48 protein-coding genes and 1 pseudogene (2 of these 49 only partly in view) are annotated in these 57,671 nt (G+C 61.5%); 31 read left to right on the top strand and 18 right to left on the bottom strand.

Annotation, left to right across the window (positions count from 1 at the left end):
* The 4 genes in view from ACA065_RS02255 to ACA065_RS02240 are tightly spaced (at most 56 nt apart) and all read left to right on the top strand, a layout consistent with a single transcriptional unit that may run on beyond the window.
* Positions 1-1,091 carry the 3' portion of a potassium/proton antiporter gene (locus ACA065_RS02255; protein ID WP_197625817.1) on the top strand. 652 nt of this gene lie to the left of the window's left edge, so 1,091 of the gene's 1,743 nt are visible here — the last part of the coding sequence; its start codon lies beyond the left edge, outside the window; the stop codon is at positions 1,089-1,091.
* A gap of 56 nt (positions 1,092-1,147) precedes the next feature.
* Complete coding sequence (mscK, locus tag ACA065_RS02250; protein ID WP_497693132.1) at positions 1,148-4,486, top strand: mechanosensitive channel MscK; 3,339 nt, start codon at positions 1,148-1,150, stop codon at positions 4,484-4,486.
* A 48-nt stretch (positions 4,487-4,534) separates the two neighbouring features.
* Positions 4,535-5,998, top strand: coding sequence for a protein adenylyltransferase SelO (selO, locus tag ACA065_RS02245; RefSeq protein ID WP_497693131.1), 1,464 nt, complete (start codon positions 4,535-4,537; stop codon positions 5,996-5,998).
* An 11-nt stretch (positions 5,999-6,009) separates the two neighbouring features.
* Positions 6,010-6,579 (top strand): GNAT family N-acetyltransferase, encoded by a 570-nt coding sequence (locus ACA065_RS02240; RefSeq protein ID WP_497693130.1) that lies wholly within the window; start codon positions 6,010-6,012, stop codon positions 6,577-6,579.
* Here the strand turns inward: ACA065_RS02240 and ACA065_RS02235 are convergent.
* Both ACA065_RS02235 and ACA065_RS02230 read right to left on the bottom strand, forming a co-directional pair.
* Positions 6,572-6,973: a helix-turn-helix domain-containing protein gene (locus tag ACA065_RS02235; RefSeq protein ID WP_497693129.1), complete on the bottom strand. Its 402-nt coding sequence runs from the start codon at positions 6,971-6,973 to the stop codon at positions 6,572-6,574. The genes ACA065_RS02240 and ACA065_RS02235 overlap by 8 nt on opposite strands.
* Positions 6,970-7,266 carry a type II toxin-antitoxin system HigB family toxin gene (locus tag ACA065_RS02230; protein ID WP_497693128.1) on the bottom strand — a complete coding sequence of 99 codons (297 nt, stop codon included), beginning with the start codon at positions 7,264-7,266 and terminating at the stop codon, positions 6,970-6,972. The genes ACA065_RS02235 and ACA065_RS02230 overlap by 4 nt, the downstream gene beginning before the upstream one ends.
* Before the next feature lie 235 nt (positions 7,267-7,501).
* Here ACA065_RS02230 and trxC point away from each other — a divergent pair, with 235 nt between their 5' ends.
* On the top strand, positions 7,502-7,936 hold the full coding sequence (gene trxC / locus ACA065_RS02225; RefSeq protein WP_017138537.1) for a thioredoxin TrxC: 435 nt from the start codon (positions 7,502-7,504) through the stop codon (positions 7,934-7,936).
* Positions 7,937-8,060: 124 nt separating this feature from the next.
* Here the strand turns inward: trxC and ACA065_RS02220 are convergent, their stop codons facing one another.
* Positions 8,061-8,288, bottom strand: a complete 228-nt coding sequence (locus tag ACA065_RS02220; protein ID WP_497693127.1) for a DUF6124 family protein — start codon at positions 8,286-8,288, stop codon at positions 8,061-8,063.
* A gap of 480 nt (positions 8,289-8,768) precedes the next feature.
* On the bottom strand, positions 8,769-9,539 hold the full coding sequence (locus ACA065_RS02215) for a ParA family protein (protein ID WP_122718083.1): 771 nt from the start codon (positions 9,537-9,539) through the stop codon (positions 8,769-8,771).
* A gap of 348 nt (positions 9,540-9,887) precedes the next feature.
* On the opposite strand from ACA065_RS02215, the gene ACA065_RS02210 reads away from it, so the two are divergent.
* The 20 genes from ACA065_RS02210 (at position 9,888) to ACA065_RS02115 (ending at position 27,425) form a co-directional block, all read left to right on the top strand.
* The gene (locus tag ACA065_RS02210) at positions 9,888-10,607 is read left to right on the top strand and encodes a beta-ketoacyl synthase chain length factor (protein ID WP_497693126.1); all 720 of its coding nucleotides are present in this window, start codon (positions 9,888-9,890) and stop codon (positions 10,605-10,607) included.
* Positions 10,583-11,395 carry a lysophospholipid acyltransferase family protein gene (locus ACA065_RS02205; RefSeq protein ID WP_497693125.1) on the top strand — a complete coding sequence of 271 codons (813 nt, stop codon included), beginning with the start codon at positions 10,583-10,585 and terminating at the stop codon, positions 11,393-11,395. The genes ACA065_RS02210 and ACA065_RS02205 overlap by 25 nt, the downstream gene beginning before the upstream one ends.
* Positions 11,373-11,642, top strand: a complete 270-nt coding sequence (locus tag ACA065_RS02200) for a phosphopantetheine-binding protein (RefSeq protein WP_014716603.1) — start codon at positions 11,373-11,375, stop codon at positions 11,640-11,642. The genes ACA065_RS02205 and ACA065_RS02200 overlap by 23 nt, the downstream gene beginning before the upstream one ends.
* A 9-nt stretch (positions 11,643-11,651) precedes the next feature.
* Positions 11,652-11,906 carry an acyl carrier protein gene (locus ACA065_RS02195; RefSeq protein WP_497693124.1) on the top strand — a complete coding sequence of 85 codons (255 nt, stop codon included), beginning with the start codon at positions 11,652-11,654 and terminating at the stop codon, positions 11,904-11,906.
* On the top strand, positions 11,903-12,448 hold the full coding sequence (locus ACA065_RS02190; protein WP_497693123.1) for a COG4648 family protein: 546 nt from the start codon (positions 11,903-11,905) through the stop codon (positions 12,446-12,448). Before ACA065_RS02195 ends, ACA065_RS02190 begins: the two co-directional genes overlap by 4 nt.
* Positions 12,445-14,115 carry an ApeI family dehydratase gene (locus ACA065_RS02185; protein WP_497693122.1) on the top strand — a complete coding sequence of 557 codons (1,671 nt, stop codon included), beginning with the start codon at positions 12,445-12,447 and terminating at the stop codon, positions 14,113-14,115. The genes ACA065_RS02190 and ACA065_RS02185 overlap by 4 nt, the downstream gene beginning before the upstream one ends.
* A gap of 167 nt (positions 14,116-14,282) precedes the next feature.
* Positions 14,283-15,017, top strand: coding sequence for a glycosyltransferase family 2 protein (locus ACA065_RS02180; RefSeq protein ID WP_497693121.1), 735 nt, complete (start codon positions 14,283-14,285; stop codon positions 15,015-15,017).
* A complete protein-coding gene (locus tag ACA065_RS02175; protein ID WP_497693120.1) occupies positions 15,014-15,949 on the top strand; it encodes a lysophospholipid acyltransferase family protein in 936 nt (311 codons plus the stop codon). The genes ACA065_RS02180 and ACA065_RS02175 overlap by 4 nt, the downstream gene beginning before the upstream one ends.
* Positions 15,933-17,474 carry an HAL/PAL/TAL family ammonia-lyase gene (locus ACA065_RS02170; protein ID WP_497693119.1) on the top strand — a complete coding sequence of 514 codons (1,542 nt, stop codon included), beginning with the start codon at positions 15,933-15,935 and terminating at the stop codon, positions 17,472-17,474. The genes ACA065_RS02175 and ACA065_RS02170 overlap by 17 nt, the downstream gene beginning before the upstream one ends.
* A complete protein-coding gene (locus ACA065_RS02165; RefSeq protein WP_497693118.1) occupies positions 17,467-17,892 on the top strand; it encodes an acyl-CoA thioesterase in 426 nt (141 codons plus the stop codon). Before ACA065_RS02170 ends, ACA065_RS02165 begins: the two co-directional genes overlap by 8 nt.
* A complete protein-coding gene (locus ACA065_RS02160; RefSeq protein ID WP_497693117.1) occupies positions 17,889-18,584 on the top strand; it encodes an outer membrane lipoprotein carrier protein LolA in 696 nt (231 codons plus the stop codon). Before ACA065_RS02165 ends, ACA065_RS02160 begins: the two co-directional genes overlap by 4 nt.
* The gene (locus ACA065_RS02155; RefSeq protein ID WP_497693116.1) at positions 18,574-20,886 is read left to right on the top strand and encodes an MMPL family transporter; all 2,313 of its coding nucleotides are present in this window, start codon (positions 18,574-18,576) and stop codon (positions 20,884-20,886) included. The genes ACA065_RS02160 and ACA065_RS02155 overlap by 11 nt, the downstream gene beginning before the upstream one ends.
* 33 nt (positions 20,887-20,919) lie before the next feature.
* Positions 20,920-22,167, top strand: a complete 1,248-nt coding sequence (locus tag ACA065_RS02150; RefSeq protein WP_497693115.1) for an NAD(P)/FAD-dependent oxidoreductase — start codon at positions 20,920-20,922, stop codon at positions 22,165-22,167.
* Positions 22,164-22,898 (top strand): class I SAM-dependent methyltransferase, encoded by a 735-nt coding sequence (locus ACA065_RS02145; RefSeq protein ID WP_497693114.1) that lies wholly within the window; start codon positions 22,164-22,166, stop codon positions 22,896-22,898. Before ACA065_RS02150 ends, ACA065_RS02145 begins: the two co-directional genes overlap by 4 nt.
* Entirely contained in the window at positions 22,895-23,377 is a 483-nt protein-coding gene (locus tag ACA065_RS02140) for a hypothetical protein (RefSeq protein ID WP_497693113.1), read from the top strand. Before ACA065_RS02145 ends, ACA065_RS02140 begins: the two co-directional genes overlap by 4 nt.
* The gene (locus ACA065_RS02135; RefSeq protein WP_497693112.1) at positions 23,374-24,540 is read left to right on the top strand and encodes a beta-ketoacyl-[acyl-carrier-protein] synthase family protein; all 1,167 of its coding nucleotides are present in this window, start codon (positions 23,374-23,376) and stop codon (positions 24,538-24,540) included. The genes ACA065_RS02140 and ACA065_RS02135 overlap by 4 nt, the downstream gene beginning before the upstream one ends.
* Positions 24,537-24,998: a hotdog family protein gene (locus ACA065_RS02130; RefSeq protein WP_497693111.1), complete on the top strand. Its 462-nt coding sequence runs from the start codon at positions 24,537-24,539 to the stop codon at positions 24,996-24,998. Before ACA065_RS02135 ends, ACA065_RS02130 begins: the two co-directional genes overlap by 4 nt.
* On the top strand, positions 24,995-25,723 hold the full coding sequence (fabG, locus tag ACA065_RS02125; protein WP_497693110.1) for a 3-oxoacyl-ACP reductase FabG: 729 nt from the start codon (positions 24,995-24,997) through the stop codon (positions 25,721-25,723). The genes ACA065_RS02130 and fabG overlap by 4 nt, the downstream gene beginning before the upstream one ends.
* Complete coding sequence (locus ACA065_RS02120) at positions 25,723-26,949, top strand: beta-ketoacyl-ACP synthase (protein ID WP_497693109.1); 1,227 nt, start codon at positions 25,723-25,725, stop codon at positions 26,947-26,949. Before fabG ends, ACA065_RS02120 begins: the two co-directional genes overlap by 1 nt.
* Before the next feature lie 26 nt (positions 26,950-26,975).
* Entirely contained in the window at positions 26,976-27,425 is a 450-nt protein-coding gene (locus ACA065_RS02115) for a hypothetical protein (RefSeq protein ID WP_497693108.1), read from the top strand.
* Positions 27,426-27,584: 159 nt separating this feature from the next.
* On the opposite strand, the gene ACA065_RS02110 is transcribed toward ACA065_RS02115, so the two are convergent.
* On the bottom strand, positions 27,585-28,478 hold the full coding sequence (locus ACA065_RS02110) for a LysR family transcriptional regulator (protein WP_497693107.1): 894 nt from the start codon (positions 28,476-28,478) through the stop codon (positions 27,585-27,587).
* A 172-nt stretch (positions 28,479-28,650) separates the two neighbouring features.
* On the opposite strand from ACA065_RS02110, the gene ACA065_RS02105 reads away from it, so the two are divergent.
* Positions 28,651-29,877, top strand: coding sequence for an MFS transporter (locus tag ACA065_RS02105; protein ID WP_497695288.1), 1,227 nt, complete (start codon positions 28,651-28,653; stop codon positions 29,875-29,877).
* Between the two features lie 137 nt (positions 29,878-30,014).
* On the opposite strand, the gene hemE is transcribed toward ACA065_RS02105, so the two are convergent.
* Positions 30,015-31,082: a uroporphyrinogen decarboxylase gene (gene hemE / locus ACA065_RS02100; RefSeq protein ID WP_053253959.1), complete on the bottom strand. Its 1,068-nt coding sequence runs from the start codon at positions 31,080-31,082 to the stop codon at positions 30,015-30,017.
* Positions 31,083-31,322: 240 nt separating this feature from the next.
* Here hemE and ACA065_RS02095 point away from each other — a divergent pair, with 240 nt between their 5' ends.
* Both ACA065_RS02095 and ACA065_RS02090 read left to right on the top strand, forming a co-directional pair.
* Positions 31,323-32,489: an efflux RND transporter periplasmic adaptor subunit gene (locus ACA065_RS02095; RefSeq protein ID WP_497693106.1), complete on the top strand. Its 1,167-nt coding sequence runs from the start codon at positions 31,323-31,325 to the stop codon at positions 32,487-32,489.
* A gap of 3 nt (positions 32,490-32,492) precedes the next feature.
* Positions 32,493-35,582: a multidrug efflux RND transporter permease subunit gene (locus tag ACA065_RS02090; protein WP_497693105.1), complete on the top strand. Its 3,090-nt coding sequence runs from the start codon at positions 32,493-32,495 to the stop codon at positions 35,580-35,582.
* A gap of 59 nt (positions 35,583-35,641) precedes the next feature.
* Here the strand turns inward: ACA065_RS02090 and ACA065_RS02085 are convergent, their stop codons facing one another.
* From ACA065_RS02085 to pilM, 9 genes are all read right to left on the bottom strand, one after another.
* Positions 35,642-37,060, bottom strand: coding sequence for an FAD-dependent oxidoreductase (locus tag ACA065_RS02085; protein WP_497693104.1), 1,419 nt, complete (start codon positions 37,058-37,060; stop codon positions 35,642-35,644).
* 32 nt (positions 37,061-37,092) lie between these two features.
* Positions 37,093-41,538 (bottom strand): glutamate synthase large subunit, encoded by a 4,446-nt coding sequence (gltB, locus tag ACA065_RS02080; protein WP_497693103.1) that lies wholly within the window; start codon positions 41,536-41,538, stop codon positions 37,093-37,095.
* 353 nt (positions 41,539-41,891) lie between these two features.
* On the bottom strand, positions 41,892-43,463 hold the full coding sequence (locus ACA065_RS02075) for an SPOR domain-containing protein (protein WP_497693102.1): 1,572 nt from the start codon (positions 43,461-43,463) through the stop codon (positions 41,892-41,894).
* A 10-nt stretch (positions 43,464-43,473) separates the two neighbouring features.
* On the bottom strand, positions 43,474-44,574 hold the full coding sequence (aroB, locus tag ACA065_RS02070; RefSeq protein WP_497693101.1) for a 3-dehydroquinate synthase: 1,101 nt from the start codon (positions 44,572-44,574) through the stop codon (positions 43,474-43,476).
* A 124-nt stretch (positions 44,575-44,698) separates the two neighbouring features.
* On the bottom strand, positions 44,699-45,217 hold the full coding sequence (gene aroK / locus ACA065_RS02065) for a shikimate kinase AroK (RefSeq protein WP_017138567.1): 519 nt from the start codon (positions 45,215-45,217) through the stop codon (positions 44,699-44,701).
* 4 nt (positions 45,218-45,221) lie between these two features.
* A complete protein-coding gene (locus ACA065_RS02060) occupies positions 45,222-46,547 on the bottom strand; it encodes a type IV pilus secretin PilQ (protein ID WP_497695287.1) in 1,326 nt (441 codons plus the stop codon).
* Between the two features lie 69 nt (positions 46,548-46,616).
* Positions 46,617-47,588, bottom strand: a complete 972-nt coding sequence (locus ACA065_RS02055) for a pilus assembly protein PilP (RefSeq protein WP_497693100.1) — start codon at positions 47,586-47,588, stop codon at positions 46,617-46,619.
* Positions 47,585-48,136 carry a PilN domain-containing protein gene (locus tag ACA065_RS02050; protein WP_497693099.1) on the bottom strand — a complete coding sequence of 184 codons (552 nt, stop codon included), beginning with the start codon at positions 48,134-48,136 and terminating at the stop codon, positions 47,585-47,587. The genes ACA065_RS02055 and ACA065_RS02050 overlap by 4 nt, the downstream gene beginning before the upstream one ends.
* Positions 48,133-48,789 carry a type IV pilus assembly protein PilM gene (gene pilM / locus ACA065_RS02045; RefSeq protein WP_497695286.1) on the bottom strand — a complete coding sequence of 219 codons (657 nt, stop codon included), beginning with the start codon at positions 48,787-48,789 and terminating at the stop codon, positions 48,133-48,135. The genes ACA065_RS02050 and pilM overlap by 4 nt, the downstream gene beginning before the upstream one ends.
* 218 nt (positions 48,790-49,007) lie before the next feature.
* Between pilM and ACA065_RS02040 the strand changes: the two genes are divergently transcribed.
* Positions 49,008-51,470: a penicillin-binding protein 1A gene (locus tag ACA065_RS02040; protein WP_497695285.1), complete on the top strand. Its 2,463-nt coding sequence runs from the start codon at positions 49,008-49,010 to the stop codon at positions 51,468-51,470.
* Between the two features lie 209 nt (positions 51,471-51,679).
* Here ACA065_RS02040 and ACA065_RS02035 read toward each other — a convergent pair whose 3' ends face one another.
* The 3 genes and pseudogenes from ACA065_RS02035 to rpmE form a co-directional block, all read right to left on the bottom strand.
* Positions 51,680-52,948, bottom strand: a complete 1,269-nt coding sequence (locus ACA065_RS02035; RefSeq protein ID WP_497693098.1) for a malic enzyme-like NAD(P)-binding protein — start codon at positions 52,946-52,948, stop codon at positions 51,680-51,682.
* Positions 52,949-53,138: 190 nt separating this feature from the next.
* A pseudogene (locus ACA065_RS02030) lies at positions 53,139-53,222 on the bottom strand (thermonuclease family protein); the annotation flags it as partial.
* Between the two features lie 14 nt (positions 53,223-53,236).
* Positions 53,237-53,470, bottom strand: coding sequence for a 50S ribosomal protein L31 (gene rpmE, locus ACA065_RS02025; protein WP_005784030.1), 234 nt, complete (start codon positions 53,468-53,470; stop codon positions 53,237-53,239).
* Between the two features lie 378 nt (positions 53,471-53,848).
* Here rpmE and ACA065_RS02020 point away from each other — a divergent pair, with 378 nt between their 5' ends.
* On the top strand, positions 53,849-56,068 hold the full coding sequence (locus ACA065_RS02020; protein ID WP_497693097.1) for a primosomal protein N': 2,220 nt from the start codon (positions 53,849-53,851) through the stop codon (positions 56,066-56,068).
* 218 nt (positions 56,069-56,286) lie between these two features.
* Positions 56,287-57,671, top strand: the 5' portion of a protein-coding gene (gene argS, locus ACA065_RS02015; RefSeq protein ID WP_497693096.1) for an arginine--tRNA ligase. 352 nt of this gene lie beyond the right edge of the window; the window shows 1,385 of its 1,737 coding nt (coding positions 1-1,385); it begins with the start codon at positions 56,287-56,289; the stop codon falls past the right edge of the window.

Below are 57,671 nucleotides of genomic sequence, written 5' to 3'. Positions count from 1 at the left end.
CCACCGGCCTGTACCCGATCCTGGTGATTGCCGGTGGCCTGGTGGTGTTCGCCCTGACCAACGCCTTGCACGGCAGCGGCTTCCTCGCGGTGTACCTGTGTGGCCTGGTGATCGGCAACCGCCCGGTGCGCAGCCGTCATGGCATTTTGCACATGCTCGACGGCATGGCCTGGCTCGCGCAGATCGGCATGTTTTTGGTGCTGGGCCTGCTGGTCACACCGCATGACTTGCTGCCCATCGCCCTACCGGCCTTGGGCCTGGCGCTGTGGATGATCCTGTTTGCGCGGCCGCTGTCGGTGATGGTCGGCCTGCTGCCGTTCAAGGCGTTCCACGGGCGCGAAAAAGCCTTTATCGCCTGGGTCGGCCTGCGCGGCGCGGTGCCGATCATTCTGGCGGTGTTCCCGCTGATGGCCGGCCTGCCCCACGCGCAGCTGTACTTCAACCTGGCGTTCTTTATCGTGCTGGTGTCGCTGCTGGTGCAGGGCACAAGCCTGCCGTGGGTGGCCAAGCTGCTCAAAGTGACCGTGCCGCCAGACCCTGCGCCGATTTCCCGCGCGGCCCTGGAAGTGCACGTCACCAGCGAGTGGGAGCTGTTCGTTTACCGCCTGGGTGCAGAAAAATGGTGCATCGGCGCGGCCCTGCGTGAGCTGAAAATGCCCGAAGGCACGCGCATCGCCGCACTGTTCCGTGGCCAGCAACTGCTCCACCCGTCGGGTAGTACGGTGCTGGAAGTCGACGATTTGCTCTGCGTGATCGGCCACGAACACAACCTGCCGGCCCTGGGCAAATTGTTCAGCCAGGCGCCGCAACGTGGCCTCGACCTGCGCTTCTTCGGTGACTTCGTACTCGAGGGCGACGCCCAGCTGGGCGCGGTGTCGGCCCTTTACGGCCTCAAGCTCGAGGGTATCGACCCGGATATGCCATTGAGCCGCTTCATCACCCAGAAGGTCGGCGGTGCGCCGGTAGTGGGCGACCAGGTGGAGTGGAACAACACCCTGTGGACCGTCGCGGTCATGGACGGGAACAGAATCGGAAAAGTCGGCGTCAAATTTCCCGAAGGAAGTCGTCCAGGCCCTGGACTCTTCCTCTAAACTGCGGGGCTACGGCGCCACGCCCCCACCTTCTTTACCTTGCTCGACCGGTATTCATGACAACTCTGCGCACCTTTTTAGCCACTGCCCTGCTGAGCCTGACCCTTTGTGTCGGCAGCGTTTACGCCGCCGATCCGCCCAGCGCCGATGCCATCCAGCAAACCCTGGACAAGCTGCCCGACCGCAAGCTGCCCGACGCCGACATGAAGGCGCTGCAGACTATCCTGCAACAGACCCTGACCTACCTGGGCAACAAGCAGGATTACGAGCAGCGCCTCGTCGACCTCAAGCGTCAGTTGGAAGACGCCCCGCGCCAGACCACCGACAACCAGCGTGAATTGGTGCGGCTCAAGGCCACCAACATCATCCCGGTGGCGCAACGCTATGCCACTCTGCCGGTGCCGCAGCTTGAGCAATTGCTGGTACAACGCACCACCCAGCAAGGCGATCTGCAAAAAACCATGGCTGACGCCAACAGCATGTCCGTCGCCGCCCAGACCCGCCCCGAACGCGCCCAGACTGAAATCAGCAACAGCCAGACCCGCATCCAGCAGATCAATTCGATCCTCAAGGCGGGCAAAGACAACGGCAAGACCCTCACCGGCGACCAGCGCAACCAACTGAATGCCGAACTGGCCGCCCTCAACGCCCTGATTCCATTGCGCCGCCAGGAACTGGCCGGCAACAGCCAACTGCAAGACCTGGGCAATAGCCAGCGCGACCTGGCAACCGAGAAAACCAGCCGCCTGGAGCAGGAAATCCAGGACCTGCAAACCCTGATCAACCAGAAACGCCTGGCCCAGTCCCAGCAGACCGTAACGCAACAATCCATCGAAGCACAAAAGGCCGGGGGCAGCAGCGTGCTGGCCTCGGAAAGCGCGGCTAACCTCAAACTGTCCGACTACCTGCTCAAAAGCACCGACCGCCTCAACGAGCTGACCCAGACCAACCTGAAGACCAAGCAGCAACTGGACGCGGTGACTCAAAGCGACTCCGCCCTGGACGAGCAAATCAACGTGCTCAAGGGCAGCCTGCTGCTCTCCAAGATCCTCTACAAGCAGAAACAAGCGCTGCCGCGTCTCACGGTCGACCGTGACCTGGCAGACGATATCGCCAACATTCGCCTTTACCAATTCGAGATCAACCAGCAACGTGAGCTGATCAACTCGCCCAGTGCCTATGTGGATAACTTGCTGGCCAACCAGCCACCGGAAGACGTGACGCCGCAACTGCGCCGTACCTTGCTGGAACTGGCGATCACCCGCAGCGACTTGCTCGAGCGCCTGAGCCGTGAGCTGAGCGCACTGCTGAACGAATCGATCACCCTGCAACTGAACCAGAAACAACTGCTCAGCACCGCCACCACCCTGCGCGCGACGCTGGAAGAGCAAATGTTCTGGATCCCCAGCAACAAGCCGCTGGACACCGAGTGGCTGGAAACCGTACCGGCGCACCTGAGCAAGCAAATCACCACCCTGCCGTGGGCCTCCAGCGTCAGCGAACTGTACGACGGCCTGACCCAGCGCCCGCTGCTGTTCCTGCCGTTGCTGCTGTTGATCGGTGCACTGTTGTGGCGGCGCAAGGCGCTGTACCAGCGGCTGAACAAGGTCCACCTGGACATCGGCCACTTCAAGCGCGACAGCCAGTGGCACACACCGCAGGCCATCCTGATCAACATTCTGCTGGCGATGCCGGTGTCCCTGGGCCTGGCGCTGTGCGGCTATGCGCTGCAGATCGACGCCCGCGGGCAGAACGCCAACCTTGGCGATGCACTGCTGCAGATCGCCCAAGCGTGGCTGGTGTTCTACACCGCCTACCGCATCCTGGCGCCGGGCGGCGTGGCGGAGCTGCACTTTCGCTGGGAGAAACCCCAGGTTGAATTCCTGCAAGGCTGGGTGCGCAAACTCGGCCTGGTAGTGCTGGCATTGGTGGCCGTAGTGGCCATCGCCGAGCACCAGCCCGAGGCGCTGGCCGACGACGTGCTGGGCATCGGCGTGGTGCTGACCTGCTACGCGCTGATGGCCTGGCTGCTGGGCCGCCTGCTGCTGCACAGCCCAACCCACGAGAAAGCCTCACTGTTTCGTAAAGCCGTGGGCCTGGTGTTCACCGCCCTGCCCGTCGCCTTGTTCCTGGCGGTGTGCTTTGGCTATTACTACACCGCGCTCAAACTCAGCGACCGCTTGATCAACACCCTGTACCTGCTGATGTTCTGGCTGGTGATCGAAGCCACCTTCGTGCGCGGCCTGGGCGTTGCCGCACGGCGCCTGGCCTACTCGCGCGCCCTGGCCAAACGCCAGGCGGCCAAGGAAGCCGGGGATGGCGAAGCGGTGATCGAAGAGCCGACCCTGGACATCGAACAGGTCAACGAACAGTCGATGCGCCTGATCCGCCTGGCCTTGCTCGGCGGCTTTATCGCCGCGCTGTATTGGGTGTGGAAAGACCTGATCACCGTGTTCTCCTACCTGGACAACATCACCCTTTACGAATACTCCAGCGGCACCGGCGCCAATATCAGCATGGTGCCGATCAGTATCGGCGACTTGCTGGGAGCGTCGATCATCGTCGGCATAACCGTTGCCCTGGCGCGCAACTTGCCCGGTTTGCTCGAAGTACTGGTGTTATCCAAGCTGGATCTGGCCCAAGGCAGCGCATATGCCACGACAACCTTGCTGTCGTATGTGATTGCCGGTATCGGCTTCGTCTCGGCCTTGTCCACGCTCGGCGTGAGCTGGGACAAATTGCAATGGCTGGCGGCAGGGTTGACGGTAGGGTTGGGCTTCGGATTGCAGGAGATCTTCGCCAACTTTATCTCCGGCATCATGATCCTGTTCGAGCGCCCGGTACGCATCGGCGACACCATCACCATCGGCAACCTGTCGGGCACGGTCAGCAAGATCCGCATCCGCGCCACCACCATCACCGACTTCGACCGCAAGGACATCATTGTCCCGAACAAGACGTTTATTACCGGGCAACTGATCAACTGGTCGCTGACCGACACCATCACCCGCGTCACCCTGAAACTGGGTGTGGACTACGGCTCCGACCTGGACCTGGTGAAGGATTTGCTACTGAAGGCCGCGCGAGAAAACCCTCGCGTGTTGAAAGAGCCGGAACCCCACGTGTACTTCCTCAACTTCGGCGAAAGCACCCTCGACCACGAATTGCGCATGCACGTGCGCGACCTCGGTGACCGCAACCCGGTGATCGACGAGGTGAACCGCTTTATCAACCGCGAGTTCAAGAACCACCACATCAACATCTCGTTCCGCCAGATGGAGGTCTACCTCAAGAACCTCCACGGCCAGGAATACAAGCTGATGGAAGTCGACACCCCGGCCAAACCCGCCAATGACGGCGGCGTAAAAGAGCCGCCGCCGAGCAAACTCGACTAACGCGTCTATCCCCAGCAGAATGCTCGGACATTCTGCTGGAGATGGCCGGTGAAAGCCCTCGACGAACTGACCTTCGACAACCGCTTCGCACGCCTGGGCGACGCGTTCTCAACCCACGTATTGCCTGACCCCCTCGACAAACCGCGCCTTGTGGTCGCGAGCAATGCCGCCATGGCCTTGCTCGACCTCGACCCGGCGGTGGCCGAAACGCCAGTATTCGCCGAGCTTTTCAGCGGGCACAAACTGTGGGCCGAAGCGGAACCACGGGCGATGGTCTATTCCGGGCACCAGTTCGGTGGCTACTCCCCGCAACTGGGCGACGGCCGTGGGTTGCTGCTGGGTGAGGTGTACAACGAGGCCGGCGAGCATTGGGACCTGCACCTCAAAGGCGCCGGGCTCACGCCTTACTCGCGCATGGGCGATGGCCGCGCGGTGCTGCGCTCTTCGATCCGTGAGTTTTTGGCCTCTGAAGCCCTGCACGCCTTGGGCATCCCCAGCAGCCGCGCCTTGTGCGTGATCGGCTCCGACACGCCGGTGTGGCGTGAGAAACAGGAACGTGGCGCGATGGTGTTGCGCCTGGCGCACAGCCATGTCCGCTTCGGGCATTTCGAATATTTCTACTACACCAAGAAGCCCGAGCAGCAGAAAGTATTAGCTGAGCACGTGCTGTCATTGCACTACCCCGAGTGCATGGAACAGCCTGAGCCGTACCTGGCGATGTTCCGCGAAATCGTCGAGCGCAATGCCGAGATGATCGCCAAATGGCAGGCCTATGGCTTCTGCCACGGCGTGATGAACACCGACAACATGTCGATCCTGGGCATCACCTTCGACTTCGGCCCGTTTGCGTTTCTCGACGACTTTGACGCGCACTTCATCTGCAACCACTCCGACCATGAAGGGCGCTACTCCTTCAGCAATCAAGTGCCGATTGGCCAGTGGAACCTCAGTGCGCTGGCCCAGGCGCTCACGCCGTTTATCAGCGTTGACGCCCTAAAGGAAGCGCTCGGGCTGTACCTGCCGCTGTATCAGGCGCATTACCTGGACCTGATGCGCCGCCGGTTGGGGCTGACCACTGCCGAAGACGATGACCAGAAGCTGGTGGAGCAATTGCTCAAGCTGATGCAGAACAGCGGCGTCGATTACACGCTGTTCTTCCGCCGCCTGGGCGATGAGCCCGCAGCGCTGGCCGTGGCGCGGCTGCGCGATGACTTTGTCGACCTTGCCGGGTTTGATGCCTGGGCCGAGCAGTACAAAGCCCGCGTTGCGCGCGACGGCGACTACAGCGAAGCACAACGCCGCGAGCGCATGCACGCGGTAAACCCGCTGTACATCCTGCGCAACTACTTGGCGCAGAACGCCATCGCCGCCGCCGAGTCAGGTGATTACAGCGAAGTACGGCGGCTGCATGAAGTGCTGAGCAAGCCGTTTGAAGAGCAGGCGGGGATGGAGCAGTACGCCCAACGGCCGCCGGATTGGGGGAAGCATTTGGAGATTAGTTGTTCGTCGTAAGGAGACGCACCATGAAGCTTTCTGACATCCCGGCCAGGCTGTTACGCAGTAGCCGCCTGCACCTCACCGCGCCGACACTCGATAGAGTGTCGGACATGCATAGCCTGCTCATAGACTTCAGCCAACCTCATACCGACTTTCTGGTTTGGGCAAATGGCCGCCCGCGCCTGGAAGATGCCCGCGCCACTATGCAAACGGCTGTGGATAACTTCAACGCCGACAAGAGCGAATACAAATTCCTGATTATCGAGAACAACTCCGACGCACTGGTCGGCTGCATCAGCCTGTTCATTCACGACCTGCGCATCCCTTACCTGGAAATAGGCTATTGGGTCGGTAGCGCCAGCCTGGGCAAAGGCTACGCCACCGAAGCATGCGCCTTGGTGCGCGACATCGCTGTGGAGTTCTTCAACGCCAACAGAATCGAACTCACCACGGCCCGACGGAACACCCGCAGTATCAAGGTGGCAGAACGCTGCGGGTTTACGTGCGAGGCGGTGCTTTCCAATGCGCGGCTCGATAAGGCCGGGCGGGTGGATGACACCTGCGTTTATGTGTTTAAAGGCACCGCAGCTAGATAAAGGTTTCCACTGAAACGCCAAAACGCTCCGCCAGCCAACGAATCTGCCGCACGTTGAGCTGGCGCTTTGCGCTCAATATTTCAGAGACGACCGATTGGGCGCCAACGCCCGGCAGGTCGCTTTGGGTGAGATTATGTTCACGCATCATGTAGCGCAGCACATCGACGCCACTGGCGACGGGCATTGGGCGGTGCTCATGATCGTAGGCTTCGATCCAGTCACTGAGGATGTCCACGAGGCTCATCAGCGGACTGTCTTCGTTTTCGCCGACCAGGTTCAGTAATTCGTCCAAACCACAAACCAGCGCGTCGTAGTCCGCTTCGTTTTCTGGCTTGCGCATCACTGGCGAAACAAATTGCCAGTGTTCGGCCGCGACTCGCATAAGCGCGCTCATCTGATTTTTTCCTTCCATTTGTCTTTCTCATAATCGCGGTGATCAAGCAGGTACTTGATGTAAACGCGCTGCGCCCGATACTCCACGCCAGCAATCAGCCTCAGCTTGTTGCCACCAATATCGAATACGTGAAACGGCCCAACTTTATCCGTGGCAGGAAACATGGTTTTCATCGCCGCGAAGTCTTTGGGGTCATTGCGCTTCATTACCCGATACCACTGGTCCAACGCCGTTGCTGAGCGTGGCCACTTTTCCTTTGCTTCCCAGATCCTTTTCTCGCTGATCACTCGCATGCAACATCCTTATCGCATCTTGCTATGAAGGTTAAACCCGATTTCGGACTATCGCAATTTGCTATAGCCGCAAACAGACAGATGGCGCAAAACAGAACAAGCTCCAACAGCCTAGATACGCTATCTCACATCAGCCTAGGCAAACTGTGAGCGAATGAGTCACTTGCTCCACGCCTTGATAAAGCCTGGGCCTGACTCCAAATACAGTCCATTGGCCATACCCAAGGAACCCACCATGTCCGAACCTCTTGTCATCCCTTGCCCTCATTGCAACGGCCTCAACCGCATCCCCGGCGAACGCCTGGGCGATGCGCCTAAATGCGGGCGTTGCAAGCAGCCGGTGTTGCTGAATAAGCCTTTTGAGCTGAAGCAGGGCGACTACGCCAGCCAGATCAAGGGCGACCTGCCGTTGCTGGTGGATGTGTGGGCCGAGTGGTGCGGGCCGTGCAAGTCGTTTGCGCCGGTGTTTGAGCAGGCGGCGGGGCAGCTTGAAGGTAAGTGCCGGCTGGCCAAGCTGGACAGCGAGGCTAATCAGCAGCTGTCGGCGCAGTTGGGGATTCGTTCGATTCCCAGTTTGATTCTGTTCAAGAACGGCCGCGAAGTGGCGCGCCAAAGTGGGGCGTTTCCGTTGCCGCAGTTGATGAGTTGGTTGCGTAGCCAGGGTGTATAACCCAAACCCAATATCAACTCGGTCAAATGTGGGAGCTGGCTTGCCTGCGATGGCATCACCTCGGTTTGCCTGACAGACCGAGTTGTCTGCATCGCAGGCAAGCCAGCTCCCACACTGACTGGGTTTAAGCTTGGGGTACGGGGGTTTCGCGATCCATCATCTGGCCTACGAGTTGTACGCCGAGTTCGCTTAATTGATGGATAGCCAGGGCTACGTCGCGGTGTTCGCCGGTGAGGTCGTTGGATAGCTTGAGTAATAGCGTGCGAACGGAAGAGAAGGTTTCGTAGCTGTTGAGCACGAGGGTTTCGGTAGGGAGGTCGGGGGTAATGCTGTAAAGGTTGCTGGTTTTCATCGTTATTCCCGGAGTGAGCCGCCCTCACCTCGCTACTAAACGAGGGTGGCAGCTGTGCGCAGGTTAGTAGACCGGGGAACAACGCAAAGCCGGCGCACCCGAAGATGCCCTACGCACAGCCACCATCAAACACAGACAAAAGTCTGCTAGATGAAGCTCGTGCACTTTACGCTGCTCTTCGGGCTACTAAACCCGATCACTGAACATTCAGTGACCGAAGAACCTTAAAGACGCCCATCCAGACGCACAAGCCGGGCGATTCTGGCTTATCTGTAGGCAGCGAGACAAGGCGCAACCCCGCTTGCCAGACCCTTCCTACAGCCTCTGTGGGACAAATCCAAATCCCCTGCAGGAATGCAAAAACAAATGTGGGAGCGGGCTTGCTCGCGAAGGCGGTGTGTCAGTCGCCTTATCAGCAAACTGAACCACCGCCTTCGCGAGCAAGCCCGCTCCCACATGGAAATTTGTGTTGCCGTCAGGTCAGCTGTTTTCCAGCAAGTTATGCAGCTCCACAAACTGCTGCGTCAGCTTATGCCGAGGGTCCAGGTGAATCAGCGGCTTGTTCTCCTGGTGCGACTCGCGCATGCGCACGGAGCTGGCCAGGTACACCGGCAGCACTGGCAACCCTTCAGCAATCAACTCATCGAGCATCTGCTGCGGCAGGCTCGCACGGGCCTGGAACTGGTTAACCACGATGCCTTCCACTTCCAGGCCTTCGTTGTGGTCTTCCTTCAGTTCTTCGATTTCCGCCAGCAGGCCATACAGCGCCTGGCGCGAGAAGCTGTCGCAATCGAAGGGGATCAGCACGCGATCAGCGGCAATCAACGCAGAAACCGCATAGAAGTTCAGCGCTGGCGGCGTATCCAGATAAATCCGGTCGTAATCTTCGCTCAACTCATCCAGCAGCTTTCGCAGCTTGTTGATCTTGTGCTTGGCCTCAAGCTTGGGCTGCAGGTCCGCAAGCTCGGCGGTCGCGGTGATGACGTGCAGGTTGTCGAACGGCGTTTCGTAGATATCCACGCGGTTTTTCTTGGAAAACGGCCCGGAAGACAGGGTTTGCTTGAAGAACTCGGCAATGCCCATCGGGATATCGTCGCCGGTCAGCCCGGTGAGGTACTGGGTTGAGTTGGCTTGTGCATCGAGGTCCACCAACAGGGTTCGATAGCCTTCACTGGCGCTGACCGCCGCCAGGTTGCAGGCAATGCTGGACTTGCCAACACCGCCTTTTTGATTGAACACCACACGCCGCATGGAAAAACCTCCGTGTATCAATGAATGTCCGAGTGTAGAGGGCAAAAGCGCCTGTTAGCTACCTTGTTTATCCATGCGCGGCTGCATCAACGCGCCAACGCGGTTCGGCTGTCATACGTCGCCGACGAACGAAAAGGAATACTCCGACAAGCCAGATCGATCTCAGGTAAAGGACAATCTGTAAATCTTTCCAACCAAATTGTAATCAGCCGTGAACAATTCTTTACCAAAGTTTGCTAGAACCCCGCAGCACCGGGATAATGCGCGCCATTCGGCCAGTGTCTCCTGTCCCGGTATTCGGGGCCAACGGCCGCACATGGAAGCCCGCAGGGGCGGGATAACTTCTCAGTGATCACTTTCAACATCGCCCAATGGCGCGCCTGGGCTCCCGGCCTGGAAAGTGCGGACGACTGGCACGCCTGGTGCCAGGCTCCGGTGTTGCTGCCCGCCAGCGAAAGCGCCCCTGATGTGTCCTTCCTGCCGGCCATGCAGCGCCGGCGCCTGAGCCGCCTGGCGCGCATGGCGTTCAGCGTGGGCTGGCCGCTGGCCGAAGGCCGAGAAAACCTGCCGCTGGTGTTTATTTCCCGGCACGGCGAAACCCCGCGCACCCTCGACATCCTTACCGACCTGGCCAATGAGCAGCCGCTGTCGCCGACTCAGTTCAGCCTGTCGGTGCATAACGCGGTGATCGGCCTGTGGTCGATCCTGCGCAATGAAACCAGCGAAATGACAGCGCTCGCCGCCGCCGGCGATGGCCTGGAGCACGGCATGCTCGAAGCCGCCGCGCTGCTCAACGAAGGCGCCCCGGCGGTATTGCTGGTGATCACTGAAGAACAACCGCCCGAGGCCTATGCCGGCTGGATCCATGACGTGCCCTTCCCCTACGCCGTCGGCCTGCTGCTGACACCGGGCGACGAGTGGCAAATGGAACTAAATAGCGGCGCTGTCCAACTCAGTCAAACTCAGTGGCCCCATGCCCTGAACCTGCTGCGCACCCTGCTCACTGAACAGGCCGCCTGTCAACATGCCTGGAAGAACCGTGTATGGAACTGGCAACGCAAGCCCTGACCGATAAACCAAGGGACGCCTACTACTGGCGCCTGTTCGCCACCGCCGCCAGCTTCTTTATGTTTGGCGTCGGCGGGCTGTGCCTGCGTTTACTGGTGTTCCCGTTGCTTAGCTGCCTGCCGGGCAGTGCCGAAAAACACCAGCGCCGCGCTCGCCACACCATCAGCAAACTGTTCTGGTTCTTCATCCGCCTGATGCAACGCGCCGGCGTGCTGACCTACAGCGTCGAAGGCGCCGAAAAACTCGGCCGCCCCGGCCAGATGATCATTGCCAACCACCCGTCACTGATCGACGTGGTGTTCCTGATCGGCCTGATGCGCCAGACCAACTGCGTGGTCAAGCAGAGCCTGTTCCAGAACCCGTTCACCCGTGGGCCGGTGCGCGACGCGGGCTATATCAGCAATGACGGCAGCGCCGACATGCTCGACGCCGCAGCCAGTGCCCTGCGCGAAGGCCAGACCCTGATCATCTTCCCCGAGGGCACCCGCACCACACCCGGCGTACCACCCGCCTTTCATCGCGGTGGCGCCGCCATTGCACTGCGCGGTGCGACAATCATCACCCCAGTGGTGATCAAGGTCAGCCCCACCACCTTGACCAAGGCCGAACCCTGGTATCGCATCCCTAAATGTCGATTTCATTTTAGTTTGCGCGTGGGTGCCGATATAGAACCACACGCCTTTGCTGCACTGGGGCCCGCGCCCCAGGCTTCACGCAAGCTCAACGATTACCTGCACCACTATTTCATTAAGGAGCTCGCCGAAGATGAGCGACCAACACCGCCTTGAGCACGACATAAAGACGCTGATTATCGAGGCCCTGGGCCTGGAAGACATCAGCGTCGACGACATCGGCAGCGAACAAACCCTGTTCGGCGAAGGCCTGGGCCTGGATTCGGTCGACGCCCTGGAATTGGGCCTGGCGATCCAGAAAAAGTACGGCATCAAGATCGATGCCGACGCCAAGGACACACGCAATCACTTCACCAACGTGGCCAGCCTTGCGGCGTTCGTCACGGCCAGACAGGCAGCTTGAGACCGGACCATGCAAACTCGTGACGATATTTTCAACACCCTGCGCGACGCCTTGGTGGAACTGTTTGAACTGGAACCTGAACGCGTCACCCTTGAGGCCAACCTGTATCAGGACCTGGAAATCGACAGCATTGACGCCGTCGACCTGATCGACCACATCAAACGCCAGACCGGCAAGAAGATCGCCGCCGAAGAATTCAAGGCCGTGCGCACCGTAAACGACGTGGTTGAGGCGGTGTACCGTCTGGTCACGCCTGCCGCATGAGCCGGCTGATCGGCCTTGGCCTGTTGCTGGCGGGGCTGCTGTACCCTTTTGCGGTGTATTACGGCACCGAGCACTTTGCACCGTGGCAATTCGGCTTGCTGCTGGGCGGCCTGTGGCTGTTGCGCGCGCTAACCGGCGCACGACGCCCCGGCAGCCGCGGGATGGCCGTGGCAGTCATCGTGTTTTGCTTATGCCTGGCCTGGTTCGACAACCCGCAGTTGCTGCGCTGGTATCCGAGCCTGGTCAGCGCGTTCATGCTGGCGCTGTTCGGCCTGAGCCTGAAATACGGCCCGCCGATGGTCGAGCGCCTGGCCCGCATGACCGACCCGCAGCTACCGCCCAACGCGGTGCTATACACGCGGCAGGTCACCGTGGTGTGGAGTGTGTTTTTTCTGTGTAATGGCCTGCTCGCCGCCGCCCTCACCCTGTGGGCGCCGCTGAGCTGGTGGACGTTGTACAACGGCCTGATCGCCTACGGGCTGATGGGGTTGTTGTTTGCCGTGGAATGGCTGGTACGACAAAGGGTTCGAGGCCGCGTATGAAAGGGTTGAAACTTGAGCACCTGTTGCTTGAGCCGCTGGAACACCGTTTGGTCACCACCGAACCTGCGATGAATCACGCCCAACTGTGGGCGCAATCCCTGAGCCTGGCGGCGGGCCTGCAGGCGCGCGGCATCCAGCGTTTGGCGGTGCACCTGGAAGATGCAGGCCTGCTGGCGATTGCCCTGCTGGGCGCCTGGCGTGCCGGGGTCAGCGTGTTGCTGCCGGCCGACCTGCAACCGCAGACTCGCCAGCGCTGGGACGCTGCCGTGGATGCCTGGCTGGTTGAAGCCGCTGATCTGGACACGCTGTATCAGGCGCCCTTAAGCGCCGCCGTGCTGGACCTGGACGCCTGCCAGTTGAGCCTGTGCACCTCCGGCTCCAGCGGTGAGCCCAAGCGTATCGACAAGACGCTGCGCCAGCTGGCCAACGAAGTTCAGGCGCTGGAAGCCCTGTGGGGCGCGGACCTCAAAGACGCCTGCGTCATTGGCAGCGTTGCCACGCAACACATCTACGGCTTGCTGTTCCGGGTGTTGTGGCCGCTGTGCGCCGGTCGCACCTTTGTGCGCAAACAGCTGGCCTTCCCCGAAGACCTGCAGCGCGCCAGCCGCGAGCACGCGCAATTTGCCTGGGTCGCCAGCCCGGCCCTGCTCAAGCGCATGGGCGACAACCTTGACTGGCCAGCGCTGAGCCAGGTGTCGCGGGTATTTTCCTCCGGCGGCGCGTTGCCTATCGAGGCCGCCGGCAGCCTTTACGATCGCCTGCAGCAATGGCCGACGGAAATCCTCGGCAGCTCGGAAACCGGCGGCATCGCCTGGCGCCAAGGCGCGCAGCCGTGGCAGCCGTTTGCCGACGTTGAGCTGAGCCAGGATGCCGACGGCGCCCTGCGCATTGCCTCGCCTTACCTGCCCGAGGGGCATATCGAACAGACCGCCGATGCCGCCCGCATTCATTCCGATGGCCGCTTTGAGCTGCTCGGCCGCCTGGACCGCATCGTCAAGCTGGAAGAAAAACGCATCTCCCTGCCCATGTTGGAGCAGGCGCTGATGGCCCACGCCTGGGTCGCCGAAACCCGTCTGGGCGTGGTGCAGGAAAACCGAGCCTCGCTCGGCGCGCTGGTGGTGCTGAGCGCCGATGGCCTGCATGCCCTGCGCAATCAAGGCCGCCGCACCGTTACCCAAACCCTGCGCCAACATTTGAGCCAACATTGCGAAGCCCTGGCCCTGCCGCGTCGCTGGCGGCTGCTGCACCAGTTGCCGCTGAATGCCCAAGGCAAACTGCCGCAAGCCGACGTCGCCGCCCTACTGCTCGCCCCACGGCCAAAAGCGCCGCACGTGCTGGAGCAAGTCGAGGCTAACGGCGAATGGACGTTGCAACTGAGCATCCCGCCAGACCTGGCCTACTTCAGCGGCCACTTCCCGGTCACGCCGGTTTTGCCAGGCGTGGTACAGGTGGAATGGGCCTTCAACCTCGGCCAGCAACTGCTCGACCTGCCCGCGACCTTTGCCGGTATGGAAGTGCTCAAGTTCCAGCAACTGGTGCGCCCCGGCGATCAGGTTGAACTGCACCTGCGCTTCGACCAGGAACGCGGCAAGCTGTACTTCGCCTACCGCACCGGCGTCGCGGCCTGCTCCAGCGGCCGCATTCAACTGGTTAACGCGCATGCATAAGCTTTTGTGGCGAGGGAGCTTGCTCCCGCTGGAGTGCGAAGCGCTCCCAACCCAAACAATGAAGTTTGTCAGGATGACCCCGGTTGCCTGTATGGGGGCTGCTTCGCCGCCCAGCGGGAGCAAGCTCCCTCGCCACAGGGTTTGCGCTCAACTTCAGGATTGCGGCCATGCATAACCCCTGCGCCCTGATCCCGGTCTACAACCATGAAGCCGCCGTACCCGCCGTGGTCCACAGCCTGTTGAACAGCGGCTTGCCGTGCCTGTTGGTCGACGACGGCAGCAGCCCGGCGTGCGCGGCGGTATTGGCGCAACTGGCGACACTCGAAAACGTCACGCTGCTGACCTTGCCCAACAACCAAGGCAAGGGCGGCGCGGTCATGGCCGGCTTCCGCGAAGCCGCGCGCCTGGGCTTCACGCATGCCCTGCAAGTGGACGCCGACGGCCAGCACGATTTGCGTGAAGTCGAGAGTTTCCTCGATACCTCACGCAGGCACCCCGACGCGATAATCTGCGGCTACCCCGAATACGACGACAGCGTGCCCAAGGGCCGCTTGTACGCGCGCTACCTGACCCACGTGTGGGTGTGGATCAACACCCTGTCGCTGCAGATTCGCGACTCGATGTGCGGCTTTCGCGTGTACCCGCTGGCACCCACGCTGGCATTGATGGACTCGGCCTACATCGGCACGCGCATGGATTTCGACTCCGACATCCTGGTGCGCCTGGCCTGGCGCAACCAGCCGATGCGCTGGCTGCCGACAAAGGTGCATTACCCCGCCGATGGCTTGTCGCACTTCCGCCTATTTCGCGACAACGTGCGCATCTCGGCCATGCACACCCGGCTGTTTTTCGGCATGTTGGTACGCGCGCCGATGATCCTGTGGCGACGGTGGCAGGCATGAGCGACAGCACCAAGCATTGGGCCGACCGCGAAGAGCGCGGCAGCTTCTGGCTGATGAAGCTCACCGCCATCGCCGCCAAGGTCCTCGGCCGTCGCCTGCTGAGCCCGCTGCTGTACGGCATCGTGTTGTACTTCTTCCTGTTTGGCCGCACGGCGCGCCACAGCGCTTGGGAATACCAGCAACGCCTGGCTGCCTGGAGCGGGCGCAATGAGCTGCGGCCCACCCACAGAAAAGTCTTTGGCCAGTTCATGGCCTTTGCCGACTCCTTGCTCGACAAGCTCGACGTGTGGAACGGCAAGCTGCGCCTGGAGCAGATCCAAATCAATGACCCGGCGCAATTGCGCGGGCAACTGCGCGGTGAGCGCGGGCAAATGCTGGTCGGCGCGCACTTGGGCAACCTTGAAGTGTGCCGCGCACTGGCCGAGATCGGTGAGCAGGTCACCATGAACGTACTGGTGCACACCAAGCACGCCGAACAATTCAACCGCCTGCTGGGCGAAGCCGGGGCCACGCATTTGCGCCTGATTCAGGTCAGCGAACTGGACCCGGCGACCATGTTGCTGCTCAGCCAGCGCCTCGACGACGGCGAATGGCTGGCGATTGCCGGCGACCGCGTGCCGCTGCACGGCGGGCGTAAAGTGCGCGTGGATTTCCTCGGCCATGACGCGGCGTTCCCGCAAGGCCCGTGGCTGCTGGCCGGGCTGCTCAAATGCCCGGTGAACCTGCTGATGTGCCTGAAGCACGATGGCCGCTACCGCCTGACCATCGAGCCGTTCGCGCAATTGATCGAATGGAAGCGCAGCACCCGCGAGCAGGTGATTGCCCTGTGGACCGCGCGGTACGCCGCACGCCTGGGCCAGTTCTGCCTGGAAGCGCCCCAACAATGGTTCAACTTTTACCCTTTCTGGAAGACCGATGACGACGCATCTTGAGCCAGTAACCTTTGGCGAACGCGCTTTGCGCATTGAAGACGTGCTGGCCTTGGCCAACCGCCAGGCGCCCACGCAGTTGCAGGGCGACGCGGCGTATCGCCAGCGCATTGCCAAGGGCGCGCAGTTCCTCGACTCGCTGCTGGACAAGGAAGGCGTGATCTACGGCGTAACCACCGGCTACGGCGACTCGTGCGTGGTGGCGGTACCGTTGCAGCACGTCGAGGCGTTGCCGCGTCACCTGTACACCTTCCACGGCTGCGGCCTGGGCAAGTTGCTCGACGCACAAGCCACCCGCGCCGTGCTGGCGGCGCGTTTGCAGTCGCTGTGCCACGGCGTTTCCGGGGTGCGTGTGGAATTGCTCGAGCGACTGCATGCGTTTCTCGAACACGATGTGCTGCCGCTGATTCCGGAAGAAGGCTCGGTGGGCGCCAGCGGTGATTTGACACCGCTGTCTTACGTGGCCGCGACCTTGTCCGGCGAGCGCGAAGTGATGTTCGGTGGCGAGCGTCGCCAGGCGGCTGACGTGCACCGCGAACTGGGCTGGGAGCCGCTGGTGCTGCGCCCCAAAGAAGCCCTGGCGTTGATGAACGGCACCGCCGTGATGACCGGCCTGGCGTGCCTGGCCTTCGCCCGCGCCGACTACCTGCTGCAACTGGCCACGCGCATCACCGCGCTGAACGTGGTGGCGCTGCAAGGCAACCCGGAACACTTCGACGAGCGCCTGTTCGCCGCCAAGCCGCACCCTGGGCAGATGCAAGTCGCCGCGTGGCTGCGCAAAGACCTGGCGATCGATGCGCCGACCGCGCCGCTGCACCGCCTGCAGGATCGCTACTCACTGCGCTGCGCGCCCCACGTGCTCGGCGTGCTGGCTGACAGCCTGAACTGGCTGCGTTCGTTTATCGAAATCGAACTGAACAGCGCCAACGACAACCCGATCATCGACGCCGAAGAAGAACGCGTGCTGCACGGCGGGCACTTCTACGGCGGGCACATCGCCTTCGCCATGGACAGCCTCAAGACCTTGGTGGCCAACGTCGCCGACCTGCTCGACCGCCAGCTCGCGCTGCTGGTGGACGTGCGTTATAACCATGGCCTGCCAAGCAACCTGTCTGGCGCGCCGGCCGACCGCGCGATGATCAACCACGGCTTCAAGGCCGTGCAGATCGGCACCAGCGCCTGGACCGCCGAAGCGTTGAAAAACACCATGCCGGCCAGCGTATTCTCGCGCTCCACCGAGTGCCACAACCAGGACAAAGTGAGCATGGGCACCATCGCCGCCCGCGATGCGATCCGCGTGCTGGAGCTGACCGAGCAAGTCGCCGCCGCCACCCTGCTCGCGGCCAACCAAGGTGTGTGGCTGCGCGCCCAGGCTGAGGATGCACGCGCCCTGCCACCAGCCTTGGCGGCCATGCATGCAGAACTGGCCAAGGACTTCCCGCCGGTCATCGAAGACCGTGCGCTGGAAGGCGAACTGCGCCTTTGCCTCAAGCGTATCGCCGAGCAACACTGGAGGCTGCATGCGTAGCCAGGGCGTGTTGCATTGCGACACTGAAATCCTCGTGCCGTTTTTCGACATCGACACCATGAACGTGGTGTGGCACGGGCATTACGTGAAATACCTGGAAGTGGCGCGCTGCGCGCTGCTGGACACGCTCGGCCACAACTACACAGCGATGCTCGAATGCGGCTACGCCTGGCCGGTGATCGACATGCAGCTACGCTATGTGCGCGGCGCCACCTTTGGCCAGACCATCAATGTGCGCGCCAGTTTGGTGGAGTGGGAGAACCGTTTGAAGGTGAATTACCTGATCACCGACCTCGCCAGCGGCGAGCGCCTGACCCGCGCCAGCACCGTGCAAGTGGCGGTGGAAATCGCCAGCCGCGAGATGCAACTGGCCTCCCCCAAAATATTCACCGACGCCGTAGAAAGGGCTTTGAAATGAGATCCAATGTGGGAGCGGGCTTGCTCGCGAAGGTCTTGAGGGTCCCGTGTAGTATCAGACGGTCCGCGTCATCGTTAACGTCCTTCGCGAGCAAGCCCGCTCCCACAGGGATCGCGTTGACTCTGTTATTAAGCATTCCAGGTTTCGCCCATGCTTTTGATCTGCAACAACTCAGCGATCAGTTGGCCAAGCCCTCGGTGATCCACGGCAACTTCACCCAGGAAAAACACCTGCGTGCCCTGCCGCAGCCCTTGGTCAGCAAAGGCACCTTCGTGCTCGCCAAAGACCACGGCCTGCTGTGGCTGCTCAAAACGCCGTTGCAACAGGACTACCGCATCAGCGCCCAAGGCATCGCCCGCCGCGATGCCAACGGCTGGCAGCTGCTGCCAAACAAGAGCGCCGGGGCCGAGCAGAACCGTCTGTTCCTCGCCGTACTCCAAGGCGACAGCAGCGGCCTGCAGCGCGACTTCGACCTGCAACTGCAAGGCGAAGCCCAGCAATGGAAGCTGACACTGATCCCACGCTCACTGCTGCTCAAGCAGGTCTTCACCCAGATTAATATCGACGGCGGCGAGTTGGTCCAAACCATCCAACTGCTCGAAACCCAAGGCGACAGCACCGTGCTGCGCATGCAGGACAGCACGGCCAGCCAACCGTTGAGCGACGCGGAGCAACACGACTTTGCCCAGTGAGCGCCTGTTACCGCGCCTGTTCCTGATCCTGCTGGTGGCCGTGCTGGCCCTGGCCGGTTGGCAGTGGCGCCATGGCGCGCCGCTGTCGGCCAACCTGATGGAGCTGGTGCCGGGCAGCACGCCGGATGCACTGGAGCTAAAAGCCGAACAGCGCATGCAGGAGCCGCTGAACCGCGAAATGCTGGTGTTGGTGGGGCATGCCGACCGGCAAAAAGCCGTGGCCGTCGCACAGCAATTGGGCGAACGCTGGCAGGCCAGCGGCTTGTTTGAAAAGGTGCAGTGGAACCTGCAAGCCGACTTGCCGGCACTGCGCGAGCAATTGCTGCGCGGGCGCCTGGCGATGCTCTCGGCCAAAGACCGCGAGCAACTCATTGAGCAACCCGACGCCTTCATCCAGCAGCGCGTGCAAGCGCTGTTCGACCCGTTCACCGGGTTCAGCCTGGTGCCGAGCCAGGACGACTGGCTGGGCCTCACCGGGCGCATCCAGAACAGCCAGCCGCAGCACGGCGCGGTGCAGCTGGATATCGGCAGCGGCGCGTTGATCGCCGATGCCGACGCCAAGAGCTGGGTGCTGTTGCGTGCGCGCACCACCGGCAATGCTTTTGATATGAAACTGCCGCTGCAAGTGGCGGATCTGCTCCAGGCCAGCCGCGCCCACGCTGGCGAGCAAGGCGCGCAATTGCTTGCGGCCAGCGGCTTGCTTTACGCGGCCAATGGGCAGCAGCAGGCCACCCGGGAAATCACCTGGGTCGGCGGCGGCGCCACCCTTGGCATCCTGTTATTGCTGTTGCTCGCCTTTCGCCGCTGGCGCGTGCTGCTGGCCTTTGTGCCGGTGCTGGTGGGCATGTTGTTTGGCGCGGTGGCCTGCGTGGCGCTGTTCGGCCATATGCATGTGATGACCTTGGTGCTGGGTTCCAGCCTGATCGGCGTGGCGGTGGATTACCCACTGCACTACCTGTCGAAAAGCTGGAGCCTGCAGCCGTGGCGCAGCTGGCCGGCGTTGCGCCTGACGCTGCCGGGGCTGAGCCTGAGCCTGGCGACCAGTTGCATCGGCTACCTGGCGCTGGCCTGGACGCCGTTCCCGGCGCTGACGCAAATCGCGGTGTTCTCCGCCGCAGGCTTAGTCGGCGCCTATCTGTCGGCGGTGTGCCTGCTGCCCGCGCTGCTCAACGGCGTGGAGCTGCGCCCGGCGCAATGGCCGCTGCGCATCGCCGAAGGCCTGTGGCTGTTACGCGCGGCCTTGATCAAACGCGTACCAAGCCCGGCGCTGCTGGCGTTGGTGCTGCTGTTCTGCGCCGGCGGCCTGTGGCACTTGAACAGCAAAAATGATATCCGCCAATGGATCGGTGCCCCGCCGCAATTGCTCCAGGAAGCCCAGGCCGTGGCGCGCATCACCGGGTTCCAGCCCACCAGCCAGTTCTTCCTGGTGCGCGCGGACAACCAGCAGCAGTTGCTGGAACGCCAGGCGGCCTTGGGCCAACGCCTGGACCAACTGGTGAATATGGACAAGTTGCAGGGCTACCTGGCGCTCAATCAATTGGTCAACCTGCCCGCCGAGCAGCAACAACTGCGTGATGCGTTGAACAAGCTCCCACAGCACTGGCAGCCACTGCTGGACCTCGGCGTGCCCGCCAGCGCCCTGCAGGCCGAAGTCGCGCAGTTGCAAGCACTGCCCACCGAAGACATTGACGCCGCGCTGGTCGGCCCGCTCGCCGAACCTTGGCGCACACTGTGGCTCGGCCCAGTGGACGGCGGCGTGGCGGCGATGGTCAGCCTGCAGGGCTTGAACAACCCGGCGCTGCTGCGGGTGCAGGCGCTGGACTTGCCGGGTGTGCAATTGGTCGATCGCCTGGGCGATTTGAACCGGGTATTCGCCGACACGCAGATCAGCGCCGCTGAATTGAAATTGATGTCGTGCGTGCTGATTGTGCTGTTGCTGATCCTGCCGTTCGGCTTTGGCGGGGCCTTGCGCATCGTCGCCCTGCCCTTGCTCGCCGCGCTGTGCAGCTTGGCCAGCCTGGGTTGGCTGGGTCAGCCGCTGACCCTGTTCAGCCTGTTCGGCCTGCTGCTGGTCACGGCCATCAGCGTCGACTACGCGATCTTGATGCGCGAGCAAATCGGCGGCCCTGCCGTGAGCCTTTTAGGTACGCTGTTGGCGGCGCTGACGACGTGGTTGTCGTTTGGCCTGCTGGCGGTGTCGAGTACACCGGCCGTGAGCAATTTCGGCCTGTCGGTCAGCCTTGGCCTGGCGTTCAGCTTTATGCTGGCGCCTTGGGCTGGCCATCAGAAGCACGCCTCATGAATGTGATTATCGCCATAGCGGCAAGGAGCCCTCGTGCCCACAGTTGAAATGGAACGTCGCCAGGTGGTGGTGATCGGTGCCGGGCCATCCGGTGCTATCGCCGCCGCGCTGTTAAAGCGCAACGGGCATGATGTATTGATTATCGAGCGCCAGCATTTCCCACGGTTCTCGATTGGCGAAAGCCTGCTGTCGCACTGCATCGATTTTATCGAAGAAGCCGGCATGCTCGACGCCGTGCAGGCGGCAGGTTTCCAGGTAAAAACCGGTGCTGCATTTGCCTGGGGCGAGCGCTACAGCGCGTTTGATTTTAGTGACACGTTCAGCAACGGCAAACCCACCACCTTCCAGGTGCAGCGCGGTGAGTTCGACAAATTGCTGGCTGACCAGGCGGCCTTGCAGGGCGTGGACATTCGCTACGGCGAAACCATCGTCGGCGTGGACTTCGCAGGCGAAAGCCGTTACTTGCACGTGCGTCGCGAGAACGGCAGCGAGTACCACCTCAAGGCCAAGTTTGTGCTCGACGCCAGCGGCTACGGCCGCGTGCTGCCGCGCCTGCTGGAGCTGGAAGCACCGTCGAATTTCCCGCTGCGCCAGGCGGTGTTCACCCACGTTGAAGATCGCATCGAACACCCAGGCTTCGACCGCACCAAGATCCTCATCACCACGCACCCCACCCAGCGCGATATCTGGTTCTGGACCATTCCGTTCAGCAATGGCCGTTGTTCGGTGGGCGTGGTCGCGGCCAAGGAGCATTTCGACGGCCGCGACAGCGACCTCGACGCCTGCCTGCGCGGCTTTATCGACGAAACCCCAAGCCTGGCCGGCGTGCTGCAAAATGCCGTGTGGGACACGCCCGCGCGCACTATCGGCGGCTACTCGGCCAACGTCACAACCCTGCACGGCCCAGGCTTTGCGCTGCTGGGCAACGCGGCGGAATTCCTCGACCCGGTGTTCTCCTCCGGCGTGACCATCGCCATGCGTTCGGCGAGCATGGCGGCCGGCGTGCTGCATCGCCAACTCAAGGGCGAAACGGTGGACTGGCAAACCGAGTTTGCCGAGCCGTTGAAGCGCGGCGTCGACACCTTCCGCTGCTACGTCGAAGGCTGGTACGCCGGCACCTTCCAGGATGTGATTTTCCATCCAGGCAGCTCGCCGGAAATTCGCCGGATGATCAGCTCGATCCTCGCCGGTTATGCGTGGGATGAGCGCAACCCGTTTGTCAGCGAGCCCAAGCGGCGGTTGCGGATGTTGTCGGAGATTTGTGCGAGCGAAACAGTATGAGCAGTCAATACCTGAGTAATAACTACGTCGAAGAAACCAGGTTCGGCTTCTGGTTCCTGCGCAGCCACACGTGGCAGCACCACGTGTTGCGTGTGGCGATCAACGACCTGCGCAGCTTGTTCACCGAGCCATTGCCGGTGGCGCCGGTGTTGCTGGACGCCGGTTGCGGCCAGGGCAAGTCGTTCCAGTATTTGCAGCAGGTGTTCGCACCGCTGCGCCTGATCGGCCTGGATGCCGACCCTCACAGCCTGGAACTGAGCAAGGCCGAAGCCGCGCGCCAAGGCCTGGCCATTGAGCTGATCGGCAGCGACTGCGCCACCCTGGCGGTGCCGGACGAAAGCGTCGACATCCTGTTCTGCCACCAGACCTTCCATCACCTGGTGGAACAGCATCGCGCACTAAAAGAGTTCTACCGCGTGCTCAAGCCGGGCGGCTATCTGCTGTTTGCTGAATCCACCGAAGCCTACATCGACACCTGGGTGATTCGCTGGCTGTTCCGCCACCCGATGCACGTGCAGAAGAGCGCCGAGGAGTATTTGGAGATGCTGCGCGAGCAAGGCTTTGAATTCGGCCCGCAGAACGTCTCGTACCCGTATTTGTGGTGGAGCCGCTCCAGCGATTTTGGCCTGTTGGAACGCTGGGGCCTGCGCAACCCGCCACCTGTTGGCCAGCGTGAAGAGACCCTGGTGAACTGCGTGGTACGTAAACCTTTAGTGAGCGCTGCGGCATGATCCGCATGCTGCTGATCGGTTGCCTGTTGCTGCTGAGCGCCTGCGCCAGCCAGCCGCCGCTGCCCGAGAAACCCCCAGCCTTGGTCTTGCCGATGCAGCTGCACGTGCAGCGCCTGGCAGGCGGCCAGAGCCAGGACTGGCTGCTGGTGATCCAGCGTGAAGGCGGTGGGCTTCGCTGGTCGATGATGGACCCGCTGGGCATTCCCCAGGCCCGGCAAAAACTGATCAATGGCCAGTGGCAGGCCGATGGCTTGCTGCCGCCCAACCCTGCGGCGCGCGAGCTGTTTGCCGCGTTGCTGTTTGCCCTGACATCATCGGATGACGTGCGCGCGCTTTACCCAAGCGCCCAGGCCATGGACCTCACGCGCACGCTGCCGGGCCATTGGCAAATCGTCTATCAGTCGTCAGAGGTGTTCAGTGTGAACATGACGGGTCAACCGTTGAGCTACCGCATCACGCCGCTTGGGGCCGCCCGATGACGGCCTACCTGAATGCCCTGGGCGTGATCTGCGCCCTGGGGCGCGGGCAAGATGAAGTCAGCCGCAGCCTGTTTGCCGGCGACTGCAGCGGCATGCGCGCCGAAAGTGGTTGGGTGCCGGAGCGTGTGTTGCCGGTTGGCGGCGTGCGCAGCGAGTTGGTGGCCCTTCCTGTTGAACTGCACCCGCAAAGCAGCCGCAACAACCAGTTGCTGCTGGAAGCGGCATTGCAGATTGAAGGCCAGATTCGCCAGGCGATTCAGACCTACGGCGCCTCGCGGGTCGCCATTGTGTTGGGCACCAGCACCTCGGGCATTGACGAAGCCAGCCGTGGCATCGCCAATTACCTGCGCGACCACCAGTTCCCCGGCGACTACGACTACCAGCAACAGGAACTCAGCGCACCGGCCAATTTTCTCGCCGACTGGCTGCAACTGAGCGGCCCGGCCTATGTGATTTCCACCGCCTGCACCTCCAGCGCTCGCGCACTGATGAGCGCGCAACGCCTGCTCGACCTGGGGGTATGTGATGCGGTGCTCTGCGGCGGCGTCGACAGCCTGTGCAAGCTGACACTGAACGGCTTCACCTCGCTGGAGGCCGTCTCCAGCGAGCGCTGCAATCCGTTTTCGCTGAACCGCAACGGCATCAATATCGGCGAAGCAGCCGTGCTGTTTCTGATGACTAAAGACCGGGCGCCGATTGCCTTATTGGGCAGCGGCGCCAGCTGCGATGCGCACCATATTTCCGCGCCCGAGCCCACCGGCAAAGGCGCACTGCAGGCGATGCGCAAGGCCCTGGCCAGTGCGAAACTGGTGCCCGAACAGGTCGGCTACTTGAACCTGCACGGCACCGCCACCCAACACAATGACGCCATGGAAAGCCTGGCCGTCGCCAGCCTGTTTCCCGCAGGCGTGGCCTGCTCATCGACCAAACCGATGACCGGCCACACCCTCGGCGCAGCCGGTGCATTGGAGGCTGCGTTCTGCTGGCTGAGCCTGACCCACGGCCGGGTGCCGCCGCATGTGTGGGACGGTCACGCCGACCCGGCGCTGCCGGCCCTGCACTGGGCGCAAACCGGCGACACCTTGAAAAAACGCTGCCTGATGAGCAACTCGTTTGCCTTCGGCGGCAATAACGTCAGCCTGATAATCGCAGAGGCCCCATGATCGATTGGCCACTCGCCGAACTGCTGCCCCACGCGGGCGACATGATCCTGATCGACCAGGTGTTGTCGTTCGATGAAGAGCAGGTTCATACCCGCGCCACCGTCAAGCCTGGCGGCCTGTTCAACCGCCCGGACGGCAGCCTGCCGGCCTGGGTCGGCATTGAACTGATGGCGCAAAGCGTCGCCGCCTACGCCGGTTGCCGCGCGCGCCAGAAAGGCGAAGCGGTGCAATTGGGTTTCTTGTTGGGCACACGCAAGTTCGAGTGCAACGTGGAACACTTCCCGGCAGGCGCCGAGCTGCGCATCCACGGCCTGCGCTCGCTGGAAGACGACAACGGCATGGGTGTGTTCGAATGCCACCTCACCGGCGACGGTATCCAGGCCAGCGCGCGCTTGAACGTATTTCGACCGCCTCAGGCGGCCACCTATTTAGATGAACCGAAGGACGAAACGCCATGACTGAATCCGTACTGGTCACCGGCTCCAGCCGTGGCATCGGCCGCGCCATTGCCCTGCGCCTGGCGCAGGCCGGGTATGACATCGTGTTGCATTGCCTCCGTGGCCGCGCAGAAGCGGACGCGGTGCAGGTCGAGATCGAGGCGCTGGGCCGCAAGGCGCGGGTGTTGCAATTTGATGTGGCGGATCGCGCCAGTTGCAAGCAAATCCTTGAGGCCGACGTGGAGCAGCATGGCGCCTACTACGGCGTGGTGCTCAATGCCGGCCTGACCCGCGACGGCGCGTTCCCGGCCTTGTCCGAAGACGATTGGGACGTGGTGATGCGCACCAACCTCGACGGTTTCTACAACGTGCTGCACCCGGTGATGATGCCGATGATTCGTCGTCGTGCCGCCGGCCGTATCGTGTGCATCACCTCGGTGTCGGGGCTGATTGGCAACCGTGGGCAGGTCAATTACAGCGCGTCGAAAGCCGGCCTGATCGGCGCGGCCAAGGCGCTCGCCATCGAGTTGGGCAAGCGCAAGATCACTGTTAACTGTGTGGCGCCCGGCTTGATCGACACGGCGATGCTGGATGAAAACGTGCCGGTCGAAGAGCTGATGAAGATGATCCCGGCGCAGCGCATGGGCACCCCGGAAGAAGTCGCCGGTGCGGTGAATTTCCTGATGTCGGCCGAGGCCGGTTACATCACGCGCCAGGTGTTGGCCGTGAACGGAGGCTTGTGCTAATGAAACGCGTCGTCGTCACCGGCATGGCCGGCATGACCTCCTTGGGCAGCGACTGGGATACCATCGCCGCCAACTTTCGCGCCAACCGCAGCGGCATTCGGCGCATGGACGAGTGGGACCGTTTTACTGAACTGAACACACGCCTGGCCGGGCCAATCGACGACTTCGTCGTGCCTGCTCACTGGACCCGCAAGCAATTGCGCAGCATGGGCCGCGTCTCGCGCCTGGCGGTGTGGGCGGCGGAGCAGGCGTTGCAGGACGCCGGCTTGCTCGGCGACGAGTCGATCAAGGACGGGCGCATGGGCGTGGCCTGTGGCTCGTCCACCGGCAGCACCGATGAGATCAAGGCGTTCGGCAATATGCTGCTGAACTCGGTGGCCGAGGGGCTGAACGCCAACTCCTATGTGCGCATGATGCCGCACACCACGGCGGCGAATATCAGCATTTTCTTTGGCCTTACCGGGCGTTTGATTCCCACGTCCAGCGCCTGCACCAGCGGTAGCCAGGGCATCGGCTATGCCTATGAGGCGATCAAGTTCGGTCGCCTGCCGCTGATGCTCGCCGGCGGCGCCGAAGAGCTATGCCCGACCGAAGCCATGGTGTTCGATGCGCTCTATGCCACCAGCCTGAAAAACGATGCCCCACAGACCAGCCCGCGCCCTTATGACAGCGGCCGCGATGGCCTGGTGATCGGCGAAGGTGGCGGCATGCTGGTGCTCGAAGAACTCGAACACGCGCTGGCGCGCGGTGCGCATATCCACGCCGAGCTGGTGGGTTTCGGCAGCAACGCCGACGGCCAGCACACCACCCGCCCGGAGCAGAAAACCATGCGCCGCGCGATGGAGCTGGCGCTGGAAGATGCCGGGCTTGAGCCCTCGGCCATCGGCTACGTGAACGGCCATGGCACCGCCACTGATCAAGGCGATATCGCCGAGACGCTGGCCACCAGCAGCCTGTTCGGCAGCCGCATGCCGATCAGCTCGCAGAAGAGTTTCCTCGGCCACACCTTGGGCGCGTGCGGTGCGCTGGAATCCTGGTTCAGCATCGAAATGATGAACCGCGACCAGTATGTGCACACCTTCAACCTCGATTCGGTCGACCCGCAATGCGGCGAGCTGGATTACTTGCAAGGTAGCTTTCGCCAGATGCACAACGACTACGTGATGAACAACAATTTTGCATTTGGCGGCGTCAACACCTCGCTGATCTTTCGCCGCTGGTCCTGAATTTTTAATCGATTGGAGAAAACGGAATGTCTTCCTTGCTACGCGCTACGCTGATCACCCTGGCCCTGCTGGCCACCGCCGGCTGCACCAGCAAACCGGTGCTCAACACCCAGCACGCGCTGCCGGCCGACGCTCAGGTGAGCGAAGAGAAAATCAAGCAGGTCATCGTCACGGCCCTGCAAAAACGCGAGTGGACTGTGCAACGTTTCGGCCCGCAACTGGTGCAGGCCGAGATCACCGTGCGTAACCAGTACTACGCTGCAATCGACATTCGCTACACCCGCAACAGCTACGCCATCACCTACCGCGACAGCCGCGACCTGGGCTACAAGGACGGCAAGATCCACCGCAACTACAACCGTTGGGTGAACAACTTGGACAGCGACATCATGGCGGGTTTGCGCAGCAATAGCGTGAATGAGGCAGGGTCGGCGGCGCAGTTGTTTGAGCAGACGGGGACGTCGAAGCAGAATTGATACACCCGCTTTTCTGTGGCGAGGGAGCTTGCTCCCGCTGGGCTGCGAAGCGCCCCTAAAACCTGCAATTGGGTTTATCTGATTAAACACAGTTATCTGGTTTTGGGGCTGCTGCGCAGCCCAACGGGAGCAAGCTCCCTCGCCACAGGTTATTCGCCGTCATACCAACGTTTTACGGGTCAGCAGCTCCACAAACGCCTTGGCCATCGGGGTTTGCGCGCCTTTGCGTTGCACCAGCCACACGGCCGTCACCGCTTCCTGATCGAGCAAGGTGCGATACACCACGCCATCAATGCGTATGCGTTGGTAAGACGCCGGCAGCACCGAAACCCCCAACCCCGCCGCCACCAACCCGATGATGGTCATCGCCTCCCCGGCTTCCTGGGCGAAGTGCGGGCTGAAACCGGCGTCACGTGCCAGGTTGAGCAGTTGTGCGTAAAGGCCACTGCCATAGGTACGTGGGAAGAATACAAAAGGCTCTTCAGCCAGTTGCGACAGATGCAAGCCGCGCTCGCTGCCCTCCACCAAAGGGTGGCCGGCGCTCAGCACGGCGACCAGCGGTTCGCGCATCAGCTCGATGACACTCAGCGAGTCCGGCAACGGCAGCGGGCGCATCAGGCCCACTTGGATCGACTCATCCACCAGTGACTCGGCCACTTCGGTACTGCTCATTTCCTGCAGATTCAAATGCACCGCGGGAAAAGCCTGGCGAAACGCAAAGATCGCCTGCGGAATACTGGAGTTGAACGGCGCCGACGAAGTGAAGCCGATCTTCAATTCCCCAAGTTCGCCCAACTGCGCGCGCCGGGCCACGTCCGCAGCCTTGTCGACCTGCGCCAGCACCAACCGTGCTTCATGCAAGAACAGCCGCCCCGCTTCACTCAGCTCGACCCGACGATTGGTGCGCTCAAACAAGCGCGCGCCCACCTCTTGCTCCAGCGCCTGGATCTGCTGGCTCAACGGCGGCTGCGAGATGCCCAGCACCTGTGCGGCGCGGCCGAAATGCAGTTCTTCGGCGACAGCGATGAAGTACCGCAAGTGACGCAATTCCATGCAAGCCCCATTAGGTCGTAAAAGCTATCAAACAGGTCGAACAATATATTGGAAAGAATCATTAGGCAGCTATATTCTTTTTTGCATTGCCAGTCCTGGCAGGCTTTCCCTCGCCGAGGTCCCCGTGAAATCTGCTGTCGCTCCATTTGCTCAAGAAGTCCCGCCTACCGCCCTGGATGAGGTGGTGGCCCAGCTCAACGAGCAGTTCATCGAAAAAGGCACGCCGATGTTCATGCGCACGGTGCTGGCGCTGTTCTCCGGTGGTTTCGCCACCTTTGCCCTGCTGTATTGCGTACAGCCGATGATGCCGGCGCTGTCCCACGAGTTTTCCATCAACGCGGCGCAAAGCAGCCTGATTCTTTCTGTCGCCACGGCAATGCTTGCCTTGGGCTTGCTGATCACCGGGCCGATTTCCGACACCTTGGGGCGCAAACCGGTGATGGTTGCCGCGCTGTTCTGTGCCGCGCTGGCCACCATCGCCAGTGGCTTGATGCCGACGTGGGAAGGGATTCTGCTGATGCGCGCGCTGGTGGGCCTGTCATTGAGCGGCCTGGCCGCCGTGGCGATGACCTACCTGAGCGAAGAGATCCACCCGCAACACATCGGCCTGGCCATGGGCTTGTACATCGGCGGCAACGCGATTGGCGGCATGAGCGGGCGCCTGATCATCGGCGTACTCATCGACTTCGTCAGCTGGCACACCGCAATGCTGATCATCGGCGCGCTGGCGCTGATTGCGGCCACCGTGTTCTGGAAAATCCTGCCTGAATCGCGCAACTTCCGCGCCAGGAGCCTCAAGCCGCGCAGCCTGGTGGATGGCTTTGTCATGCACTTTAAGGACGCGGGCCTGCCGTGGCTGTTCCTCGAAGCGTTCCTGCTGATGGGCGCATTCGTGACGATGTTCAACTACATCGGTTATCGCCTGCTGGCCTCGCCCTACGAGCTGAGCCAGGCCGTGGTCGGCCTGCTGTCGCTGGTGTACCTGTCGGGCATCTACAGTTCGGCGAAAATAGGCTCGCTGGCGGATCGCCTCGGCCGTCGTCGCGTGTTGTGGGGCACTATTGTGCTGATGCTCGCCGGCATGCTCCTGACCTTGTTCACCCCGCTGTGGCTGGTGGTGCCCGGCATGCTGATCTTCACCTTCGGCTTCTTCGGCGCCCACTCGGTGGCCAGCAGCTGGATCGGCCGCCGCGCGGTCAAGGCCAAGGGGCAGGCGTCGTCGCTGTACCTGTTCTGCTACTACGTGGGCTCGAGTATCGCCGGTACGGCGGGCGGATTCTTCTGGCACTTTGCCGGGTGGAATGGGATTGGCGGGTTTATCGTCGCGCTGCTGGTTGGCGCGCTGTTGGTGGCGCTGAAGCTGGCGAAGTTGCCGCCGCTGGGGAACGTGCAGGCCTGACGCGATTTGCTGTATGTGGGAGCTGGCTTGCCTGCGATAGCGGTAGTGAATTCACCACCGCTATCGCAGGCAAGCCAGCTCCCACATTTGTTTTGTGTGCACCCTAATAAAAAGCCCGGCACTGCCGGGCTTTTTCATTACTCGTGGTATTGCGCCGACAGCTCGTGCACCGCACGCAGGAACGCGCCTGCGTGCTCCGGGTTCACTTCAGGCGTGATGCCATGGCCGAGGTTGAACACGTGCCCGCTGCCCTTGCCGTAGCTGGCCAGGATGCGGCCGACTTCGGTGCGGATCGCTTCCGGCTTGGCGTAAAGCACGGTGGGGTCCATGTTGCCTTGCAGCGCGACCTGGTTACCCACGCGACGGCGGGCTTCGCCGATGTCGCAGGTCCAGTCCAGGCCGAGTGCATCGGCACCGGCGTCGGCGATGCTTTCCAGCCACAGGCCGCCGCCTTTGGTGAACAGGATGACCGGTACTTTGCGGCCTTCGTGTTCACGGATCAGGCCGCTGACGATTTTGCGCATGTAGGCCAGGGAGAATTCCTGATAAGCCGCCGCCGACAGGTTGCCGCCCCAGGTGTCGAAAATCTGCACCGCTTGGGCACCGGCCATGATCTGGCCGTTGAGGTAACTGGTGACCGACTGCGCCAGCTTGTCCAGCAGCAGGTGCATGGCTTGCGGGTTGTCGTAGAGCATGGCCTTGGTCTTGCGGAAGTCTTTCGACGAGCCGCCTTCGACCATGTAGGTGGCCAGGGTCCATGGGCTGCCAGAGAAGCCGATCAGCGGCACACGGCCATTCAGCTCGCGGCGGATGGTGCTGACCGCGTCCATCACGTAACCGAGGTCTTTGTGCGGATCGGGAATCGGCAGGGCTTCGATGTCGGCCAGGGTGCTGACGACTTTCTTGAAACGCGGGCCTTCGCCGGTTTCGAAGTACAGGCCTTGGCCCATGGCATCAGGAATGGTCAGGATATCGGAGAACAGGATGGCCGCGTCCAGTTGTGGGTAGCGGTCCAGCGGCTGCATCGTGACTTCGCAGGCGAACTCCGGGTTCATGCACAGGCTCATGAAGTCGCCGGCGTGGGCGCGACTGGCGCGGTATTCCGGCAGGTAGCGACCGGCTTGACGCATCATCCACACGGGCGTGACGTCTACAGGTTGCTTGAGCAGGGCACGAAGGAAACGGTCGTTCTTGAGGGCAGTCATGTCGGCATCCGCAAAAAAAGTGCGGGCATTTTCTCAGAGCGCGACGCAAAAGGCACGGTATGAGCCGTGCCTTTTGTCTATCGGGTCAATTTGTCGCGGTGATGGAACGTCACACTTGAGCTTCTTCTCTGCAAAGATTTGAAACTAAGGGTCACATTTGCTCTCACTCTTCCAACCTCGGTTTAACCGCAAATTAACTGCTCGTTCCTAGCATCCATGCCTCTTTATGGAGGCATGTCGATGTATAGAAAGTTGCGTTTCGCATCAGCTTCAGTGGTGTTGGCCATTGCTGCGAGCGGTTGCACCCAGGCACCTGAACCGCAGGCATCCGCCCCCGTAAAGGTGAGCACAGAAACCCTGCAAGCCAAACCCATTTCCATTAGCAGCGAGCTCAGTGGGCGCATTGCTGCACCACGAACGGCCCAGGTAAACGCTCGGGTGGCTGGGGTGGTGCTCAAAAGTGTGTTCGCGCAAGGCGGTGACGTGAAACAGGGTGACGTCCTGTTCTACATCGACCCGGCGCCGCTGCAGGCGGATCTGGACAGCGCCCTGGCCGGGCTTAAACGGTCGCAAGCCGATACTTTACGCGCACGTCAGCAAGAACAGCGTTACCGCCAGTTGATCTCAGCCAAGGCGATCAGTGCCCAGGAGTATGACAACGCGCGCGCGGCCGCACGGCAGGCTGAAGCTGGCGTCGCAGCCAACGAGGCCAAGGTGCAACGCGCGCGTCTGAATTTGAGTTATGCCACCGTGACCGCGCCCATCTCCGGGCGCATCGGGCGTGCCCTGGTGACCGAAGGTGCCTTGGTCGGACAGAACGAATCAACCCCGCTGGCGCTGATCCAGCAGTTGGACCCGGTCCATGTCGACCTGACGCAATCGACCCGTGAACTCAACGAACTGCGCCGCGCATTCCGCTCCGGCCAGTTGCAACAACCGGGCCCGGGCCAGGCTAAAGCCACCTTGCTGCAGGACGACGGCAGCGCGTACCCGTTGCCCGGCAAGCTGCTGTTCAGCGACATCTCAGTAGACCCCGGCACCGGCCAGATCATCCTGCGCAGCGAGTTTCCCAACCCCGACCTCGATTTGCTGCCCGGCAGCTTCGTGCGTGTGCGGCTGGAGCACGCCATCGACCAACAAGGTATCAGCGTGCCGCAGCGCGCCATCCTGCGTAACAGCACCGGGCTGGCCCAAGTGCTGCTGGTGGATGACGAACTGCGTGTGAGCCTGAGAACCGTGCAACTGGGCGCCGTGCACCAAAACCGATGGATTGTCACCGACGGCCTCACATCCGGCGACCGAATCGTCGTCGAAGGCTTGCAACATGCCCGCCCAGGCGAACACGTGGTGATCGACAACGGCGCTCTTCCACTCGACCAGGCTATTGGTCAGTCAAAAGGACGCTAGCGCATGCCGCAATTCTTTATTGACCGCCCGGTATTCGCCTGGGTGATTGCCCTGTTTATCCTGCTGGCGGGTGTTCTGGCGATTCCACAGCTCCCCGTGGCGCAGTACCCCAACATTGCGCCGCCGCGCATCGAAGTCGTCGCCAACTACCCCGGTGCTTCGGCGCAGGCCATGGACCAAAGTGTCGTCAGCCTGATCGAAGAAGAGCTCAGCGGGGCTGATCACCTGCTGTATTTCGAATCAAGCAGCAGCCAAGGCACCGCCACGATCACTGCGACATTCAAGCCAGGCACCCCTGCGGATCTTGCGCAGGTCGATGTGCTCAACCGCCTGAAAGCCGTTGAATCGCGCCTTCCACAAGCAGTGATCCAACAGGGCTTGCGCGTGGAGAAAGCGTCCACCGGCTATCTGCTGTTCGTTTCGCTTATCGGCACCGACGAGACTGTCACCAGCATTGACCTCAGCGATTACTTGGCACGTAACGTCATCAACGAAATCAAGCGCGTGGAGGGGGTTGGGAAAGTCCAGTTGTTCGGGGCTGAACGAGCCATGCGTATCTGGGTCGACCCGCAAAAGTTGATCGCTTTCAACCTGACACCCGCAGAAGTCAACGCAGCAATCGCGGCTCAAAACACCTTGATAGCCGCCGGCAGCCTGGGCGAGTTACCCGCTGCCAATACCCAGGAAATCACCGCGACCGTCCTGGCTGAGGGCCAACTGTCGACCCCGCAAGCGTTCGCCGACATTGTGCTGAGAGCCGCGCCCAACGGGGCTGTCGTGCGCCTTGGCGATGTTGCCCGGGTTGAAATCGGCAGCCAGGAATACCAGTTCGGCACCCGACTCAATGGTCGACCGTCCAGCGAGTTGGGCGTGCAGCTGACGCCTGACGGCAATGAGTTGAGTACGGCAACACGCGTGCGCGAGAAGATGGACGAGTTGTCACGCTACTTTCCTGCCAGCATGAAGTACCAGATCGTTTACGACAGCTCGCCGTTCGTCAAAGCCTCAATTACTAAAGTGGTGTACACACTGCTCGAAGCCATGGTGCTGGTGTTCGCGGTGATGTACCTGTTCCTGCAAAATATTCGTTACACATTGATTCCGACCCTGGTTGTACCGGTCGCATTGATGGGCACCTTGGCGCTCATGTTACTGATGGGATTTTCCATCAATGTGCTGACCATGTTTGGCATGGTGCTGTCGATCGGCATCCTGGTGGACGACGCCATTGTGGTGGTGGAGAACGTTGAACGCATCATGCTGCAGGAGCGGCTCTCGCCCAGGGAAGCCACGCGCAAGGCGATGAAACAAATCAGCGGGGCTATCGTCGGCATTACTTTGGTGCTGGTGGCGGTATTTATCCCGATGGCATTTATGCAGGGGTCCGTCGGGGTCATTTACCAGCAGTTTTCGCTGACCATGGCCACATCCATTCTGTTCTCGGCGCTCCTTGCGCTGACTCTCACACCCGCGCTTTGCGCAACGCTGCTCAAGCCTGTGGCCGCGGGTGATCACACCTCTGCACGGTTCTTCGCCGGGTTCAACCGCCGGTTCGAACAACTGACCGAGCATTACCAAGGCTGGGTGACTCATGCCTTGAAACGCAGCGGGCGCTATTTGTTCATCTATGCAGCCCTTCTGCTCGTGCTGCTAGTGAGCTTCAGCCAGCTGCCCGCCTCGTTTCTTCCGAAAGAAGACAAGGGCTTTGTGATCATCGACATTCAACTCCCCCCCGGAGCGAACCAAAGTCGCACGGTAGAGGTCGTCAAACAGGTCGAAGCACATTTCGCCACGGAGCCTGCCATGGACAACAGCACATTCGTTCTCGGCTACAACTTTTCCGGCAATGGGCAGAACGCGGCGTTGGGTTTCGCGGTGCTCAAGGGTTGGTCCTGGCGGGGCAGTAATGACTCTGCAGCCGCAATCACCGACCGCGCCAACGCGGCCTTGAGTCAAATCAAGCAAGCCGAGGTGCTGGTGGTGTCGCCGGCACCGATTCGCGGTCTCGGCAGTTCCAGCGGGTTCGAGCTGCGTTTGCAGGATCGTGGCAGCCTTGGCTACGCAGCCTTGATGCAGGCTCGCAACGATTTACTGGAAGCGGCGCAAGCCAGCCCGATACTGACAGATATGCGCGAAAGCGCGCTGGCCGAAGCCCCCCAAGTCAAACTCGATATTGACCGCCGACATGCCAACGCGCTCGGCGTCTCCTTCGCCGACATTGGCAACCTGATGTCCACCGGCATCGGTTCGGCCTACATCAATGACTTCCCCAACCAGGGCCGTATGCAACGGGTGGTGGTGCAGGCCGAAGGCGACCAACGTCAACAGGTTAATGACTTGCTGAAGATGCACGTACGCAACAACGCAGGACAAATGGTGCCCCTTTCAACGTTCGTTAAAGCCACATGGACTCAAGGGCCTGCGCAATTGAACCGTTACAACGGCTACCCCTCGGTGAGCATCTCCGGCGAACCCGCGCCCGGTTACAGTACCGGCGAAGCCATTGCCGAAATCGAACGCCTGGTGGCCCAGGGGCGCGCGGGCATTGGGCAGGAATGGACGGGGCTGTCATTGCAGGAGCGCTTGTCCGGCAACCAGGCGCCGATCCTCATCGGCCTATCGCTGCTGGTCGTGTTCCTGTGCCTGGCGGCGCTGTACGAGAGCTGGTCGATTCCCACATCCGTGTTGCTTATCGTGCCGCTTGGTGTGCTTGGCGCTGTTCTGGCAGTCACGCTGCGCGGGATGCCCAACGACGTATTCTTCAAGGTCGGTTTGATCACGATCATTGGCCTGTCGGCGAAGAACGCAATCCTGATCATCGAGTTCGCCAAGACACTTTACGATGAGGGCCACGACCTGATCGACGCCACGCTGCAAGCCGCTCGGCTGCGGTTACGTCCAATTGTGATGACCTCGATGGCGTTTATTCTAGGCGTGGTGCCGTTGGCCATTGCCACCGGCGCCGGGTCGGCAAGCCAGCAAGCCATTGGTACGGGCGTGATCGGCGGGATGATCAGCGCAACACTGGCCGTGGTGTTTGTACCGGTGTTTTTTGTGGTGGTGATGAGGCGCGTTAAAAAACGTAAGCAATAAAACGCAAAAGCGGGCTTGTCCGTAAGGAACAAGCCCGCTTGTGTTAAGCGTACCGAGGCTTAAACGCCGAGGTAATCCAGGATCCCTTCAGCGGCATTGCGGCCTTCGAAGATGGCAGTCACTACCAGGTCAGACCCGCGAACCATATCGCCACCGGCGAAGATTTTCGGGTTGCTGGTCTGGTGCTTGTACTGGCCTTGTTCCGGGGCCACAACGCGGCCCTGGCTGTCGGTCTGGATCTCGAACTGCTCGAACCACGGCGCCGGGCTTGGGCGGAAGCCGAAAGCGATGACCACGGCGTCGGCCGGGATGATCTCTTCGGAACCCGGGATCGGCTCGGGGCTGCGACGGCCACGGGCATCCGGCTCGCCGAGACGGGTCTCGACCACCTTCACGCCTTCGACGCGGTCTTCACCGACGATAGCGATCGGCTGGCGGTTATAGAGGAACTTCACGCCTTCTTCCTTGGCGTTCTTCACCTCTTTGCGCGAGCCCGGCATGTTGGCTTCGTCACGACGGTAGGCACAGGTCACCGACTTGGCGCCCTGGCGAATCGACGTGCGGTTGCAGTCCATCGCGGTATCACCACCGCCCAGCACCACGACCTTCTTGCCTTTCATGTCGACGAAATCTTCCGGCGACTTTTCAAAGCCCAGGTTGCGGTTGACGTTGGCGATCAGGTAGTCCAAAGCGTCGTACACGCCCGGCAAGTCCTCACCGGCAAAACCACCCTTCATGTAGGTGTAGGTGCCCATGCCCATGAACACGGCATCGTATTCGGCGAGCAGTTGCTCCATGGTGATGTCTTTGCCGATTTCGGTATTGAGACGGAACTCGATACCCATGCCGGTGAACACTTCACGACGGTGGCTCAGTACGGTTTTTTCCAGTTTGAACTCGGGAATGCCGAAGGTCAGCAGGCCACCGATTTCCGGGTTCTTGTCGAACACCACCGGGGTCACGCCGCCACGCACCAGCACGTCGGCACAGCCCAGGCCAGCCGGGCCCGCGCCGATGATCGCGACACGCTTGCCGGTCGGCTTGACCTTGGACATGTCCGGGCGCCAGCCCATGGCAAACGCGGTGTCGGTGATGTACTTCTCGACCGAACCGATGGTCACCGCGCCGAAGCCGTCGTTAAGGGTGCAGGCACCCTCGCACAGACGGTCTTGCGGGCACACCCTGCCGCAGACTTCCGGCAGGGTGTTGGTCTGATGCGACAGCTCGGCGGCGGCGAGGATGTTGCCCTCGGCCACCAATTTGAGCCAGTTGGGAATGAAGTTGTGCACCGGGCACTTCCATTCGCAATACGGGTTACCGCAACCCAGGCAGCGGTGGGCCTGGTCGGCCGAGTGCTGGGGTTTGAAGGGTTCGTAGATTTCCACGAACTCTTTCTTGCGTTGACGCAACAGTTTCTTCTTCGGATCTTTGCGCCCGACATCGATGAACTGGAAGTCGTTATTCAGACGTTCAGCCATGTTAAAACCTCATCAAACTGTTCAGGCGCATATCACTGCGGGTTGGCACGGATGCTGGAAAGCAACGATTTCAGGTTGGCAGCCTTGGGCTTGACCAGCCAGAAACGACGCAGGTAATCATCGAGGTTTTCGGCGAGGTTACGCCCCCATTCGCTGTTGGTTTCCTCGACGTACTCGTCCAGCACGTGCTGCAAGTGGTTCCGGTAGGACTCCATGGCTTCGCCGCTGATCCGCTGGATCTCGACCAACTCGTGGTTGACCTTGTCGACGAAGGTGTTGTCCTGGTCGAGCACGTAGGCGAAACCGCCGGTCATGCCCGAACCGAAGTTGTAACCGGTCTTGCCCAGTACCGCGACAAAGCCCCCGGTCATGTACTCGCAGCAGTGATCGCCCGTGCCTTCCACCACGGTGTGGGCACCGGAGTTACGCACGGCGAAACGCTCACCGGCCGTACCGGCGGCGAACAGCTTGCCACCGGTAGCGCCGTACAAGCAGGTGTTGCCGATGATCGCGCTTTCCTGCGACTTGTAGACGCTGCCGATTGGCGGAACGATCACCAGCTTGCCGCCGGTCATGCCCTTGCCCACGTAGTCGTTGGCATCGCCTTCGAGGTACATGTTCAGGCCACCGGCGTTCCACACGCCGAAGCTCTGGCCCGCAGTGCCCTTGAAGCGGAAGGTGATCGGCGCCTTGGCCATGCCTTGGTTGCCGTGCTTGCGCGCGATTTCGCCGGAGATGCGTGCGCCGATCGAACGGTCGCAGTTGCAGATATCCAAGGCGAAGTCGCCACCGCTGGCGTCGTTGATCGAGGAGCTGGCCATTTCGACCATCTTCTCGGCCAGCAGGCCTTTGTCGAACGGTGGGTTGCGGTCAACCTGGCAGAATTGCGGCTTGTCTGCCGGGATGTGATCGCTGCCCAACAGCGGCGTCAGGTCCAGGTGTTGCTGCTTGGCGGTCTGGCCTTCGAGGATGTCGAGCAGGTCGGTACGCCCGATCAGCTCTTCCAGCGAACGCACGCCCAGCTTGGCCAGCCACTCACGGGTTTCTTCGGCGACGTAGGTGAAGAAATTCACCACCATGTCGACGGTGCCGATGTAGTGATCCTTGCGCAGCTTCTCGTTCTGAGTCGCGACGCCGGTGGCGCAGTTGTTCAGGTGGCAGATGCGCAGGTATTTGCAGCCCAGCGCGATCATCGGCGCAGTACCGAAGCCGAAGCTTTCGGCGCCGAGGATCGCCGCCTTGATCACGTCGAGGCCGGTTTTCAGGCCGCCGTCGGTCTGCACCCGGACTTTGCCGCGCAGGTCGTTGCCGCGCAGGGTCTGGTGGGTTTCGGCCAGGCCGAGTTCCCACGGCGCGCCGGCGTACTTGATGGAGGTCAGCGGCGAAGCGCCGGTGCCGCCGTCGTAGCCGGAGATGGTGATCAGGTCGGCATAGGCCTTGGCCACGCCGGCGGCGATGGTGCCCACGCCGGCTTCTGCTACCAACTTCACCGAGACCAGCGCCTGCGGGTTGACTTGTTTCAAATCGAAAATCAGCTGCGACAAATCTTCAATCGAGTAGATGTCGTGGTGCGGCGGCGGCGAAATCAGGGTCACGCCCGGCACTGCGTAACGCAGCTTGGCGATCAAACCGTTGACCTTGCCGCCTGGCAGCTGGCCGCCTTCACCGGGCTTGGCGCCCTGGGCGACTTTGATCTGCAGCACTTCGGCGTTGACCAGGTATTCCGGGGTTACACCGAAACGGCCAGTCGCCACTTGCTTGATTTTCGAGCTCTTGATGGTGCCATAGCGCGCCGGGTCTTCACCGCCTTCGCCGGAGTTGGAACGCGCACCCAGGCGGTTCATGGCTTCGGCCAGGGCCTCGTGGGCCTCAGGCGACAAGGCGCCGAGGGAAATACCGGCGGAGTCGAAGCGCTTGAGGATCGATTCCAGCGGCTCGATTTCGCTGATGGCCAGCGGCGTGTCCAGGGTCTTCACCTTGAACAGGTCACGGATCATCGACACCGGGCGGTTATCCACCAGCGCGGTGTATGCCTTGAACTTGGCGTAGTCGCCCTGCTGCACGGCGGCTTGCAGGGTGCTGACCACGTCCGGGTTGTAGGCGTGGTATTCGCCACCGTGCACGAACTTGAGCAGGCCGCCTTGCTGGATCGGCTTGCGCGCGCTCCAGGCTTCGGCGGCCAGGGCTTTCTGTTCGGCTTCGATGTCGACGAAACGCGCACCCTTGATGCGGCTCGGCACGCCACGAAAGCTCAGCTCGCAGACTTCTTCGGACAGGCCGATGGCTTCGAACAACTGCGCGCCGCGATAGGACGTGACGGTGGAGATGCCCATCTTCGACAGGATCTTCAACAGGCCCTTGGTGATGCCTTTACGGTAGTTCTTGAACACCTCGTAGAGGTCGCCCAGCACTTCACCGGTACGGATCAGGTCACCGAGCACTTCGTACGCCAGAAACGGGTACACCGCCGACGCGCCGAAACCGATCAACACCGCAAAGTGATGCGGGTCGCGGGCGGTGGCGGTTTCGACGAGGATGTTGGAGTCACAACGCAGGCCTTTTTCGGTCAGGCGGTGGTGCACCGCGCCAGTGGCCAGCGAGGCGTGAATCGGCAGCTTGCCTGGGGCAATGTGGCGGTCGGTCAATACGATCTGGGTGCGACCGGCACGCACGGCTTCTTCGGCCTGGTCAGCGACGTTGCGCACAGCGGCTTCAAGGCCCAGGCTCTCGTCGTAGTTCAGGTCGATGATCTGGCGGTCGAAGCCTGGGCGTTCCAGGGTCATCAACGAACGCCACTTGGCCGGGGAAATGACCGGCGAGCTGAGGATCACACGGGAAGCGTGCTCAGGCGATTCCTGGAAGATGTTGCGCTCGGCACCGAGGCACACTTCCAGCGACATCACGATGGCTTCACGCAGCGGGTCGATCGGCGGGTTGGTCACCTGGGCGAACTGCTGGCGGAAGTAGTCGTACGGCGTGCGCACGCGCTGGGACAGCACGGCCATCGGCGTGTCGTCGCCCATGGAGCCAACGGCCTCGTAGCCTTGCTCGCCGAGCGGGCGCAGCACTTGGTCACGCTCCTCGAACGTGACCTGGTACATCTTCATGTACTGCTTGAGCTGGTCGACGTCGTAGAAAGCCGAACCGTGGTCGTTGTCTTCCATGGTCGCCTGGATACGCAGGGCGTTCTTGCGCAGCCATTGCTTGTACGGGTGACGCGACTTCAAGCGGTTGTCGATGGCGTCGGTGTCGAGGATCTGCCCGGTCTCGGTGTCCACGGCCAGGATCTGGCCAGGGCCTACGCGGCCTTTGGCGATAACGTCTTCAGGCTTGTAGTCCCATACGCCGATTTCCGACGCCAGGGTGATGAAACCGTTGGTGGTGGTGACCCAACGCGCCGGGCGCAGACCGTTACGGTCGAGCAGGCACACCGCATAGCGGCCGTCAGTCATCACCACGCCGGCCGGGCCGTCCCACGGCTCCATGTGCATCGAGTTGTACTCGTAGAACGCACGCAGATCCGGGTCCATGGTTTCGACGTTCTGCCACGCAGGCGGAATGATCATGCGCACGCCACGGAACAGGTCGATGCCGCCAGTGACCATCAGCTCAAGCATGTTGTCCATGCTGGAGGAGTCGGAACCCACGCGGTTAACCAGCGGGCCGAGCTCTTCGAGGTCCATCAAGTCGTTGGCGAACTTGGTGCGACGGGCCACGGCCCAGTTGCGGTTGCCGGTGATGGTGTTGATCTCGCCGTTGTGGGCGAGGAAGCGGAATGGCTGGGCCAGCGGCCATTTCGGCAGGGTGTTGGTGGAGAAGCGCTGGTGGAACACGCAGATTGCGGTTTGCAGGCGCTCATCGCTCAGGTCTGGATAGAAGGCGGTCAAGTCCGCCGGCATCATCAGGCCTTTATAAATGATGGTCTTGTGCGAAAAGCTGCAGATGTAGTGGTCGGTATCGGCGGCGTTGGACACCGACGAGCGACGACGCGAAGTGAACAGCTTGATCGCCATGTCCTGGTCGCTCAGGCCATCGCCTGCGATGAACACTTGTTCGATCTGCGGCAGGCGCTCAAGGGCCAGGCGGCCGAGCACGCTGGTGTCGATTGGCACTTTGCGCCAGCCGACGAGCTGCAGGCCGGCAGCCAGAATCTCGCGGTTCATGTTCTCGCGAGCGGCTTGGGCTTTAACCGGGTCCTGGTTGAAGAACACCATGCCCACGGCGTATTGCTTGGGCAGGTCGACAGCAAATTGTTCTTTTGCGACAGCGCGCAGGAACTGGTCGGGCTTTTGAATCAGCAAGCCGCAACCGTCACCGGTTTTGCCATCGGCGTTGATCCCACCGCGGTGGGTCATGCAGGTCAGGGCCTCGATGGCCGTTTGCAAAAGGGTATGACTGGGCTCGCCCTGCATGTGGGCTATCAGGCCGAAACCGCAGTTATCCTTGAATTCATCGGGTTGGTACAGACCTGCTTTCATAGACACTTTCTCACCAGGCTGCCTCTTATACCGAGGCAAATTTCTTTTCAATTCAACCGGTTACCTTCCACGCCGAACGTACGCCGGCTTAGCGGGGGCAAAAGGGAGGTCATTGTACACACCGACACGAACGCTCACAAATTTAGCGACGAAATGTCGCAAATCTATGTCGCATTTATGAAAGGTTTAAAGCGATATGCTGTGCTAGTCAAAACTTTTTTAATTCTGACCGCTACGACTCAAAAGCTACTATGACGCAGACACCACAAAGCGCGCGGTCTCTAGAGACAGCACGCACTTGCGGATTTTTTTGAGGTGCCGGGAGAGGCGGCCTGGGTAAGGCCGCCGAATCTTCAGCGAGTTGTTGCGAGTTCTTGTTGAACGCTGGCAACAGTGCGAGGCCAAGGTTTACCAGCCTGAACCTTCGCTGGCAAGGCCTTGATAGCGGATTCAGCTGCTGCACGGCTGGAGAAGTTGCCGTAAGTGATCACGTAGAGAGGCTTGCCGTTGAGCACTTTCTTGAAATAACGGTACTCGCCGCCCTGCTCTTTCACGAACGCCTGAGCGTTGGCTTCGGAGCTGGTGCCAAGGATCTGCACTACGAAGTTGCCGGTCGGCTGGCTGGTGTACCAGCTGCTGCCGGCACCGCCTGCTTTGGCGACAGTGGCCGCTGGTTTTTCAGCAGGCTTGGCAGCCGGTGCCGGCTTGGCGGCTGGCGCAGGTGCGACAGGCTTGGTAACCGGTGCTGGCTTGGCGGTGGCGACGGTGGGTGCTGGGGTCGGCTTGGCAACCGGAGCAACCGGAGCAGCCGGCTGACCGGCTGGTACGCCGGCAGGTGGCGCGGTAGTGGTCACAGTCGGCGGCGTGGCGCTGGAGCCTTCCACCGGCACACCGTCGTCGCCTTCGGAGATGCCGCCGGCTTCTTCGGCGAGCGGGCCGCGCATCACAGGCTGGCCGACCATCGGCAGGTTGGTCGGCTGACCGGAGTTGGCAAATTCGACATTTGGCGTGGGCTTGCCCAGTGGCAACTGCGCCTGTTCGGTTGGCGCGCCGGCGGTGGCGGGTGCCTTGCTGCGACCCGGGATCAACCAGGCGGCGGCGACAGCGACCACGACAACGGCGGAAATAGCCAATACGTGCTTCTTAGGCATAGTAAACCCCATCTTTGGACGCTTAACCGCAGAGCGGCTTGCAATCATGGCTTCGATCAAGGCATCCCGGGCAACCTGGTTGATGGTGCCAGGCCAGCCGTCGGAGCTTTCGTGAATATCAGAGATCTGCGAAGCGGAGAAAAGTTCGATGCCCGCCCCGGCGCCTTCAAGGCGTTGAGCCAGGTATTCGCGGGTTTCTTCCTCTTCGTACGGCTGCAATTCGATGACGTGGAACAGCTCCTGGTCGCCACTGATCTGCTCCAGATCGGCGATCAACGAAGACTCGCCAAACAGGAACACATGCGGGCGACCTTCAGGCGTACCCGCCGCCAGCGCCAGCAGCGCTTCCAGAGCGGACTCGTCCAACTGCTCGGCGTCGTCCACCAACAGATAGACTTCCTGGCCGGTCAGGCCCAGTTGCACCACTTGTTTGAGGATCGCGTTCGGCTCGGCCGTGGCCACGTTCAGCGCCTGCGCGACTTGGCGCAACACTCCCGCCGCATCACCGGCGCCACGGGCCGACACCACCACGCTCTGTACCGATTGCTTGTTGGTGCTGGCAACCAGCGCCTGGCGCAGCAAGGTCTTGCCGCTGCCCAACGGGCCGGTGACCACCAGCAGCAGCTGGCTGTAGCGCGCCAAATGGTGCAACTGGCCGAGCACCGGCTTGCGCTGGGCAGGGAAAAATTTGAAGCCAGGCACCCGTGGAGCAAAAGGGTCGTGGCTTAACTGGTAATGGCCGAGGAACGCCTCGTCGGCATGCAAACTAGTCATCGGGATCTTATTAACCTTTAAGCTGGGCCAGGGCGCGGTAATCCGCTCCCAGCGTGGCCTGTAAAATCTCTTTCGGATAATCGTCGGTCACTACCGCTTCGCCCATCTGGCGCAGGAGCACCAGTCGCAGGCGACCGTCGATCACTTTCTTGTCTATTGCCATATGCTCGAGGAAATCCGCCTCGGTCATCTCAGTAGGTGGAACGACCGGCAAACCGGCGCGCTGGAACAGGCGGATGCCGCGATCACGCTCTTGGGCGCTGATCCAGCCCAGGCGCTGCGACATGTCCAATGCCATCACGGTGCCAGCGGCCACGGCTTCCCCATGCAACCACACACCATAGCCCATGTGCGTTTCGATCGCATGGCCGAAGGTGTGACCCAGGTTCAGGGTGGCCCGTACGCCGGACTCCCGCTCGTCGGCATTCACCACCAGCGCCTTGGCGGCGCAAGAGCGGGAAATCGCCTCGGTCAGTGCCACTTGGTCCAGGGCGCGCAAAGCGTCCATATGTTCTTCAAGCCATGTCAGAAACGGCTCGTCGCAGATCAGCCCGTACTTGATGACTTCCGCCAGGCCCGCCGACAGCTCGCGCGGCGGCAGGGTGTTGAGGGTGGCGGTGTCGATCAGCACCGCTTGAGGCTGATAGAACGCGCCCACCATGTTCTTGCCCATCGGGTGGTTGATGCCGGTCTTGCCGCCCACCGACGAATCCACCTGGGACAACAAGGTGGTCGGCACCTGGATGAAGTCCACGCCGCGCTGGTAACAGGCCGCCGCAAAACCGGCCATGTCACCGATCACGCCACCCCCCAGGGCGACCACAGTGGTACGTCGGTCATGGCGCGCAGTCAGCAGGCCATCAAAGATCAATTGCAGGGTTTCCCAGTTCTTATGGGCCTCGCCGTCAGGCAAGATCACCGAAATCACCGAGTACGCCGCCAGGCTGCGGCTCAGACGCTCAAGATACAACGGCGCGACCGTTTCGTTGGAGATGACCGCCACCTGCCGCCCGGCAATATGCGGTGCGAGCAACTCGGGCAGGTCCAACAAACCTTCGCCAATATGGATTGGGTAGCTGCGCTCGCCTAGATCGACCTTAAGTGTCTGCATGTGTCCCCGCGTGAAGATGTCTGTACGATCGGCAACGCTCGGATCTGACGTCGCCTGATGGCTCTGCGCCACACCCCGAAGGCTGATAGCGCGCCGCCGAGAATAGCGCATTTCGGGCCTGGCTTTAACGGGGTGGCAACTGCTGCAAGCGCTCAAGAATGTCGAGAACGACCATTCGTGGCGGCCGCTCATCGGTTTCTACCACCAGATCGGCGATTTCCCGATAGAGCGGATCGCGCAACGTCAGCAGATCCCTGAGGGTTTTGGCCGGGTCGGCGGTGCGCAACAACGGGCGATTGCGATCGCGGGCGGTGCGGCCCACTTGCTGCTCGACCGACGCATGCAAGTACACCACGCGACCACCGGCATGCAGCGCCCGGCGATTTTCGTCGCGCATGACTGCGCCGCCGCCGGTGGCCAATACCACGCCGTCGCAGCCGCACAGCTCGGCAATCATTGCCTGCTCGCGGTCGCGAAAGCCCAGTTCGCCTTCCTTATCGAAGATCCATGGGATATTGGCGCCCGTGCGCAATTCAATTTCCTTGTCGGAATCTTTGAATGGCAGGCGCAGCTCTTTGGCCAGCAAACGGCCGATGGTGCTTTTTCCAGCCCCCATCGGTCCTACAAGAATCAAATTTCGCACAGAATCAACGACTCACAGCAATCGCCTGGTTATTCATAATACGCGGAGTCAGGAATACCAGCAGCTCGGATTTTCTTTGCGCAACAACATCGCGCCGGAAAAGGCGGCCAAGATACGGCACATCGCCTAAAAATGGCACTTTATCTACCACTTTGCTTTGGGTATTGGAGAAAACCCCACCAATGACGATGGTCTCGCCATCCTTGACCAACACCTTGGCGTTGACTTCGTTTTTCTTGATCGGTGGCACGTCGTTGAGCTTATTCAAATAGTCAGGCTCATCCTTGGTGACCTTGACCTCCATGGTCACCCAGCCATCAGGCGTGATTTGCGGGGTCACTTCCAGTGACAGCGAAGCTTCCTTGAAGGACACCGAAGTGGCGCCTCTGCCGGTAGATTCCTGGTAGGGAATCTCGGTGCCTTTGAGGATACGCGCGGTCTCCTTATCGGAGGTGACGACCTTGGGCTGCGAGACGATTTCGCCATTGCCGGTTTTCTCCATGGCCGTCAGCTCCAGGTCCAACAGCAGGTTGTCGGTGATATAGGCAATGCCCAAGCCTGCAGTGCCGGTGAGTGAACCCAAGTCGACAAACGGCGAGCTGGATGGGTTTGCCGGTGGTTCAGCGCCCTCGGCCAGCGGCTTGCTGATGCCGCCCGCGCCCCAGTTGCCACGATTAAGGCGCCCACCCCAGCGCACGCCCAGGCTTTTGTCGTAATCGACATTGGCTTCGACGATCCGCGCCTCGATCATCACCTGGCGCACGGGAATATCCAGCTGGGCCACGATCCGTCGCAGCTCTTCCAGCCGCTCGCCGGTCTGGTAGGCAATGATGTTATTAGTGCGGTCATCCACCGCCACCGAGCCGCGCTCATCGGCGATGCCATCCAGGCTCGTCACCGACTGGAACAACTTGGCCAGGTCCGCAGCCTTGGCGTAATTGACCTGCAACAGCTCGCGGCGCAATGGCGCCAGTTCGGCCATCTGCTTGCGCGACTCCAACACCAGCAGCTCACGGGCGGCCAGTTCTTCGGCGGGCGCTACCAGCAAAACCCCCGCCTTCACGCGCTTGTCCAACCCTTTGGTTTGCAACACCAGGTCCAGCGCCTGGTCCCAGGGCACGTCCTTGAGTCGCAGGGTGATTGAGCCTTGCACCTCGTCGCTGGTCACCAGGTTAAGCCCGGCGACATCCGCAATCTGTTGCAATACAGCGCGGACATCGATGTTCTGGAAGTTGAGGTTCAGTGTGTCACCGTTATAGGCGCCTAGCGCCGCGCTGCCAGGCGGCGGCAGCTGGATCAGATCCACACGGTTGGGCACAGCAAAGGCCATCGGTGCCGTGAACGCTATCCATAGCGCCACACCGAAGGACGAGAAAGTCCTTTTCATTGTTTGATTCCGTTATGAGTTGACGTTTAACACGAGGGTTCGCGAGCGTTCCAGCCATACGCCCTGTTCATCCGGGAACAATTCGGCCAGTTCGATGTGGCCTGCATGAATGGCCGTGACTCGGCCATGGTTGGGCCCCAGGTAGTCGCCGACCGCAAGCCGGTGCACGCCAGAGGCTGCGCGTAGCAGGGCGAAGGTCTGCAAACCACGAGATAATGTGCCGACCATTTCGAACTGGTCGACGGCCAAGCTTTCCAGGGTTCCACGCTCCCGGGTAAGGTCCGGCGCATGCGCCGGCCGGCCAGACAGGTAGTTTTCCTGCAGGCTTGGCGGCTGGAAAGGGTCACGCAGGGAGGCTGCATCGTAGACAAATCGCTGCCCCTGCTCGACAACTTGGGCTGACTTAACGCGCGGCGATGTGCTGCGATAAGTCTTGGCCAGCAGATCAAGGCGCAGCAACGACCCATCAGACCTGAGCACAACATCATGCACGGTGACGATCCGCGACAGCCCACCCAAGCCACTCACAAATGTCGCCAGGTCGTGGTAGGTGCCAAACGCACCGAGCTGCACCGGTTCCTCGATGTAGAGCGGCAGAGACTGCTCGCCCAGCACCGTGACGCCCTCGACCACCAAACCGTTGGCAACCGCCAGCCGAGCAATGTCTTCGAGCAAGCCAGGCACGTCCGATTCGCCGGGCAATTGCCGCAAAAGCCCTTCGACTTGTTCCTGCATCACCTGAGCCTGACGGGCTTGGCCCTCAAGACGGTCTGCCAGGCCAGCCTGTTGCGTGAGTGCATGCTGCAGCGCCACTGCCTGCGTTTGCAGCGTGTTCAGCCGCTCACGTGCCGGGGCCAGTAGCCAACCATCGCCCACCAGCCAAACCACAGCCGCCAGCGCGCAGCCGAGCAGAACCTTACTCGGCAGGGGCCATTTAGCAGCGTTGTGAGAAAGCGTGGACACGTCGAGCCTGGGCAGGCTCAAGGTTGGGCCTCTGTGGATTCGCCTTGGCGCACCATCAATTGAAATTGGTTGCCGCCACCCTGACCTTCCGCACGCACATGCTGCAGCCGAGTGGCGTGGGCGCCTTCAGACGCTTCCAGGCGGCGCATCAGTTGGGCGATATCCTGGCTGGACTCAGCACTGCCGCTGACACTGACAGTATTACCCTTGGCGACAACTTCATGCAGATGCACCCCATCGGGCACCGCGCGGGCCAACTGGTCCAATAGCTGGGCGCTGGCCGAGCGGGATTCGTGAAGGTCCTGCACAACCTTCATGCGCTGGGCCAATTGCTGGCTTTGCTCCTGAAGGTCGCCGATGGTCTTGATGCGCGAGTCCTGAATGGTGATTTCTTTGTTCAGGTGATTGTTGCGCGTCACCTGCCGGTCTATCGCCTGATCGATGACTTGATCCGCCAGCCACACCGCCGCGAGCGCCACACAGGCGAACGCCAGCAAAAACCCCAGGAAGTATTTACGCCGCCGCTCTGCCAGCGCCTGACGCCATGGCAAAAGATTGATTCGTGTCATCCAGCGAAACTCCTCAGGGCCAACCCGCAAGCAATTCCCATCCCGTGGGCATCCACGGCCCATTGTGCGCCATCGACTCGATGGCCCGGCGTGAAGCTGGCGAAATCCTGACTGCAAGCGCGCTCCAATGCAAACCCTTCGACATCGACTACCCGCGTCACCAGCCCGGCCGAGGCCAAAACGGCTTCGCGGGCCTCGACCTGCTCCTTGAGACACGCAGCCAGTAACACCTCGACCCGCGCGGGGTCCTGGGCGGATGGGCCGCGCACCTGGAAATCAATGGCGACGTCATCGAGCGGGTAAGGAATGTACTGATCGGCTTCCATCTGGATCGTCCAAACCATCTCCTCATCACTGAGACCTGCTGCCATTTCAATCACCCGCGTGATGACCGAAGGGCCGGCCACAGCCACAGCCGCCTGCCGGGCCGAGGTAGGCAACCGAGATAATGCCTGGCGCAGCACCTGCCCTATCGCGTCGAGGTCCAACAGGGTGCCATCGACGACCGCGTTGGCGGGCAACCGCTGGGTGACGTAGCCCTGAACACTGTAGCCACGGGCTGAACGGCCCAGCTCAATGAGTTTGATGCCGGTGTCATTGATATCGACGCCGAGCACGGTGTCGACTTTTCGCCTGAAAAATCCCTTTCTCATAAAACTCCCTAAAACTTTGCCTGTCATACCGCCTGATTGCCGCCGGGCATCGTGCATTCGGTCGACTTGTTTGAGCGGTGCGAATGACGCCCCAGGCCGAAAATGCTTTAATGCCCAGCGTTTTTTCCCGCTTTTTCTGCTGCTCGGGTCGATCCATCGTTTGTAATGCATGCCCCGACGCGTAACTCATTCTTTTCTCTGGAAATCCAAAAGCCTTGATTCGTCTGCTGAAGTTTTTCGGGTACTCCATTGTCGCGATCGTCTGCGGGCTGATGCTCGTACTCAGCGGGGCCTACCTCTACCTTAGTCCGGGTTTGCCCTCCGTAGAGGCACTCAGAAGTATCCAGTTGCAGATTCCTTTGCGGGTCTACAGCAGCGATGAAAAACTGATCGCGGAGTTCGGCGAAATGCGCCGCACCCCGATTCGTTTCGCCGACATTCCACCCAATTTCATCAATGCCCTGCTGTCGGCTGAAGATGATAATTTCGCCAACCACTACGGCGTAGACCCGGGCAGCCTGGTGCGCGCGGCCACACAGTTGGTAAAAAGCGGACACATTCAATCCGGCGGCAGCACCATCACCATGCAGGTGGCGAAGAACTTCTTCCTCACCAGCGAACGCAGTTTTTCGCGTAAAGCCACCGAAATCCTGTTGGCCCTGCAGATTGAACGCCAGCTGACCAAGGACGAGATTCTTGAGCTGTACGTGAACAAGATCTACCTGGGCAACCGCGCCTACGGGATCGAAGCGGCTTCCCAGGTTTACTATGGCAAGTCGATTCGTGACGCCAGCCTGGCACAGATGGCAATGATTGCCGGCCTGCCCAAGGCCCCTTCGCGCTTCAACCCACTGGCCAACCCGGCGCGCAGCAAAGAGCGTCGCGACTGGATCCTGGGGCGCATGTTCAAGCTGGGCAAAATTGACCAGGCCGCCTATGAAAGCGCCGTGGCCGAACCGCTGAATGCCAGCTATCACGTGCCGACGCCGGAAGTGAACGCCCCCTACATCGCTGAAATGGCGCGGGCCGAGATGGTCGGCCGTTATGGCAGCGAGGCCTACACCGAAGGCTTCCGCGTAACCACGACCATTCCGAGCAACCTGCAGGAAATCGCCAACAATTCGGTACGCGACGGCCTCGTCACCTATGACCAGCGCCACGGCTACCGCGGCCCCGAATCACGCCTGCCGGGCAAAACCCTGAGCGCCTGGACCACTGAGCTGGGCAAGCAGCGCCCGATCAGCGGCCTGGAGCCGGCCATCGTCACCCAAGTGAAGAAAGATGGCGTGCAAGTACTGACCCGCACCGGCGAAGGCCATGTGTCGTGGGACAGCATGAAGTGGGCGCGTCCCTTCCTGAATACCAACAGCATGGGCCCGATGCCCAAGCAGCCGTCGGACGTGGCGCAGGTGGGTGATTTGATCCGCGTGCAACGCCAGAAAGACGACAGCCTGAAATTCAGCCAAGTGCCCGTGGCTCAAGGCGCCTTGGTGTCCCTGGACCCACAGAACGGTGCGATCCGCGCCCTGGTCGGCGGTTTTGCCTTCGAGCAAAGCAACTACAACCGCGCCACCCAGGCCAAGCGCCAGCCGGGCTCGAGCTTCAAGCCGTTCGTCTACAGCGCCGCACTGGATAACGGCTACACCGCCGCCAGCTTGGTCAACGACGCGCCGATCGTGTTCGTCGACGAGTACCTGGACAAGGTTTGGCGCCCGAAGAACGACACCAATACCTTCCTCGGCCCGATCCGCATCCGCGAGGCGCTGTACAAGTCGCGTAACCTGGTATCGATCCGCTTGTTGCAGGCGATGGGCGTGGGCAAGACCATCGACTACATGACGCGCTTCGGCTTCGCCAAGTCGGACCTGCCGCCAAACCTGTCCCTGGCGCTGGGCACCGCAACCCTCACACCGATGGAAATCGCCACCGGCTGGAGCACCTTTGCCAACGGCGGCTACAAGATCACGCCGTACCTGATCGACAAGATCGAAAGCCGCAATGGCGACACCCTGTTCACCGCCAACCCGCCACGCGTGCCGGGTGACGTGGTCAATGGCGTGGCCGCACCCGATGGCATCGCGGCACCGAACAACGGCGGTATCACCATTGAGCCGACGCCAGGTACAGCACCCGCCGCAAATGCCGCCGCGCCGACCGAACCACAAGTACCCGCCGTCGCCGAACGCGTAGTGGATGGCCGTACCACCTATATCCTCAACAGCATTCTGGAAGACGTGATCAAGAAAGGCACCGGCCGTCGCGCCCTGGCCTTGGGCCGCGCGGATATCGCGGGCAAGACCGGTACGACCAACGACTCCAAGGATGCCTGGTTCTCCGGCTACAACGCCGACTACGTGACCACCGTGTGGACCGGCTACGACCAACCGGAAAGCCTGGGCCGCCGTGAGTTTGGTGGCACCGTCGCGCTGCCGATCTGGATGAGTTACATGGGCGCGGCCTTGAAGGACAAACCGCTGCACACCCAGCCTGAGCCGGAAGGCATCCTCAGCCTGCGGATTGACCCGGTGAGTGGCCGTGCGGCATCGCCAAGCACGCCGAACGCGTACTTCGAGCTGTTCAAGAGCGAAGACACGCCGCCGTCGGTCAACGAGCTGGGCAATGGCGTTGCACCGGGCAGCCCGCTGCCGGCTGATGAGGCGGCGCCGATCGATTTGTTCTAACCCGATCTTCGGCTCAGCGCAGATCCAATGTGGGAGCGGGCTTGCTCGCGAATGCGGTGTATCAGTATCAGATGTGTTGACTGATACACCGCTTTCGCGAGCAAGCCCGCTCCCACACTTGGATCTTCATCAGGCCCAAGCGAATCACCCGCCACAAAAAAGCCCCGACTCGTAAGAGCCGGGGCTTTTTGTTGGTGCGCTACAACAGCTTAGCCGTTGAACACATCATCCACGCTTTGCAGCGGGTAGTGCTTCGGATACGGCAGGGTGGCCACACCGGTCTCGATGGCGGCTTTGGCCACGGCATCGGAGATCAGGGTGATCAGGCGCTTATCCATTGGTTTCGGGATGATGTACTCACGACCGAATTCCAATTTGATACCGCCGTAGGCGTCGCACACTTCCTGAGGAACAGGCAGTTTGGCCAGTTCACGCAGGGCGTTGGCGGCAGCCACTTTCATCTCTTCGTTGATGCGCTTGGCGCGAACGTCCAGGGCACCACGGAAGATGAACGGGAAGCCCAGCACGTTGTTGACCTGGTTCGGGTAGTCCGAGCGGCCGGTGGCCATGATCACGTCGTTACGGGTGGCGTGGGCCAGCTCCGGCGAAATCTCTGGGTCCGGGTTGGAGCAGGCGAACACAATCGGGTTGGCCGCCATGGATTTCAGGCCTTCGGCGCTCAGCAGGTTCGGGCCGGACAGGCCAACGAACACGTCTGCACCGTTCAGGGCGTCGGCCAGGGTGCGCTTGTCGGTCGCGTGGGCAAACATCGCCTTGTACTGGTTCAGGTCGGTACGCTCGGACTGAACAACGCCCTTGCTGTCGACCATGAAGATGTTTTCCAGCTTGGCGCCCATGCTCACCAGCAATTTCATGCAGGAGATGGCCGCAGCGCCGGCGCCCAGGCAAACGATTTGCGCGTCAGCCAGGGTTTTGCCGGCGATTTCCAGGGCGTTGATCATGCCGGCCGCGGTAACAATTGCGGTGCCGTGCTGGTCATCGTGGAATACCGGGATGTCGCACTGTTCGATCAGGGCCTTTTCGATCTCGAAGCACTCAGGTGCCTTGATGTCTTCCAGGTTGATGCCACCGAACGTGATGGAAATGCGCTTAACCGTGTCGATGAAAGCCTGCGGGCTTTCGGAGTCGACTTCGATGTCGAAAACGTCGATGCCGGCAAAGCGCTTGAACAGCACGCCTTTACCTTCCATGACTGGCTTGGAAGCCAATGGGCCGAGGTTACCCAGGCCGAGAATCGCGGTGCCATCGGAAATCACTGCAACCAGGTTGCCTTTGCCGGTGTACTTGTACGCCAGTTCAGGGTCGCGGGCGATTTCACGTACGGGCTCGGCAACGCCAGGGCTGTAGGCCAGCGACAGGTCGCGGGCGGTGGCAGTGGCTTTGGTGAGCTCTACACTCAGCTTTCCTGGACGAGGATGGGCATGATATTCGAGAGCGGCAGTTTTCAAATCAGACATATCGGCATTCCGCTTTTACTGTTGGTCGACGGACCGCCGAGGATACGCGTGTCGCAAAGTCCCTACAAGACTGGGCAGTCACAGGTGTCAAGGGCCCTGCGCTACGACTTTTGGCCAAGAGCCACGAGATACAAGGGCTCAACTGTTCACAATCGAATTAAAAAATGTCTACAATTTTTTATTCAAACGTCGATTTTGCGACGCTCCGCCAAATCGCAGACACAAAAAAGGCGCCCACTAGGGACGCCTTTTTCAACAGCTGGCAAAAACCCAAAGGGCTTTTGAGCCTTACTCTGCTGGAGTAGCAGCAGGCTTCTTGCCGAAAGCACCAAAGCGATCTGCGAAGCGCTGTACACGGCCGCCGGTGTCCAGAGTTTTCTGCTTACCGGTGTAGAACGGGTGGCACTCGTTGCATACGTCAGTACCCAGTGGCTTGCACAGGTTCGAACGCGTTTCGAACTTGTTGCCGCAGCTGCAGGTTACTTCGATGGTTTCGTACGCTGGATGGATATCGGCTTTCATGGTGACTTCCTCGGGCTGGCGTGCCGCCACTCGACACTATTGTCGAATACCGCACGTAATTAGGCCGCGGATTCTACCAGACCTTTTTAAACGCGCAAGCGGCGCTTCCGGCCGATTTCCCACATATGAGCCCCTTTCATCAGAAAAACTGCCGGTTCACCACATCCCCTTGTGGGAGCGGGCTTGCTCGCGAAAGCAGTGTGTCAGTCGCCGAAAATAGTGGCTGATCTAGCGCATTCGCGAGCAAGCCCGCTCCCACAGGAAATCGCATTGTTCTGAAAATCCGATTCCAACAGCAGAGACAGGACACCTCCACCGCAGGTCTGCTAGGCTCCCGCCCCTGCGCCACCGCCTGCCTTTATAGATGAGACCCCTCGCGTGCCCGACGCCATTTTGCGCCTAGCCCTGCCCTCGCCCCTGCGCCGCCTGTTCGACTACCGTGCCCCGGCCGGCGTGCTGCGGGCGCAGTTGCAGCCAGGCATGCGCGTGCGCGTGCCGTTTGGCCGGCGGGAGATGATCGGCGTTCTGATCGAAGTCGCCGACCACAGCGAAGTGCCCGCAGAAAAACTCAAGCCCGCCATCGCCATCCTCGACACCACTGCGCCACTGCCACCGGCCTTGTTCAAGCTGTGCCTGTGGACCGCCCAGTATTACCAGCACAGCCTCGGCGACACGTTGAGCTGGGCGCTGCCGGTACTACTGCGTCAGGGCGAACTGGCCGAAGCACGCCAGGAACGCTTCTGGTCGACAGTGCCCGGCGCGCGCCTCGACGACCCGCGCATTGCCCGCGCGCCGCGCCAGCGTGAAGCCCTGGCGACCCTGGCCCAACACCCGCACGGCGTGGCTCATCAGCTATTAAGCAAGCTGATGCTGAGCAAAGACAGCCTCGACCTGCTGCTGGCCAAAGGTTTGGTGCAGGTGGAAATCCGCAAGCACGCACCGGACCCGCGCCACGAGCACTGGCTGGCGCAGCCGGAACTGCCGCTGAACCCCGAGCAGCGCGCGGCGTACGAAGCCATTCGCGCAGGTTTCGACAGCTTCCACGCGTTCCTGCTCGCCGGCGTGACCGGCAGCGGCAAGACCGAAGTGTATCTGCAGCTCATCCGCGAAACCCTGCAGGCCGGTAAACAGGCGCTGGTGCTGATCCCGGAGATCAACCTGGGCCCGCAAACGCTGGCGCGTTTCGAGCAACGCTTCAATGCGCGCATCGCCCTGGTGCATTCGGCGGTCAACGACCGCGAACGCCTGGAGTCCTGGCTGGCGGCGCGGGACGGCGAAGCCGACATTATTATCGGCACCCGTTCGGCGCTGTTCACGCCAATGAAAAATCCCGGGCTGATCATCATCGACGAGGAGCACGACGGCTCCTACAAACAGCAAGAAGGCCTGCGTTACCACGCCCGTGACCTGGCGCTGGTGCGCGCACGCCAGGAAGACATCCCGATTGTGCTGGGCTCGGCCACGCCGTCCCTGGAAAGCCTGCACAACGCCTACACCGGCCGTTATGGGCTGCTACGCCTGAACGAGCGTGCAGGCGGTGCCAAGCAACCGCGTTTCCTGCGCCTGGACGTAAAAAGCCGCCCGCTGGACAGCGGCATTTCCGGGCCGATGCAACAAGCCATCGGCCAGACCCTCGCCGCCGGCCAGCAAGTGCTGGTGTTTCTCAACCGCCGGGGGTTTGCGCCGACGCTGCTGTGTCATGACTGCGGCTGGATGTCGGAGTGCGAGCGCTGCGATGCGCGCATGACCGTGCACCAGCGCCACGGCGAGTTGCGCTGCCACCACTGCGGCCATGTGGAGCGCACGCCGCGCCACTGCCCGCAATGCGGCAAAGTGGATTTGCGCCCAGTGGGTGCGGGCACCGAACGCGCTGAGGAACGCCTGGGGATTCTGTTTCCGGATTACCCGGTGCTGCGCGTCGACCGCGACAGCACTTCGCGCAAGGATGCGATGAATCAGCTGTTCGCGACCATTCAAAAAGGCCAGCCGTGCATTTTGATCGGTACGCAGATGCTTGCCAAAGGGCACCACTTTCCACGGGTGACGCTGGTGTCGATCCTGGATGCCGACGGCGGCCTGTTTTCCGGTGACTTCCGCGCCAGCGAGCGCATGGCGCAACTGATCGTGCAGGTCGCAGGCCGCGCCGGGCGTGCCGAAGAGCCGGGCAAAGTGATTATCCAGACGCACCTGGCCGACCACCCGCTGCTGATTCAGCTGACAGAACAAGGCTACTTTGCCTTCGCCGAACAGGCGCTGAGCGAACGCCGTTCCGCCGGCCTGCCGCCGTTCTCACATCTGGCACTGCTGCGGGCTGAAGCGCATAAACCGGGGCAGGCAGAAAGTTTTCTGGATGAGGCCTGCACCGCCGCCGAACGTTTGCTCGGCGAACTGGGTCTGACCGGCATCGAGTTGCTCGGCCCCGTGCCCGCGCCCATGGAGCGCCGCGCCGGGCGTTATCGCGCTCAGCTACTCTTGCAGGCAACGTCCCGCGCACCGCTGCATCGGCTATTAAGTAGCTGGTTGCTTGCTCTGGAGCAAATGCCCAGCGGCCGGCAGGTGCGATGGTCACTGGATGTGGACCCGGTAGATTTGTATTGAATACCCCTTGTGGCGAGGGAGCTTGCTCCCGTTGGGCTGCGTAGCGGCCCCAAGCTTTTGGGAGCGCTTCGCACTCCAGCGCAAGCAAGCTACCTCGCCACAGGTTAATCGTCCGTGAAGGTCCCGCGAAGGTTGGCAAGCCCGCCCTCGCCACGGATAATGCCCAGTTTTTCCACCTGCGCATCGCGCGCCGCCGCTTGCGGTCGAAAGAGAACACCATGAAAGACACCATTCGCCAGCTGATCCAACAAGCCATCACCCAACTCGTCAACGAAGGTGTGTTGCCTGAAGGCCTGACGCCGGCGATCCAGGTGGAAAACACCCGCGACAAGACCCACGGCGACTTCGCCAGCAACATCGCGATGATGCTGGCCAAGCCTGCGGGCCTGAAGCCGCGCGACCTGGCGGAAAAAATCATCGCCGCCCTGCCGGCTGACGAAAGCGTCACCAAGGCCGAAATCGCCGGCCCTGGCTTTATCAACTTCTTCCAGAACACCCAGGCCCTGGCTTCGCGCCTGGACGCCGCCCTGGCCGACGCCAAGATCGGCGTGCGCAAGGCAGGCCCACTGGAGCGCGTGGCAGTTGACCTGTCAGCCCCCAACCTGGCCAAAGAGATGCACGTGGGCCACCTGCGTTCGACCATCATTGGCGACGGCGTGGCGCGGGTGCTGGAGTTCCTCGGTGACACCGTGATCCGTCAGAACCACGTGGGCGACTGGGGCACCCAGTTCGGCATGCTGATGGCGTACCTGCAGGAAAACCCGATCACCAGCAACGAGCTGGCCGACCTGGAAAACTTCTACCGCGCCGCCAAAAAGCGTTTTGACGAATCCGAAGAGTTCGCCGACCGCGCCCGTGGCCTGGTGGTCAAGCTGCAAGCCGGTGACGAGGAATGCCTGGCGCTGTGGGGCCGTTTCCGCGAGATCTCGCTGTCGCACTGCCAGGAAATCTACGAACTGCTCAACGTGAAGCTGACCATGGCCGACGTGATGGGCGAAAGCGCCTACAACGACGACCTGATCAACGTGGTCAACGACCTCAAGGCCAAGGGCCTGCTGGTCGAGAGCAACGGCGCGCAGTGCGTGTTCCTTGAGGAATTCAAAACCGCCGACGGCGAGCCGCTGCCGGTGATTATCGTCAAGGCCGATGGCGGCTACCTCTATGCCACCACCGACCTGGCGGCCGTGCGCTACCGCAGCGGTGTGCTCAAGGCCGATCGTGCCTTGTACTTCGTCGACCAGCGCCAGGCCCTGCACTTTCAGCAGGTGTTTGAAGTGGCACGTCGCGCGGGCTTCGTCACCCACCCGATGCACATGGAACACATGGGCTTTGGCACCATGAACGGCGCCGACGGCCGCCCGTTCAAGACCCGTGATGGCGGCACCGTGAAGCTGATCGACCTGCTGAACGAAGCCCAGGAACGCGCCTACAACCTGGTGAAGGAAAAGAACCCGGAGCTGGCCGAAGCCGACCTGCGCAACATCGCCCGCGTGGTGGGCATTGGCGCAGTGAAATACGCCGACCTGTCCAAGCACCGCACCAGCGACTACAGCTTCAACTTCGAGCTGATGCTCAACTTCGAAGGCAACACCGCGCCCTACCT

The sequence above is a fragment of the Pseudomonas sp. LBUM1640 genome (genome assembly GCF_059716225.1).
This window is presented reverse-complemented; position numbering and strand designations above follow the sequence as displayed.

What these genes read in the sequence shown, in the direction of transcription:
- ACA065_RS02175 (WP_497693120.1), top strand. Translation starts at nt 15,014, where the DNA reads ATGAGCGACAGCACCAAGCATTGGGCCGACCGCGAAGAGCGCGGCAGC.
- ACA065_RS02130 (WP_497693111.1), top strand. Translation starts at nt 24,537, where the DNA reads ATGATCGATTGGCCACTCGCCGAACTGCTGCCCCACGCGGGCGACATG.
- ACA065_RS02200 (WP_014716603.1), top strand. Translation starts at nt 11,373, where the DNA reads ATGAGCGACCAACACCGCCTTGAGCACGACATAAAGACGCTGATTATC.
- trxC (WP_017138537.1), top strand. Translation starts at nt 7,502, where the DNA reads ATGTCCGAACCTCTTGTCATCCCTTGCCCTCATTGCAACGGCCTCAAC.
- ACA065_RS02230 (WP_497693128.1), bottom strand. Translation starts at nt 7,266, where the DNA reads ATGCGAGTGATCAGCGAGAAAAGGATCTGGGAAGCAAAGGAAAAGTGG.
- ACA065_RS02215 (WP_122718083.1), bottom strand. Translation starts at nt 9,539, where the DNA reads ATGCGGCGTGTGGTGTTCAATCAAAAAGGCGGTGTTGGCAAGTCCAGC.
- gltB (WP_497693103.1), bottom strand. Translation starts at nt 41,538, where the DNA reads ATGAAAGCAGGTCTGTACCAACCCGATGAATTCAAGGATAACTGCGGT.
- pilM (WP_497695286.1), bottom strand. Translation starts at nt 48,789, where the DNA reads ATGAGAAAGGGATTTTTCAGGCGAAAAGTCGACACCGTGCTCGGCGTC.
- ACA065_RS02050 (WP_497693099.1), bottom strand. Translation starts at nt 48,136, where the DNA reads ATGACACGAATCAATCTTTTGCCATGGCGTCAGGCGCTGGCAGAGCGG.
- ACA065_RS02145 (WP_497693114.1), top strand. Translation starts at nt 22,164, where the DNA reads ATGAGCAGTCAATACCTGAGTAATAACTACGTCGAAGAAACCAGGTTC.
- ACA065_RS02115 (WP_497693108.1), top strand. Translation starts at nt 26,976, where the DNA reads ATGTCTTCCTTGCTACGCGCTACGCTGATCACCCTGGCCCTGCTGGCC.
- ACA065_RS02135 (WP_497693112.1), top strand. Translation starts at nt 23,374, where the DNA reads ATGACGGCCTACCTGAATGCCCTGGGCGTGATCTGCGCCCTGGGGCGC.
- ACA065_RS02090 (WP_497693105.1), top strand. Translation starts at nt 32,493, where the DNA reads ATGCCGCAATTCTTTATTGACCGCCCGGTATTCGCCTGGGTGATTGCC.
- ACA065_RS02195 (WP_497693124.1), top strand. Translation starts at nt 11,652, where the DNA reads ATGCAAACTCGTGACGATATTTTCAACACCCTGCGCGACGCCTTGGTG.
- ACA065_RS02205 (WP_497693125.1), top strand. Translation starts at nt 10,583, where the DNA reads ATGGAACTGGCAACGCAAGCCCTGACCGATAAACCAAGGGACGCCTAC.
- ACA065_RS02185 (WP_497693122.1), top strand. Translation starts at nt 12,445, where the DNA reads ATGAAAGGGTTGAAACTTGAGCACCTGTTGCTTGAGCCGCTGGAACAC.
- ACA065_RS02035 (WP_497693098.1), bottom strand. Translation starts at nt 52,948, where the DNA reads ATGTCTGATTTGAAAACTGCCGCTCTCGAATATCATGCCCATCCTCGT.
- ACA065_RS02220 (WP_497693127.1), bottom strand. Translation starts at nt 8,288, where the DNA reads ATGAAAACCAGCAACCTTTACAGCATTACCCCCGACCTCCCTACCGAA.
- ACA065_RS02235 (WP_497693129.1), bottom strand. Translation starts at nt 6,973, where the DNA reads ATGAGCGCGCTTATGCGAGTCGCGGCCGAACACTGGCAATTTGTTTCG.
- ACA065_RS02190 (WP_497693123.1), top strand. Translation starts at nt 11,903, where the DNA reads ATGAGCCGGCTGATCGGCCTTGGCCTGTTGCTGGCGGGGCTGCTGTAC.
- ACA065_RS02160 (WP_497693117.1), top strand. Translation starts at nt 17,889, where the DNA reads ATGAGATCCAATGTGGGAGCGGGCTTGCTCGCGAAGGTCTTGAGGGTC.
- ACA065_RS02140 (WP_497693113.1), top strand. Translation starts at nt 22,895, where the DNA reads ATGATCCGCATGCTGCTGATCGGTTGCCTGTTGCTGCTGAGCGCCTGC.
- ACA065_RS02085 (WP_497693104.1), bottom strand. Translation starts at nt 37,060, where the DNA reads ATGGCTGAACGTCTGAATAACGACTTCCAGTTCATCGATGTCGGGCGC.
- ACA065_RS02180 (WP_497693121.1), top strand. Translation starts at nt 14,283, where the DNA reads ATGCATAACCCCTGCGCCCTGATCCCGGTCTACAACCATGAAGCCGCC.
- fabG (WP_497693110.1), top strand. Translation starts at nt 24,995, where the DNA reads ATGACTGAATCCGTACTGGTCACCGGCTCCAGCCGTGGCATCGGCCGC.
- ACA065_RS02060 (WP_497695287.1), bottom strand. Translation starts at nt 46,547, where the DNA reads ATGGCCTTTGCTGTGCCCAACCGTGTGGATCTGATCCAGCTGCCGCCG.
- ACA065_RS02120 (WP_497693109.1), top strand. Translation starts at nt 25,723, where the DNA reads ATGAAACGCGTCGTCGTCACCGGCATGGCCGGCATGACCTCCTTGGGC.
- hemE (WP_053253959.1), bottom strand. Translation starts at nt 31,082, where the DNA reads ATGACTGCCCTCAAGAACGACCGTTTCCTTCGTGCCCTGCTCAAGCAA.
- mscK (WP_497693132.1), top strand. Translation starts at nt 1,148, where the DNA reads ATGACAACTCTGCGCACCTTTTTAGCCACTGCCCTGCTGAGCCTGACC.
- ACA065_RS02075 (WP_497693102.1), bottom strand. Translation starts at nt 43,463, where the DNA reads ATGACTAGTTTGCATGCCGACGAGGCGTTCCTCGGCCATTACCAGTTA.
- aroB (WP_497693101.1), bottom strand. Translation starts at nt 44,574, where the DNA reads ATGCAGACACTTAAGGTCGATCTAGGCGAGCGCAGCTACCCAATCCAT.
- ACA065_RS02095 (WP_497693106.1), top strand. Translation starts at nt 31,323, where the DNA reads ATGTATAGAAAGTTGCGTTTCGCATCAGCTTCAGTGGTGTTGGCCATT.
- ACA065_RS02165 (WP_497693118.1), top strand. Translation starts at nt 17,467, where the DNA reads ATGCGTAGCCAGGGCGTGTTGCATTGCGACACTGAAATCCTCGTGCCG.
- ACA065_RS02240 (WP_497693130.1), top strand. Translation starts at nt 6,010, where the DNA reads ATGAAGCTTTCTGACATCCCGGCCAGGCTGTTACGCAGTAGCCGCCTG.
- ACA065_RS02110 (WP_497693107.1), bottom strand. Translation starts at nt 28,478, where the DNA reads ATGGAATTGCGTCACTTGCGGTACTTCATCGCTGTCGCCGAAGAACTG.
- ACA065_RS02170 (WP_497693119.1), top strand. Translation starts at nt 15,933, where the DNA reads ATGACGACGCATCTTGAGCCAGTAACCTTTGGCGAACGCGCTTTGCGC.
- rpmE (WP_005784030.1), bottom strand. Translation starts at nt 53,470, where the DNA reads ATGAAAGCCGATATCCATCCAGCGTACGAAACCATCGAAGTAACCTGC.